The organism is Acidobacteriota bacterium, assembly GCA_033549365.1.
GTDB lineage: Bacteria > Acidobacteriota > Aminicenantia > Aminicenantales > Saccharicenantaceae > JAWSUF01.
Genome location: JAWSUF010000003.1, coordinates 343,711 through 401,381 on the forward strand (window position 1 = coordinate 343,711; position 57,671 = coordinate 401,381).

42 protein-coding genes, 2 tRNA genes and 1 pseudogene (2 of these 45 only partly in view) are annotated in these 57,671 nt (G+C 60.4%); 23 read left to right on the forward strand and 22 right to left on the reverse strand.

The annotated features are described in order from the left end of the window. Positions 1–348, reverse strand: the 5' portion of a protein-coding gene (gene ruvX / locus SCM96_06770) for a Holliday junction resolvase RuvX (GenBank protein ID MDW7760324.1). Its footprint begins 93 nt before the window's first position; 348 of the gene's 441 nt are visible here — the first part of the coding sequence; it begins with the start codon at positions 346–348; its stop codon lies off the left edge, out of view. Continuing rightward, positions 345–1,412, reverse strand: coding sequence for a D-alanine--D-alanine ligase family protein (locus SCM96_06775; GenBank protein MDW7760325.1), 1,068 nt, complete (start codon positions 1,410–1,412; stop codon positions 345–347). Before SCM96_06775 ends, ruvX begins: the two co-directional genes overlap by 4 nt. Positions 1,413–1,541: 129 nt before the next feature. Between SCM96_06775 and SCM96_06780 the strand changes: the two genes are divergently transcribed. The 4 genes from SCM96_06780 to SCM96_06795 all read left to right on the forward strand — a co-directional run bounded on the left by SCM96_06780 (position 1,542) and on the right by SCM96_06795 (position 3,254). Then, positions 1,542–2,336: a hypothetical protein gene (locus SCM96_06780; protein ID MDW7760326.1), complete on the forward strand. Its 795-nt coding sequence runs from the start codon at positions 1,542–1,544 to the stop codon at positions 2,334–2,336. Between the two features lie 62 nt (positions 2,337–2,398). After that, positions 2,399–2,473: transfer RNA gene (locus SCM96_06785), tRNA-Gly, on the forward strand. 21 nt (positions 2,474–2,494) lie between these two features. Beyond that, positions 2,495–2,570, forward strand: a tRNA-Cys gene (locus tag SCM96_06790). An 87-nt stretch (positions 2,571–2,657) separates the two neighbouring features. Further along, complete coding sequence (locus tag SCM96_06795) at positions 2,658–3,254, forward strand: Yip1 family protein (protein MDW7760327.1); 597 nt, start codon at positions 2,658–2,660, stop codon at positions 3,252–3,254. A 6-nt stretch (positions 3,255–3,260) separates the two neighbouring features. Here SCM96_06795 and pyrF read toward each other — a convergent pair whose 3' ends face one another. From pyrF to SCM96_06810, 3 genes are read right to left on the reverse strand one after another with little or no spacing between them, the layout of a single operon-like run. Further along, entirely contained in the window at positions 3,261–3,983 is a 723-nt protein-coding gene (gene pyrF / locus SCM96_06800) for an orotidine-5'-phosphate decarboxylase (GenBank protein ID MDW7760328.1), read from the reverse strand. A gap of 58 nt (positions 3,984–4,041) precedes the next feature. Next, positions 4,042–4,953 (reverse strand): dihydroorotate dehydrogenase, encoded by a 912-nt coding sequence (locus tag SCM96_06805; protein MDW7760329.1) that lies wholly within the window; start codon positions 4,951–4,953, stop codon positions 4,042–4,044. A gap of 2 nt (positions 4,954–4,955) precedes the next feature. Further along, on the reverse strand, positions 4,956–5,744 hold the full coding sequence (locus SCM96_06810) for a dihydroorotate dehydrogenase electron transfer subunit (GenBank protein ID MDW7760330.1): 789 nt from the start codon (positions 5,742–5,744) through the stop codon (positions 4,956–4,958). Between the two features lie 140 nt (positions 5,745–5,884). Between SCM96_06810 and SCM96_06815 the strand changes: the two genes are divergently transcribed. From SCM96_06815 to SCM96_06835, 5 genes are all read left to right on the forward strand, one after another. Beyond that, entirely contained in the window at positions 5,885–7,087 is a 1,203-nt protein-coding gene (locus SCM96_06815) for a pyridoxal phosphate-dependent aminotransferase (GenBank protein MDW7760331.1), read from the forward strand. 244 nt (positions 7,088–7,331) lie between these two features. Beyond that, positions 7,332–7,796 (forward strand): rhodanese-like domain-containing protein, encoded by a 465-nt coding sequence (locus tag SCM96_06820; protein ID MDW7760332.1) that lies wholly within the window; start codon positions 7,332–7,334, stop codon positions 7,794–7,796. After that, positions 7,793–8,227: a MauE/DoxX family redox-associated membrane protein gene (locus SCM96_06825; GenBank protein ID MDW7760333.1), complete on the forward strand. Its 435-nt coding sequence runs from the start codon at positions 7,793–7,795 to the stop codon at positions 8,225–8,227. Before SCM96_06820 ends, SCM96_06825 begins: the two co-directional genes overlap by 4 nt. Positions 8,228–8,300: 73 nt before the next feature. Continuing rightward, positions 8,301–11,099, forward strand: a complete 2,799-nt coding sequence (gene ppdK / locus SCM96_06830; protein MDW7760334.1) for a pyruvate, phosphate dikinase — start codon at positions 8,301–8,303, stop codon at positions 11,097–11,099. Positions 11,100–11,415: 316 nt separating this feature from the next. Next, a complete protein-coding gene (locus SCM96_06835) occupies positions 11,416–12,420 on the forward strand; it encodes a histone deacetylase (GenBank protein MDW7760335.1) in 1,005 nt (334 codons plus the stop codon). On the opposite strand, the gene cutA is transcribed toward SCM96_06835, so the two are convergent. Next, the gene (gene cutA, locus SCM96_06840; protein MDW7760336.1) at positions 12,365–12,694 is read right to left on the reverse strand and encodes a divalent-cation tolerance protein CutA; all 330 of its coding nucleotides are present in this window, start codon (positions 12,692–12,694) and stop codon (positions 12,365–12,367) included. The genes SCM96_06835 and cutA overlap by 56 nt on opposite strands. A 9-nt stretch (positions 12,695–12,703) precedes the next feature. Further along, on the reverse strand, positions 12,704–13,942 hold the full coding sequence (locus tag SCM96_06845) for a M20 family metallo-hydrolase (protein ID MDW7760337.1): 1,239 nt from the start codon (positions 13,940–13,942) through the stop codon (positions 12,704–12,706). Between the two features lie 72 nt (positions 13,943–14,014). Here SCM96_06845 and SCM96_06850 point away from each other — a divergent pair, with 72 nt between their 5' ends. From SCM96_06850 to SCM96_06895, 10 genes are all read left to right on the forward strand, one after another. Next, positions 14,015–15,151, forward strand: a complete 1,137-nt coding sequence (locus SCM96_06850; GenBank protein MDW7760338.1) for a glycosyltransferase family 1 protein — start codon at positions 14,015–14,017, stop codon at positions 15,149–15,151. Then, a complete protein-coding gene (locus SCM96_06855) occupies positions 15,148–16,293 on the forward strand; it encodes a glycosyltransferase family 4 protein (protein ID MDW7760339.1) in 1,146 nt (381 codons plus the stop codon). The genes SCM96_06850 and SCM96_06855 overlap by 4 nt, the downstream gene beginning before the upstream one ends. Further along, positions 16,286–17,185, forward strand: coding sequence for a glycosyltransferase family 2 protein (locus tag SCM96_06860; protein MDW7760340.1), 900 nt, complete (start codon positions 16,286–16,288; stop codon positions 17,183–17,185). Before SCM96_06855 ends, SCM96_06860 begins: the two co-directional genes overlap by 8 nt. Further along, positions 17,182–18,306 (forward strand): glycosyltransferase, encoded by a 1,125-nt coding sequence (locus tag SCM96_06865; protein MDW7760341.1) that lies wholly within the window; start codon positions 17,182–17,184, stop codon positions 18,304–18,306. Before SCM96_06860 ends, SCM96_06865 begins: the two co-directional genes overlap by 4 nt. A 31-nt stretch (positions 18,307–18,337) precedes the next feature. Continuing rightward, on the forward strand, positions 18,338–19,459 hold the full coding sequence (locus tag SCM96_06870) for a glycosyltransferase (protein ID MDW7760342.1): 1,122 nt from the start codon (positions 18,338–18,340) through the stop codon (positions 19,457–19,459). Next, on the forward strand, positions 19,456–20,895 hold the full coding sequence (locus SCM96_06875; protein MDW7760343.1) for an undecaprenyl-phosphate glucose phosphotransferase: 1,440 nt from the start codon (positions 19,456–19,458) through the stop codon (positions 20,893–20,895). The genes SCM96_06870 and SCM96_06875 overlap by 4 nt, the downstream gene beginning before the upstream one ends. Positions 20,896–21,142: 247 nt before the next feature. Further along, positions 21,143–21,721: a DUF6305 family protein gene (locus SCM96_06880; GenBank protein ID MDW7760344.1), complete on the forward strand. Its 579-nt coding sequence runs from the start codon at positions 21,143–21,145 to the stop codon at positions 21,719–21,721. Between the two features lie 24 nt (positions 21,722–21,745). Next, positions 21,746–23,014 (forward strand): TRAP transporter large permease subunit, encoded by a 1,269-nt coding sequence (locus SCM96_06885; protein MDW7760345.1) that lies wholly within the window; start codon positions 21,746–21,748, stop codon positions 23,012–23,014. 24 nt (positions 23,015–23,038) lie between these two features. Next, positions 23,039–23,182, forward strand: a complete 144-nt coding sequence (locus tag SCM96_06890) for a hypothetical protein (protein MDW7760346.1) — start codon at positions 23,039–23,041, stop codon at positions 23,180–23,182. A gap of 10 nt (positions 23,183–23,192) precedes the next feature. After that, a complete protein-coding gene (locus tag SCM96_06895) occupies positions 23,193–24,332 on the forward strand; it encodes a succinylglutamate desuccinylase (protein MDW7760347.1) in 1,140 nt (379 codons plus the stop codon). Here the strand turns inward: SCM96_06895 and SCM96_06900 are convergent. From SCM96_06900 to SCM96_06920, 5 genes are all read right to left on the reverse strand, one after another. Next, complete coding sequence (locus SCM96_06900) at positions 24,315–25,718, reverse strand: Na+/H+ antiporter NhaC family protein (GenBank protein ID MDW7760348.1); 1,404 nt, start codon at positions 25,716–25,718, stop codon at positions 24,315–24,317. The genes SCM96_06895 and SCM96_06900 overlap by 18 nt on opposite strands. Before the next feature lies 1 nt (position 25,719). Continuing rightward, positions 25,720–28,953 carry a sialidase gene (locus SCM96_06905; GenBank protein MDW7760349.1) on the reverse strand — a complete coding sequence of 1,078 codons (3,234 nt, stop codon included), beginning with the start codon at positions 28,951–28,953 and terminating at the stop codon, positions 25,720–25,722. A 49-nt stretch (positions 28,954–29,002) separates the two neighbouring features. Further along, complete coding sequence (locus SCM96_06910; protein MDW7760350.1) at positions 29,003–30,037, reverse strand: aspartate/glutamate racemase family protein; 1,035 nt, start codon at positions 30,035–30,037, stop codon at positions 29,003–29,005. A gap of 96 nt (positions 30,038–30,133) precedes the next feature. Next, positions 30,134–31,822, reverse strand: a complete 1,689-nt coding sequence (ggt, locus tag SCM96_06915) for a gamma-glutamyltransferase (protein ID MDW7760351.1) — start codon at positions 31,820–31,822, stop codon at positions 30,134–30,136. Between the two features lie 72 nt (positions 31,823–31,894). After that, the gene (locus SCM96_06920) at positions 31,895–33,337 is read right to left on the reverse strand and encodes a TrkH family potassium uptake protein (GenBank protein MDW7760352.1); all 1,443 of its coding nucleotides are present in this window, start codon (positions 33,335–33,337) and stop codon (positions 31,895–31,897) included. A gap of 573 nt (positions 33,338–33,910) precedes the next feature. On the opposite strand from SCM96_06920, the pseudogene SCM96_06925 reads away from it, so the two are divergent. Beyond that, positions 33,911–34,102 (forward strand): annotated as a pseudogene (locus SCM96_06925) (DPP IV N-terminal domain-containing protein). 70 nt (positions 34,103–34,172) lie between these two features. Here SCM96_06925 and SCM96_06930 read toward each other — a convergent pair. The 3 genes from SCM96_06930 to SCM96_06940 all read right to left on the reverse strand — a co-directional run bounded on the left by SCM96_06930 (position 34,173) and on the right by SCM96_06940 (position 43,165). Next, positions 34,173–37,409, reverse strand: a complete 3,237-nt coding sequence (locus SCM96_06930) for a sialidase (GenBank protein ID MDW7760353.1) — start codon at positions 37,407–37,409, stop codon at positions 34,173–34,175. A gap of 144 nt (positions 37,410–37,553) precedes the next feature. Further along, positions 37,554–39,926 (reverse strand): hypothetical protein, encoded by a 2,373-nt coding sequence (locus tag SCM96_06935; protein ID MDW7760354.1) that lies wholly within the window; start codon positions 39,924–39,926, stop codon positions 37,554–37,556. A 155-nt stretch (positions 39,927–40,081) separates the two neighbouring features. Continuing rightward, positions 40,082–43,165 carry a carboxypeptidase-like regulatory domain-containing protein gene (locus tag SCM96_06940; GenBank protein ID MDW7760355.1) on the reverse strand — a complete coding sequence of 1,028 codons (3,084 nt, stop codon included), beginning with the start codon at positions 43,163–43,165 and terminating at the stop codon, positions 40,082–40,084. 471 nt (positions 43,166–43,636) lie between these two features. Between SCM96_06940 and SCM96_06945 the strand changes: the two genes are divergently transcribed. After that, entirely contained in the window at positions 43,637–46,012 is a 2,376-nt protein-coding gene (locus SCM96_06945) for a hypothetical protein (protein MDW7760356.1), read from the forward strand. Between the two features lie 313 nt (positions 46,013–46,325). On the opposite strand, the gene SCM96_06950 is transcribed toward SCM96_06945, so the two are convergent. The 5 genes from SCM96_06950 to SCM96_06970 form a co-directional block, all read right to left on the reverse strand. Further along, the gene (locus SCM96_06950) at positions 46,326–47,540 is read right to left on the reverse strand and encodes an alkaline phosphatase (GenBank protein ID MDW7760357.1); all 1,215 of its coding nucleotides are present in this window, start codon (positions 47,538–47,540) and stop codon (positions 46,326–46,328) included. Between the two features lie 367 nt (positions 47,541–47,907). Beyond that, positions 47,908–49,188: a pyridoxal phosphate-dependent aminotransferase family protein gene (locus SCM96_06955; GenBank protein ID MDW7760358.1), complete on the reverse strand. Its 1,281-nt coding sequence runs from the start codon at positions 49,186–49,188 to the stop codon at positions 47,908–47,910. A gap of 67 nt (positions 49,189–49,255) precedes the next feature. Beyond that, positions 49,256–50,593, reverse strand: coding sequence for an SAM-dependent methyltransferase (locus SCM96_06960; GenBank protein MDW7760359.1), 1,338 nt, complete (start codon positions 50,591–50,593; stop codon positions 49,256–49,258). A 52-nt stretch (positions 50,594–50,645) separates the two neighbouring features. Beyond that, a complete protein-coding gene (locus SCM96_06965; GenBank protein ID MDW7760360.1) occupies positions 50,646–50,888 on the reverse strand; it encodes a hypothetical protein in 243 nt (80 codons plus the stop codon). A gap of 61 nt (positions 50,889–50,949) precedes the next feature. After that, positions 50,950–53,625: a sulfatase-like hydrolase/transferase gene (locus SCM96_06970; GenBank protein ID MDW7760361.1), complete on the reverse strand. Its 2,676-nt coding sequence runs from the start codon at positions 53,623–53,625 to the stop codon at positions 50,950–50,952. 203 nt (positions 53,626–53,828) lie between these two features. Here SCM96_06970 and SCM96_06975 point away from each other — a divergent pair, with 203 nt between their 5' ends. Continuing rightward, positions 53,829–54,857: a tetratricopeptide repeat protein gene (locus SCM96_06975; GenBank protein ID MDW7760362.1), complete on the forward strand. Its 1,029-nt coding sequence runs from the start codon at positions 53,829–53,831 to the stop codon at positions 54,855–54,857. Between the two features lie 109 nt (positions 54,858–54,966). Here SCM96_06975 and SCM96_06980 read toward each other — a convergent pair whose 3' ends face one another. Further along, positions 54,967–55,500: an adenine phosphoribosyltransferase gene (locus tag SCM96_06980; protein MDW7760363.1), complete on the reverse strand. Its 534-nt coding sequence runs from the start codon at positions 55,498–55,500 to the stop codon at positions 54,967–54,969. Positions 55,501–55,536: 36 nt separating this feature from the next. Further along, entirely contained in the window at positions 55,537–57,258 is a 1,722-nt protein-coding gene (locus SCM96_06985; protein ID MDW7760364.1) for a DUF885 family protein, read from the reverse strand. Positions 57,259–57,297: 39 nt separating this feature from the next. Between SCM96_06985 and SCM96_06990 the strand changes: the two genes are divergently transcribed. Continuing rightward, positions 57,298–57,671 carry the 5' portion of a zinc-binding dehydrogenase gene (locus SCM96_06990; protein ID MDW7760365.1) on the forward strand. Its footprint extends 778 nt past the window's final position, so the window shows 374 of its 1,152 coding nt (coding positions 1–374); its start codon is at positions 57,298–57,300; its stop codon lies beyond the right edge, outside the window.

The following is a 57,671-nucleotide window of genomic DNA, read 5'->3' on the forward strand; positions in this document are numbered from 1 at the left end:
TTTTGTCTTTCCCTTGAGCTTTCGGTCGGCCAGCAGATGAAGGGCTTCCCGGGTCGTCAAGCGCTCATCCCAGAGATCGACCGGGAGCTCCAGGGTCTCGCGCAGCCAGGCGGCGAAGGTCTCCGTTTTCGCGGCCCGGGTTCCCGCGCTCCCGTCCATGCGCAGGGGATAACCGAGGACGATCCGCTTGATATCCCATTTGGCGGCGAGATCGCGGAAAAACCGCCGGTTTTCCCGGTCGTCGGCCCGGATATCGAAGGTGCCGAGAGGCTGGGCGGTCAATCCCAGCGGGTCGCTCACGGCCAGGCCGATGTGGCGGTCGCCGTGATCGATGCCGAGGATTCTCATCCTCCGGTTCTCTCCAGGCAGCTTTTCCGGCCCCGGTGCCGCTCGAAGCCCAGGCCGATCAGGGCGTCGAGAAGCCGGGGGAACGAAAGGCCGCTCACTTCCCAGAGCTTGGGATACATGCTGATGGCCGTGAATCCCGGGATGGTATTGAGTTCGTTGACGAAAATTTTACCCGTTGCGGTCTCCAGGAAAAAATCCACGCGGGCCATACCGGATCCGTCGACGGCCCGGAAGGCCTCGACGGCCAGGCTCCGGATCCGCCGCGAGACGGCGGGAGTCAGGTCGGCCGGGACGGCGAATCGCGTTTTCCCGTCGATGTACTTGTCGCGGTAATCGTAGAACTCCCGGTAAGGGATGACCTCGCCCGGAAGAGACGCCCGGATCTCCCGGTGTCCCAGGACACTGCATTCGATCTCCCGCCCGGCGATGCCCTCTTCCACCAAAATCTTGCGGTCGTAACGGAAGGCGGTCTCGACGGCCCGGGCCGTCCGGTCGGAGCGTTTGACCTTGGTGATGCCGACGCTCGATCCCAAATTGGCGGGCTTGACGAACAGGGGCGGGTCGAATGTTTCGCGGATTTGATTCAGAACGCCCGTCCGGTCGTCCGTCCATTCGTCTTCGAGGATAACGAGATGGCGGACGACGGGCAGGCCTCTTGCGCGGAACAGCGTTTTGGATACGGCTTTGTCCATGCCGGCGGCCGAGGCCGGAACCCCGGCTCCGACATAGGGCGCCCCGGCCATTTCGAACAACCCCTGGATGGTTCCGTCTTCGCCGAAGGGACCGTGGAGAACGGGAAAATAGATGTCGATCCCCGGAACTTTCGGGCGCGGCCCTCCGGTCCAGGGCAGAAACGACAGGCCTTTGCTCCGATCGGGATTTCGGGCCGCGGCCTCGGGGGAATCGACGAGTGTCCAGCCGCCGTTTCGCGTGACGTAGATCGAAACCACGTTGTATTTTTTCCGGTCCAGGTTTGAGGCGACGGCCGCCGCCGAAACCAGAGAGACGTCGTGTTCGGCCGACCGGCCGCCGAAGAGAAGGCCAACGACGATTTTTTTTGCCATGATGTTTCCCGGCTATTTTAACCCATTCGTCCCCACCTGTCTAACAAGTTCCGGAAATCGTTGACAGTATGGATTTTGCTTGGATATAATGAACTCAGTGGCACCGCCGGAAAAGCAAGAGGTGAACCAATGACACAACAATCGTCGTATTCAAAAAGAAAAATGTTGCGCGCGGGCGCGGTGATGTTCGGCCTTTTGGCCGCGGCCCTGGCCTTCGGGCAGATCCAAAAGGCCCGGATCTACCAGGACGACTATCCTTTGATCATGGAGACCGACCTCTATTGCTCCTTCTTTGTTCTCGAAGAGGCTCTCCCCGATATCCGGATCATCGGCGCCGAGCGCGGCGAAGAGAAATCTCTGTTCAGCGATGCCGACATCATGACCATTGATGGGGGGCAGGCCTCGGGGGTCGTGGTCGGCCAAGTTTTCCAGGTCCTTGAAGCCGGGCCGGAAATCCAGGGGCTGGGCCCTCTGATGTACAGAAGAGGACGGGCCCGGGTGATTCTGGTGGATGAAAAGACCAGCCTGGTCCGCGCGGAAAAAACCTGTTTTCCCATGAGCGTGGGCGGCTATATTGTTCCATTTGTCGAGAGAGAGACCGTCATCGGCCGCAACCTGGGTTTCGACGCCCACGCGGACGATGCCGCGGGCGCCTCGGGACGGATTGTCTTTACGATCGACGACTTGAACATCATCAGGGACGGAAGCTGGGCCCTCATCGATGTCGGGAGGGACGCGGGCGTGGAACCGGGAATCCAGATGACGGTTTTTCGCGAAACCGGAGCCGGGAAGCCCCGGGAGGCCGTCGGAAACGTTGTCGTCATCGACGCCGGGGCCCGCTCGGCCACGATCAAGGTCCTGTCCAGCCGGGACGCCGTTCACATGGGCGATCTCGTTCAGGCCAAATCCTCGCCTCTTTCTTGACAGGGGCGGACGTTTTTGATAGCGTAAACTGCGGAACTCAAAGCGGCATGAAAGAAAGCTGCGCGGGTGTAGTTCAGTGGTAGAACGTCTGCTTGCCATGCAGAAGGTCGTGGGTTCAAGTCCCATCGCCCGCTCCAACTCCCGATCATGAATTTTCGGGCGCGGTACCCAAGTGGCTAAGGGAGAGGTCTGCAAAACCTCGATTCGTCGGTTCGAATCCGACCCGCGCCTCCACAATCCTCCTCCCGGAAATCTTGACAGAAAAAATCATAAGCGATATCATGGGTTGACTTCGATATCAATCCGCGAAGGAGGATTCACATGGATCTCGTAGCAAGAGTTCAGGCCATCATTCTGAAACCCAAGGAAGAGTGGGTCAAAATAAAGGCCGAGACGACAACGGTCAAGGACCTCTTCATGTCCTATGCCCTGATCCTGGCCGCCATCCCGGCCGTGGCCCAATTCATCGGCAACGCCCTGATCGGACGGCGGCTCCCCTTCTACGGCTGGTATCGCTGGAATATCGGTACGGCCCTGATTTATGCCGTTTTCATGTATATCGCCGCTCTGGCGACGGTCTATATTCTGGGCCTGATCATCGACGCTCTGGCGCCCAATTTCGCCTCCCAGAAAAACCAGCTTTCCGCCATGAAACTGGCCGTGTTCAGCATGACGCCCGGCTGGGTGGCCGGAGCCCTGTACATCGTGCCCTTCCTCGGCATTCTGGCCGCCCTGGGTAGCCTCTACGGTCTGTATGTCCTCTATCTCGGTTTTTCCACGCCGCTGATGGAGACACCCAAAGACAAGGTTGTCGGCTACTTCGTGGTCAGTCTGGTCGTGGCCATCGTCCTGACCGCGGTCTTCGGATTGATCCTGGGCGCCTTCTTCGCCGTCGGCGGCGCCTTCCGAACCCTCTAAGGATTTTTATTTCGGGCGGATAGCCGCGGCGATATTCCGGAGAGCTTCCGCCGGATAGGGTGCGGCCGTAATCGGGCGGCCGATCACGAGGTAATCCGCCCCCAGCGCGACGGCTTTTTCCGGCGTCATGATCCTCTTCTGATCCTGGACGTCCGCGCCGGCCGGACGGATTCCGGGCGTGACGATGAGAAAGTCCGGCCCGGATTCGCGGCGCACCGCCTCGATTTCCCGGGGCGAGCAGACGACACCGTCGAGACCCGCCGCGCGGGCCAGGCCGGCCAGACGAAGCACCTGATCCTCGACGGACGCATTCATCCCGATTTCGGCCAGGTCGTCCTCCTTGAGGCTGGTGAGAATAGTGACGCCGAGAAGAAGAGGCCGCACGGTTCCTTCAAGTTCCGACGCCTCCCGGGCGGCCGCGGCCGCCGCCGCCATCATGGCCGATCCTCCCGCGGTGTGAAGAGTCATCATCCGAACGCCGTGACGCGCTCCCGAACGGACGGCCCCTGCCACGGTGTTGGGAATGTCATGAAGCTTCAGGTCGAGAAAAATCTCCTTCCCGGAGCCCCGGAGGTTTTCGAGAAATCCCGGCCCTTCGGCCGTGAACAGTTCGAGTCCGACCTTGAAGATGCGGGCCGCGTCGAGACGTCCCGCCATCTCCAGGCCTTCCCGTCCCGATTTGGCGTCGAGGGCGATGATGATGCGTCCGGCGGCGTCGTTTTCAGTCATGGCGCAATGTCTCCTCTCAATTCACGATCCCGGAAATTCAAAAAAACGAGACATCTGATTAGGATGACCGGAGCGTTCCGACGAGGTCCGCCGCCCGGGGAATGTTACGCTCCCGGCAGAAGCTTTCGATTTCGGCGGCGATGCGGACCGCGGCAGCCGGATCGACAAAATTGGCCGTGCCGACCTGAACCGCCCGGGCCCCGGCGATTATGAACTCGACGGCGTCCCGCCCGGTCATGATGCCGCCCATCCCGATCACCGGAACGCGGAGCCGCGAGGCCGCCTGGTGAACCATGCGCAGGGCGACCGGCCGGACGGCCGGCCCGCTCAGCCCGCCGTAGACATTGGCCAGTTTCGGCCGCCGCGTCTCGACGTCGATCGCCATGGCCAGGAGTGTGTTGATGAGCGAGACGGCGTCCGTTCCGCCGTCCTCGGCGGCCAGGGCCACAGAGGCGATATCGGTGACGTTGGGCGAAAGCTTGGTGATGAGGGGCAGGGGGGTCGCCGCCTTGACCCGGGCGACCAGGCGGCGCGTCGCGTCGGGCGAAAACGCGGGACAGGCGCCCTCCTTGCGGATATTGGGGCAGGAGATGTTGAGTTCGAGCGCGGCCAGTCCTTTTTCCCGGCTCAGGAATTCGGCCACGGCGACATATTCTTCGTCGTCGGCGCCGCAGACGTTGGCGATCACGGCCGTGTCAAGATCGCGGAGCCGGGGCAGGATCTTCTCGGCGAAGGCCCGGACTCCGATCCCCTGAAGGCCGATGGCGTTGATGAGGCCGCTCGGCGTCTCGACGAGACGCGGCGGAGGATTGCCGGGTCTCGGATCGAAATAGAGGCCCTTGACCACGAAGCCGCCGAGTTTTTCGAGATTGATGAAGGGCTCGAATTCCGGGCCGTAGCCGAAGGTCCCGGATGCGGCGATCACGGGATTCTTGAGGCGCAGAAATCCGAGATCCGCGGAAAGATCCACGCTCAAGGCCCCGTCTCCCAGACAATGTCCGGTCCGGCGAAAACCGGCCCGTCCTCGCAGACTTTGACCCACTCCGGCGTCCCGTCCCGGAGGATGCGGTGGACGCAGCCCCAGCAGGCCCCGAACCCGCAGCCCATGACGGACTCCAGCGAAAACCAGGCCGGAATGCCGAGCCGGGCGGCCGATGCGGCCAGGGTCTTCATCATGGCGTCGGGGCCGCAGGCGTAAAGACGGTCGGGTCGTTCGGCGGCGGCCTGCTTCTCGAAGAGATCCGTCACAAGTCCGTGAAAACCGAACGATCCGTCGTCGGTCGAGACGAAGGTTTGATACCCGGCCGCTTCGAATTTTTCCCTTAGGGGGACGTCGGCCGCGCTCCGGCCGCCGTAAAGAATATGCACCGAGGCGCCCCGGGCCTTGAGTTCCCGGGCCAGAAAATAGAGGGGAGCGATGCCCCGGCCGCCGCCGACGCAACAGGCGGTCCGGCCCGTCATGTTTTCGTCGAGGGCGAAGCCCCGGCCGAGAGGGCCCAGAACGTCCAGGCGGTCTCCGGGCTTTTTCCCGGCCAGAATGTCCGTTCCCCGGCCGGCGACGCTGAAAAAAAACTCCACCTCCGAGGCGTTCCGGTCATGGAGGCTCAGCGGGCGGCGGAGGAGGGGATCGGTGGACGAGGTGTCCGCGACCCGGAGCATGGCGAACTGCCCCGGTTGCGCCGCGCGGGCGATCTCAGGCGCCTCGACGGACATCCGGATATAGACGCCGTGCCGTTCGACGGATGCGACGCGCGCGATCATAGCGAAAAGATACCAGAAGCCGCCCCGCGGCGCAACCGAATGCCGGGTTGGGAATGCGGCTTGCCAATTCCGTCCGGGATCGCCTATAATTCCTTTCTGTCGGACGACCCGCAATTCATCCGGGCCAGGAGGATGCCATCATGCCGATCTCAGCAAGAGCCCGCGACATTCAGGCCTCTCCCATCCGCAAACTCAAGCCGTTTGCCGACGAGGCCCGGGCCAAAGGGCTTCATGTCTTTCAACTGAACATCGGCGATCCCGATGTTCCGACGCCGCGGCCGGTCCTGGACGCCTTCCGCGCCTACGACGAACCCGTCATCGGCTACGGCCCTTCCCAGGGATTTCTTGAACTCCGGGAGGCCATCGCCCGTTATTACGGATTCTACGGCCTGTCCGTCGCAGCCGACGACGTCATGATCACAACCGGAGGATCGGAGGCCATTCATTTTGCCTTTTCCATCGTCGCCGAACACGGCGAGGAGATCCTCATTCCCGAGCCCTTCTACACGAACTACAACGGCTATGCGTCCTTTGCCGGTGTCCGGATCGTGCCCATCCCTCTCCATGTCGAAGACGGCTTCCGTCTTCCTCCCGTCGCCGAAATCGAAGCCCGCATCACACCCCGGACGCGGGCCGTTCTGCTCTGCTCGCCGAACAATCCCACCGGCACGGTCTACACCCGGGAGGAAATCCAGGGTGTCGTCGATCTCGTCGTCAAACACGACCTCTTTCTCATCGGCGACGAAGTCTACAAGGAGTTCGTCTACGACGGACTGAAACACACGAGCGTCCTGGAGTTTCCCGAGGTCCGCGACCGCGTCCTTGTCGTCGACAGTATCTCCAAGCGGTATTCCTGCTGCGGCGCCCGGATCGGCGCGCTCATTGTCCCCAATCCCGAAGTCTATCAGGCCGCTCTCAGATTCGGACAGGCCCGGCTTTGCCCGCCCACGGTCGAACAGGTCGCCGCCCTGGCCGCCTACAATATGGGCATGGACTACTTCGCGCCCGTCCAGGCCGAATACCGGAAACGGCGCGACATCCTCTACGAGGGGCTCAAGGATGTGCCCGGCATCGTCATCGGCAGCCCCCAGGGCGCCTTCTATTTCATCGCCCGGCTTCCCGTCCGCGATGCCGAGCATTTCGTCCAGTGGATGCTGACCGATTTTTCCCTGAACGGCAAGACCGTGATGGTCGCACCGGGACCCGGCTTTTACAGCACGCCGGGCCGCGGCATCGACGAAGTGAGAATCGCCTACGTCCTTAAAGAAGAGGACCTGCGCGAGGCGGGCGAAATCCTCAAGGCCGGACTGGCCGCCTACGCCGAGGCCCATCCCCATTCATAAAAATGCCGATGTGCCACCTAAGTCCTACGGTATCCGATAGACTTTCGGAAAGCCGCTTTTCCGATTGTGTTCCCGGATTCCGACGTAAAGAAAACGGCATTTTTACCCTTCGGGCAAGCCGATCCGACCGCATCTGCTGTGTTGCGCAGGGTTCGCAGTACCAGGAGTACAGCTTCACCCTGCGCGCCTTGCATCTGCAGCCGTCTCGACTCGTGAATGGGATGGGCCTAGAAAGGGGTGACGGATGACGAAGAGGGTGCTCGGGCAGGCGGCTTTCCTGATCGCCCTCGCTCTTGTCGCCGGAACGGCGGCCCGCTTCTCCATGCTGCAGAAACTCGTCCGGGGGGAATTCCGCGGCGGGCTGGTCACCCGGTCGGACGATCCCGGCATCCGGCAGATCACGATCGAGGAAGCCGAGCACCTTTTCGCGACCGCCGCCGCCGTTTTCATCGACAGCCGCTCGGAGGAGGAATTCCTTGAGGGCCGCATCCCCGGCGCCCGGAACATTCCGGTCGTCGAAATCGCCGCCGTCGAACTCGACTGGCCTCCTGAACAGACGCTGGTCATTTACTGCGAGGGCGGGACCTGCCTTTCGAGCCTGACCGCGGCCCGGCTGCTCCACATCCGGGGTTTCCGCGACCTCCGCGTCTTTCTCGGCGGCTGGGAGGCCTGGCTGGCGGCCGGGCTTCCCGTCGAGGAGGGGCTGTGATCGGAAACCGCAAAGTCCTCTTCGTCTTCCGGTTGATCGTTGGCGGCGCCTTCGTCTATGCCGGCGTGCTCAAGGCCGCCGATGCCCAGCGGTTCGCCCAGGACATCCTGAACTTCCGGGTTGTCGGTCCCGAACTCGCCTTGTTGACGGCCCTGTTTCTACCCTGGCTGGAAATCGTCTGCGGCGCGTTTCTCATCCTCGGCTGGCTCCGGCGGGCCTCCGCCCTCCTCATTTCGGTCATGCTGGCCGGATTCATCGGCCTGGTCATCGCGACGGTCGCCAGGGGTCTCGACGTTGACTGCGGCTGTTTCGGCGCGCTCAGCGGGCAGGCCGACTGGAAGCTCGTCGTCCAGGATCTTGTCCTGCTGTTCATGTCGCTGAACATCCTTCTTGCCCCGCGAAAAACGCCCGGCCGCAGCTCTGCGGCTTGAAATCCGTCCCGTTTCCATGTATAGTCTCTAGGACAGTTTGTCTGATATTTTTCCCATCAGAGGAGTTCGAGTCATGGCAAAGAAGTATGTGTACTTTTTCGGCGCCGGACGCGCCGAGGGCGACAAGAACATGAAGGATACGCTTGGCGGCAAAGGCGCCAACCTGGCTGAAATGGCCGGAATCGGGCTGCCCGTTCCCCCGGGGTTTACGATTTCGACCGAAGTCTGCCTGCTCTTCAACAAAGCCGGCGGTCGCATTCCGGCCGACGCCGACAAACAGATTGCCGCGGCGCTGGCCAAGCTCGAGCGCGTTTCCGGACAGAAGTTCGGCGATCCGGGCAATCCGCTTCTGGTTTCCGTCCGATCGGGCTCGAAATTCTCCATGCCCGGGATGATGGACACCGTCCTCAACCTCGGCCTGAACGACAAGACGCTCGAGGGCCTGACCCGAAAGAGCGGCAACCGGCGGTTCGCCCTGGACTGCTATCGGCGGCTCATTCATATGTTCGGCGATGTCGTGCTGGACGTTCCGAAGAAGAAGTTCGAGGAGATTCTCCGCGAAACGAAGCAGAAACTCGGCCTTCAGGCCGACACCGAGCTGTCCGAGGAGGTCCTGGCCGGCCTGATCGAGGCCTACAAGGCCCTGGTGAAGCGGGACACGGGAAAGGACTTTCCGCAGAATGTTGCCGCACAACTCAAGCTGGCCTCGGCCGCGGTTTTCCGCTCCTGGAACAATCCCCGGGCGGTCACCTACCGCAGGCAGTATCATATCCCCGAAGATCTGGGAACGGCCGTCAATGTCCAGCAGATGGTCTTCGGCAACTACGGAGACACCTCGGCTACGGGCGTCGGTTTCACCCGGAATCCGGCCACGGGCGTCAAAGAAGTCTACGGCGAATACCTTCTCAACGCCCAGGGCGAGGATGTCGTGGCCGGAACCCGGACACCCACTCCGCTCGCCCATCTGGAAAAGGATCTGCCCGCCGCCTACAAGGAACTCATGGCCACAACCCGGCGGCTGGAAAAGCACTACGGCGACATCCAGGATTTCGAATTCACCATCCAGGAAGGCCGGCTCTATATGCTCCAGACCCGTAACGGCAAGCGGACGGGCATGGCCGCCGTCAAGATCGCCGTCGACCTCGTTTCCGAAAAGCTTATCAGCCGCAACGAAGCCCTGCTGAAAGTCGAGCCTGAAGCCCTGAACCAGCTCCTCCATCCCGTCTTCGATTCGACCGAAAAGGCCCGCCACGAAGTGATCGCCGTGGGGCTGGCCGCATCCCCCGGCGCGGCTTCGGGACAGGCCGTTTTCACGGCCGACGACGCCTGCGCCTGGAAAAACCAGGGGAAAAAGACCATTCTCATCCGCGACGAAACCTCGCCCGACGACATCCACGGCATGAGTGCGGCGCAGGGCATCCTGACCTCCACAGGAGGGATGACCTCTCACGCCGCCGTGGTCGGCCGCCAGATGGGCAAACCGGCCGTCGTCGGCTGCGGCGCCGCCAAGGTTCATGAGGAGAAAAAACAGCTCATGGTCGGGAAGCTGACCGTCAAGGAAGGCGACTGGATCTCCATCGACGGTTCGACCGGAGAGGTCCGTCTGGGCGGCATCAAAACCCAGCCTTCCGAAATCATCCAAGTCGTCCGCGGCGAAAAAAAACCCGAGACGTCTCCGATGTATCAGGATTTTCACAAGCTGCTGTCCTGGGCCGACAAGGTCCGCCGTCTCAAAGTGAGAGCCAACGCCGATGCGCCCGAGGAAACCCGGACGGCCTTCGCCTTTGGCGCCCAGGGGATCGGCCTGGCCCGGACGGAACACATGTTCTTCGGGCCCGACCGCCTGCCCATCGTGCGGGAGATGATCTTGGCCGAAACCGAAGAGGCGCGGCGCGCGGCGCTCGCCAAACTTGAACCCTTCCAGAAAAAGGATTTCTACGAATTCTTCAAGGAAATGCACGGCAACCCGGTGACCATCCGGACGATCGATCCGCCGCTTCATGAATTCCTTCCCAACCGCGAAGACCTCATGGTTGAAGTGGCCGTGCTCAAGGCCAAGAACGGCGACCCCGCGAAAATCGCCGAAGTTGAGACCCTGCTCGAGCGCGTCAAATCGCTCTCGGAATTCAACCCCATGCTCGGCCACCGCGGCTGCCGTCTCGGCATCACCTATCCGGAAATCACCGAGATGCAGGCTCAGGCCATTTTCGAAGCGGCCTGCGAGCTGGCCAAGGAAGGCGAAAAGGTTTTCCCGGAAATCATGGTGCCTCTCGTGGGATCGGTCCGGGAGTTGGCCGACCAGAAGGCCATCATTGTCCGCACGGCCCGCGACGTCATGAAAAAATACGGCGTCAAGGTTCCCTACCTGGTGGGAACGATGATCGAGATCCCGCGAGGCGCCCTGACGGCCGATGAAGTCGCCGAGGAAGCCGAGTTTTTCTCGTTCGGGACGAACGATCTGACCCAGACGACATACGGCGTCTCCCGCGACGACGGCGGCAAGTTCCTCAACTATTATCTGGAGAAGGGCATCTGGAACAACGACCCATTCGAAACCATCGACCAAAACGGCGTCGGGCTGCTCATGAAGATCGCGGTCGAGAAGGGCCGGTCCGTCCGCCCGAAACTCAAGATCGGCATCTGCGGCGTCCACGGCGGCGATCCGCGCTCCATCGTCTTCTGCCACGAAATCGGTCTCGACTACGTGAGCTGCTCGGCCTTCCAGATTCCGATCGCCCGGCTGGCCGCCGCCCAGGTCGCCCTGCGCGACGCCGCGGCCGAAAAAGCCGCCGCACCGAAGAAAAAGGTCAAGTCCGGAAAACCGGCCGCAAAGAAAACCGCGAAGACGAAAGCCTCACGCAAACGCCGCTGAAATCTCCGGCTGTCGGATTTCGGCATGATGTTCCCGGATAAAGGGAGCGGCCGGGGAGGTCCGCGGCGACCATGGGATTAGCCTTCATGAGCTGTTCCGGAAGGGAACCCGAATGTTGGGCGCCGAGGATGTCTGAGCAAGATTCGTCAATCGGATAAGTCTATGGACGCGTCGGATCGCTTGCAGGTCTTGATCCTGTGTGCGAGTTCCGCAGGCGCCTTCCGGGACTGCGAATGAACGGCGTGAAAAACCCTAAATATCTTCGTGGGCCTCGCCGGTTTACCGGGCGGGCGTTTTCTGGTATGGTTGATCCTTCATGAACGGCTTCCTGAGCTTCATGCGCGTGTTCGCCGGCCGGCGCTTCCCCTTCAAGATCGTTTACTGCAAAGACTACTGGATGATCGATATCGGGAAGCATGTCTTCCCCGTCCGGAAGTACCGGATCATCATGGAGCGCCTCATGGCCATGGGGGCCGGCCGCAATGTCTTTATTGAGCCCGAGCCCGCCTCGGATGACGACCTCCGGCTCGTCCACACCCCCCGCTACTTGAAGAAAATCGCGGACGGAACGTTGTCGGCCTACGAATTGGGGGTGCTCGAACTGCCGTTTTCCGCGGATCTCGTCCGCTTTTTCCGTCTCCAGGTCGGCGGGACGATCCTGACCGCCCGCCTGGCTCTCGAGGACGGCTGCGCGATTCACATCGGAGGTGGGTTTCACCATGCCTTCCCGGATCACGGCGAGGGATTCTGCCTGTTCAACGACGTGGCCGTGGCCGTCGAAAAACTCCGTTCCGAGAACCTGATCCGGAAGGCCATGATCGTCGACTGCGATCTCCATCAGGGAAACGGCACGGCAGCCGTTTTCGTCCGGACGGACGATGTTTTTACGTTTTCCATTCACCAGATGGACATTTATCCCGCCGAGAAGCCGGCCGGTTCCCTCGATGTCGAGATGTGGTCGGGGGACGGAGATGAGGAATATCTCGGGCGGCTCCGGTCCCATTTTCCTCGCCTGTTCCGGGAATTCGAACCCGATTTTGTCTTTTACCTGGCCGGCGCCGATCCCTATGAGAGGGACCAGCTCGGAGGGTTGCGTCTGACCGTCGAAGGGCTCATGGAAAGGGACCGGATCGTCCTGGAGAGCGCCCGGAAACTCGGCATCCCCGCGGCCGTCGTTCTGGCCGGGGGCTACGCCGCCTCAGTCGAGGATGTCGCGGAAGTCCACGTCAACACCGTCAAGGCGGCCCGGCGGGCCCAAGTGAAGGCTATCCCGGCCGAGTTTCGTCGCGGATCCAGTCGAGATAGGAACGGGACCCATTGACCGCGGGGACGGCGAGGATTTCCGGAACGGTGTAAGGGTGGACGGCCCTGATGCCGGCCTCGAGCGCATCGTAGAGATCCGGCCGCGTCTTGATGATCAGCGTGTGTTCGGCTTCCTCGGCGATCTTCCCCTCCCACCAGTACAGCGACGCGCCGGCCGGCGCGATGTGGACGCAGGCGGCCAGCCGCTTTTCCACAACCGCGCGCGCAATGGTCCGGCCCGTTTTCAGGTCGGGAACCGTCGTCAGAACGATGAGGGCTTCGGCGCCGTTCATGACTCCGCCTCACTCCTGCAGAAAGACATGGGCGTAGACCTTGCTGCCGTTGACCATGTTGTCGATGACGCAGTATTCGTTGGGTTGGTGGGCGGTCTCGTCGATCTTGGACCAGCAGGCCGCATGGAATCCCGCTCTCCGGAAGTAGGCCGCGACGGTGCCGCCGCCGATCCCGGCCGGCTTGGCCGTTTTGCCCATGACGGCCTTGACGGCTTTCTTGAGCGCCAGAACGACCGGGGCGTCGGTCGGCGTCGGCGGGGCCGCGGGCGCGGCCTGGACGACGTCGACGGAGATCTTCACTTTAAAGGACTTGGCGATTCCCGCGGCGATGTCCCGAACGGATTTCCGTACGGCGTCGATTTTGTAACCAGGCAGGATGCGGCAGTCCATGTAAAAGACATCCTCGCCGGGAATGGTGTTGATGTTGGGGACGTTGGGATCTTTCTTGGTCGGTTCGAAAGTCGAAATCGGCGGATCGAAGAGGGGATCGGATTTCCTGTAGGTCTTGTAAAGCTTGTCCAGCTCCCGGATGAGGTAGGCCGCCGCCCGGAAGCTGTTGATGCCCTTTTCCGGAGTCGAGCCGTGGGCCTGTTTGCCCTGTGTTTTGATTTTCAGCCAGAGAATGCTCTTTTCGGCCACCTCGATCATGGTGCCCTGGGGGTTTCCCGCATCGGGGACGATGATGAGGTCTTTTTTCCGGAAGGCGCGGGTGTTTTTCAGGACATAATCGATGCCCTTCTTGTTCCCCGTTTCCTCGTCGGCCGCCAGGGCGATCCCGATGTCCGTGGCCGGGACGATCTTTTCCACATGGAGGGCCTTGAGAGCAAACAGCGAAGCGACCATCTCCTGCTGGTTGTCCTCGACGCCGCGCCCGTAAATGCGGCCCTTTTCCACCCAGGCTTTGAACGGGTCGCCCCGCCAGAGGGATAACTCTCCAGGAGGCACGACATCGGTGTGGGTCATGACCCATGTCGTCCGGGCCGAACTGCGGCCCTTGGCGACGGCCAGAACATTGGGCCGGTAGCCGTCCGGGGCGTCAAGATCGGGCGCTTTGATGACCTGGATGTCGCCGAGACCGAAATCTTTCAGCCGGGACACCAGAAACTCGGCTTTCCGGGCTTCGCCTTCGCCCCCGCTTGAAGGATCGATGGCCGGGATGGCGCACAGACGGATCTGTAAATCGATCATCTCGTCGCGGAAGCCGTCGATTCTTTTGAAGAGGCGGGCCAAAGTTTTATTATGATTCATGCTGTCCCTCCAAAATTCAATATATCAGAGGTTTCTTGACTTTTCCAGGGGGGGCGGCTACATTACCGGAAGATGCGCATCGGGCTGGACGTCAGACCCTCCCTCCGAGAAGAGACGGGGGTCGGTGTCTATATCCGGAACCTCGTCGACCGCCTGGCGAGGATCGACAGGAGCCACGAGTACTTTCTTTTTTCGTCGTCCTGGAAAGACCGATTTCCCGCCTCCGCCGTTCCGCCTCTTCCCAATGTCCGCCTGAAAGATTGCCGCCTGCCCGTCCGGGCCGTGAATTTCCTGTGGCAGGAACTCGGCTGGCCGCCTCTCGATGTTTTCGCCGGGGGCCGCCTGGACCTGGCTCATTCGCCGACGCCGCTCATTCTGCCGACGCGGGGACGAACCGTCGTCACCGTCTGCGATCTGTTTTTTCTGGACGAGCCGGAAAAGGCCGACACCGAAGCCCGCCGGGTTTTCGTCCGCAAGGCGGAAAAATCCCTGCGGGCGGCCGACGGGGTCCTGACCATTTCCCGATTCACCCGCGCCGCCGTCCTGGACAGGTTCGGGTTGGACGCGGACAAGGTCGAGGCCGCGCTGCTTGGTGTGGGCGGAGATTATTCGGTTCCCCCGGCCCGGGAGGATCTCGAACAAACTCAAAAGCGTCTCGGCCTGCCTTCGGAATTCGTGCTTTTCGTGGGGGCCGTCGAACCGCGGAAAAACCTGCCCGGCCTCGTCGAGGCCATGCGGATCATCCGTGACCGGGGGCTGCGGGCGCCGCTTGTCATCGCCGGCCGTGAGGGCGGAGACTCGGGCCGTGTCCGGGAAATGATTGCCGGCCGGGGGCTCGAGGACCGGGTCATTTTCACGGGATATGTTTCAGACCTCGAGCTTCGGATCCTTTACCGTTTGGCCCGGTTGCTCGTCGTTCCCTCTTTTCTCGAGGGATTCGGTCTGCCGCTGGCCGAAGCCATGGCTTCGGAGCTTCCTGTGGCCGTCTCCGCCGCCGGCGCCCTTCCCGAGGTCGGCGGAGACGCTCCCTTGTATTTCGATCCCGCCGACATCGAGGGCATGGCCGAGGCCGTCTCCCGCCTCTATGAAGACGAGACTCTGCGGCGAGACAGGATTGCGGCGGGCCGGGCCCGGGCGGCCGAGTTGACCTGGGACCGGACGGCCGCGGCCACTCTCGCATTCTACAAACGGATCGTGGGCGGCGGATGAAGACGATCCTCTTTGTTTCCCACGCCGCCGAGCTGAACGGCGCCGAGCGGATGCTTCTTGAAACTCTCCGGAAAATCGACCGTTCCCGCTTCCGGCCGCTTCTCGCCGTTCCCCGGTCCGGTCCCCTCGTTCAGGCCGCCGGAGAGGCCGGAGTCCCGGCCCGCGTCATCCCCATGAAATGGTGGCTAACCGAGCGGGGAAAAGTCTGGAAACAGCTTCCGGTCCGGGTCTGGAACGCAGCCGGCGTGCGCCGCCTGGCCGCCTGGATCCGGGAAGAAAATGCGGCGGCTGTTTTTTCCAATTCCGCGGCCTCTTTTGCGGGGGCCCTGGCCGCTCGAAAAACGAACCGCCCTCATGTCTGGCTTGTTCATGAGGTGCTCGACGGCCCGCGGCCCATCCTGCGTTATCTTTTCGGCCGCCGGAGGCTTGTCCGGCGGATCCGGCGTCTTTCGGCCGTCGTCGCCGTCAATTCGCTTGAGACGGCCCGGGCTTTCGGAGGAGTGCCGGCCGTCCGGCTTGTTCCCGTCGGCATCGACGCGGCCCGGCCTTCCGGAGATCGGGACGCCCTGCGCGCCGAATTCGGGATTGAAAGCGAAGACAAAATCGTCGCCGTCGTCGGCAAGATCTATCCGGATAAAGGGCAGATGGAGGCTCTCCGGGCCGTCGAAAGCCTGTTGCCCTCCCAGCCGCGGCTTAAGATTCTCGTTATCGGAGATCCGGCCGACCGCCGTTACGCCGCCCGCCTCGAAAAGGCGGCCGCATCCGAAACCCTGAGGGGCCGGGTCGTTTTCACCGGATTTCGAAACGATCTCCGGAATCTTTTCGGCCTTGTGGATGTTCTCGTCGTTCCCTCCCGTGTGGAATCCTTCGGCCGGGCGGCCCTCGAAGCCATGGTGGCCGGCGTTCCGGTTCTGGCCGTTCCCGAGGGAGGCTTGAAGGAATTCGTCATCCCCGGAGAGACGGGGTTTTTGTCCGAGGACGCTACGGCGGCCGGACTGGCCGCCGCTCTGTCCCGCATCCTGGATGATCCGGACGAGGCGCGGCGGATCGCCGCCCGGGCCGCCGAACGGACGGCCGCCGAGCGAAGTCTGGCGGCCCAGGTCGAAGAAATCGAGCGTATCCTGGAGGATGTCCTTGCCTGATAAAACGCCCGGACCCGCTCTGTCCATCATCCTGGTGAACTATAACGGCGGGCTGTTTCTTCAGGTCTGTCTGGATGCCGTCCACGAACGGACCCGGAACATGGATGTCGAAGTCATCGTCGTCGACAACGGCTCGACGGACGGAAGTCCGGAGGCGGCGGAGGCCGCCTATCCCTGGGTGCGCATCATCCGGAATGAAGGCAATCCGGGTTTCAGCGCCGCAAACAACCGGGGTTGGCGCGCCTGCCGCGGAAAGCATATTCTTTTTATGAATACCGATGTCGTTCTCGCCGCCGGAACATTGGAGCGGCTCCGCGACGGTCTGGATGAAGATCCGGCGATTGGGGCGGCCGGCCCGGCCCTCCTGCAGGGACCCGGGATCTACCAGGTGTCGTATGGGAAAAAGAACACATTTTTCCGGGAGCTTTTCCGCAAGTCCCTGCTCAACCGCCGCCTTCGCCGGACCGCGGGACGAGGCCGGAACGTCAGCTCCGTCGATTGGGTGAGCGGCGCTTTTCTTCTCGTCCGGCGCGAGGCGTTGGAGAAAGCCGGCGGCTTCGACGAAAAGTTTTTCCTTTATTTCGAGGATATCGATCTTTGCCTGCGTATCAAGCAGGCTGGCTGGAAGGTCGTCTACGCGCCGGGAGCGCCGTCCTTTCACGAAGGGGGAGCCTCGGCCGCGGCCGCTCCTTTGCGGGCCCGGTACGAATACCGGAAAAGCCAGATTCTGTTCTACCGCAAGCACAACTCCGCCCTGTCTCTGGCCCTGCTCAAGGCCTACCTGGGGCTGAGTTTCCTGTTCCTGCCGCGGAAGCCGCCGCCCGGACGGGAAACCGACCCGGTCCGCTCGGACTTCCTCCGGCTTCTGAAAAACAGGGGAGACTCGCCATGAGACGGCTTCGAGTTCTGGAAATGATCGACCGGCCGTTTCTCGGCGGCGGGCAGATCACCGTTTTCAATCTGGCCGCGGGACTGGATCCGGAAAGCTTCGAAACCGCCGTCTGTTCGGGCGGGGGAGGGCCGCTTGAAGCGGAACTCCGGCAACGCGGCATCCCGCATATCCCCTTCGATTTTCCGCGGGTCCCGGGCCGGGGTGTCCGGAAGCTGGCCGCCGTTCTCGAAGAGGGACGGTTTGATATCGTTCACACACATGGCGGCGTGGCCGGCCTGGCAGGCCGGGCGGCTGCGCATCGAGCCCGCATCCCCGCCGTCGTCCATACGCTCCACGGCATCCATTACCTCCACTACCGGAACCCGGTTCTCAAGCGGGCCATGATCGTCCTGGAACGGCGGTGTTCGAAATCGACCGACGCCGTCGTTGTTGTTTCGGAAGCCGACAGGGCCGCGGCCCGGCGTTTGCGTCTGGCGCCGCCCGAGCGCATCAAACTCATCCGAAACGGCGTCCCAACCCGGCCTGAACCCGCGGCCGCGATCAAGGACAAACTGCGGCGGGATCTCGGCCTGGAGGGCGGTCCGGTCGTCGGCGCCGTGTCCCGGCTCCACCGGCAGAAGGGCGTCATTCATTTTATCGGGGCGGCGGCCCGGATCCTTCGAGAACGGCCCGATGCCCGGTTCGTCGTGGTCGGCGGAGGACCTCTGCGGAAGGCGATCGAGGCGGCGATCGGGAGAGCCGGGCTTTGCGGAAAATTCCGGCTGGCCGCAGAGCGCCCGGATGCCCGGGATATCCTGTCTCTTTTCGACGTCTTTGTCTTGCCTTCCCTGTGGGAGGGACTGCCTTATGTCCTGGTCGAGGCCGCGGCTCTGGGCAAACCCATCGTCGTCACGGACATCGACGGCGTTCGCGAGGTCCTGAAGGACGGTGAGACGGGACTCCGGGTTCCCGTCGCGGATCCTGAGGCCCTGGCCCGGGCCGTCCTCCGCCTGTTGGACGACGGGGACCTGGCCGCCCGCCTCGGCAACAACGCGCGGGCCGCCATCCCCAAACTGTTTTCCATGGACCGCATGATGGAGGAAACCGGAGCTCTGTATCTTGAAATCCGCGGCGGGTTGTGAGCCGGGCGGGTTTGGACTATAATTTCCCCCCATGGAAAATGCCCGGGTCGCCCTGGTTCACGACTGGCTGACGGGCCTCAGAGGCGGGGAAAAGGTCCTCGAGGTTCTGGCCGAAATCTTTCCCCGGGCCGTGATCCATACGCTGCTCCATATTCCGGGCAGCCAACCCAAGGCCATCGAGAACCTGGAAATCCGGACGGCGTTCATCCAGAAGCTTCCCTTCGTCCGAAAAAAATACCGTTCCTATCTGCCGCTTTTTCCTCTTGCGGTCGAACTCTTCGACCTTCAGGAATTCGACCTGGTCGTCTCGTCCTCCCACTGCGTGGCCAAAGGCGCCATCCCCCGGCCCGATGCCCTGCATGTTTCCTATGTCCATTCTCCGGTCAGATACGCCTGGAACCAGTACTCCGCCTATTTCTCCTCCACCCGGTTGTCTCCTCTCGGCCGATGGACGATTCCGCCCGTCATTCACTACCTGAGGCTCTGGGACGTCGCCTCTTCCGCCCGGGTCGACCATTTCGCGGCCAATTCGGTCAATGTCGCCCGGCGCATCGAAAAATATTACCGCCGGCCGGCCGAGGTCGTCCACCCGCCGGTGGACACGGAGTTCTTCACGCCCGGCGAAGACGGCCGCAAGGACGACTACGACCTGATCGTCTCGGCCCTCGTGCCCTACAAGCGGCTCGATCTGGCGGTCGCCGCATACAATAAGTTGGGCCGGAGGCTCGTCATTGTCGGGACGGGACCGGAATCCCGCCGTCTGCGCAAGGCCGCCCGATCGAATATCGCCTTCGTCGACCGTGTCGATGATGTCGAGCTCCGCCGCTTGTATCGGGGGGCGCGGACCTTTCTTCTGCCGGGTGAGGAGGATTTCGGGATCGCCGTGCTGGAGGCTCAGGCCTGCGGCACGCCCGTTGTCGCCCTGGGCCGCGGAGGGGCCCTGGAGACCGTCGTTCCCGGAGAGACCGGACTTCTCTTCAACGAGTCCTCGGTCGCCGCCCTCCTTCGCGTCCTTGACAAATTCGACGGCTTCGCATTTAATAAGGCCGCCGCTCGATCCAACGCCATGAAATTTTCCAGACAGGTTTTCAAGGAGAAGATGTCCGGTTTCCTCCGGGCCAAATGGAAGGCCGCCGGCTTCGCCGACCGATGATCAACGAAAAAAAAGTCCGGCTGATCCTGCTCTACATTACGAGCGATGTCCTGGCCATCCTGTGCTCGTTTTTCTACTCCTACGCCTTCCGGTTTCATGCCTATATCGTTCCCGTCGACCCGGTCAAGGGCATTCCCACGCTCAAGTCCTATGCGATGGTCTTTCCGTTGTTTCTCGCCCTTCATCTGGCGATTTTCTACCTGCAGGGCTTTTACCGCTCGCGCCTCAAGCGGACCCAGATCGACGATTTCTTCTCCATCGTTTTGAACGCCGTCCTGACGACGCTGGCCGCCCTGGCTCTCCTGAGCTACTGGAGCGTCTACGGAAGCGGCGGAGCCGATCCGGCCTTCGAAATTTCTCGGGGCTTTCTGGTCGTCTATTTCGCGGCCGTCATCATCACCATCACCTTCCTCAGAAGCCAGATCTACTTTTTCATGAAGCGCCGCTATGCCCGGGGCCTCAATCTGACCAACGTCCTGATCGTCGGGGCGGGGGACATGGGCCGGGCCCTGGCCCAGAAACTCGTGCTTTACCATGACCTCGGCTTTGCGGTCAAGGGATTCCTCGACGACGACAAACCCGAGGGCAAAATCATCGACGTCGACGGCGGCGTGACCATTCTCGGCCGCCTGTCCGATCTGGACCGGGTGATCGGGGAGCAGGACATTCACGACATCTATGTGGCTCTCGATCTTTCGAACTACGCCCGGATTCTCGAAATCTTCCGGATCGTCAACAAGCATTCCGTCAATGTCCGCCTGATTCCCGACCTGTTCCAGTTGCTGACGCTCAAGGCCAACGTCCAGGACCTGGACGGATTTCCCGTGATCTCCATCGACGATGTGCCCTTGAGAGGCATCCGGAGGGCCTTCAAGAGGATCTTTGATATCGTCGCCTCGGCCGTGCTTCTGATCATCCTGTCGCCGCTGTTCCTGGTCGTCGCCCTGCTGGTCAAATTGACCTCGCGGGGCCCTGTTTTTTACAAACAGGTCCGGGTCGGGCTCGACGGCCGGAAATTCACGATCATCAAGTTCCGGACCATGGTCTGCGATGCCGAGGCCTGCTCCGGGCCGGTCATGAGCTGCCCGGACGATCCGCGGATGACGCGAATCGGCCGCGTCCTCAGAAAATACAGCATCGATGAATTTCCCCAGCTCGCCAATGTTCTCAGGGGCCATATGAGCCTGGTCGGCCCGCGTCCGGAACGGCCGGCGTTCGTCAAGGATTTCGTGGAACGGATCCCCAAATACATGCTCCGCCACAAGGTCAAGTCGGGGATCACCGGTTGGGCCCAGGTCCACGGCCTGCGGCAGGACACGTCCATCGAGAAGAGGCTCGAATACGATTTCTTTTATATCCAGAACTGGTCGTTCTCGCTGGATTTGAAGATCCTCTGGAAAACGCTCCGGAAGGGATTCATTGACAAATCCCTCTAGCCTGGTCTATTCAAAGAATGCCGATGTGTAATCAAGCTCATGTGAAATCAGAAAGATCTCCGGCGTCCCGGCTTAACATCCGATTCCCGGAATTTGTTCCCGGAATTACCGGCATTCTTACCCTTCGGGCGAGCCGATCCGACCGCATCAAACACTTCACCCTCCGCGCCTTGCATCTGCGGCCGCCTCGACTCGTGAATAGATCAGGCTAAACCTGGACTTAGGAAATTTTCGAATGGAGTTTGTGATGACGCTGTTGCGAATCGTTCTCACGGCCGCGGTCGTTCTTGTTTTCACGTCGCCTGTTCCCCTCCCGGCTTCGGGGCAGAATGCGAACGGTCTTTTTGAGGCACCGCTTCTCATCACCTCGGCCGGACAGAGCCCGGACGTCCAACTGGCCGTCATCCTGGCCAAGCGGGCCGGGATCGACCATACTCTGTCCAAAGTCGCCGCGGCCGGCGACCTGGCCGGCGGCGCAAAAAGCCTGGCCGTTGTTGTCGGGGCCAGCCTGAAGGGCCTCGGAGCGGCGGGAATCGACACGGCCAAAGAGAAAGACAGGGTCAAAGACCTGCTGGCCGAGGCCGCAAAAAGAAACATCCCGGTTCTTGTCCTGCATCTCGGCGGAGAACAGCGCCGGGGCCAGCTCACCGACGAAATGATCGTCGAGGTTCTCCCCTCCGCAGCCTGGGCCCTTGTCCTCAAATCCGGAAACCACGACGGGCTGTTCACCCGGATATGTGAAGAAAACGACATCCCTCTGGTTGAGATCGAAAAGACGGCCGAAGGCGCCGAGCCGCTGAAGTCCGTCTTCAAACCGAAGGATTAGAGACCCGGGGAAAGTCCGCAGCGCGTGCTGGAAGCCTTCGTTTTCATTATCATGGCGGCCGTCTTCGTTCTGGCCGCGGCGGCGGTCCGGATTCCGATCGGTGCAAGCCTCTTTCTTGCGGCCGCGGCCGGTGCGCTCACTGGGGGACGGGGCCTTCCGGTCCGCCATCTCGTCGAAGGCGGCTTCGGCTTCTTCGACGTCATGCTCATCATTCTCTCGGCCGTCCTCTTCATGAAGGTCTTCCAGGCCTCGGGCGGTCTCGACAGCCTGGCTGCGTCGCTGCTGAAAACATTTTACCGGAGAAAGGCCCTCCTTCTGTTCACGTCGGCCCTTCTGGTCATGTTTCCCGGAATGATCACGGGCTCGTCGACGGCCGGCGTCCTGACCTCGGGTCCGCTTGTTGCGCCCGTGCTCATGAGACTGGGATTGCCGCGTCTCAAGACGGGGGCGTTCATCGCCATGACCGCCATTCTGGGGATGATCGCCCCGCCCATCAACATCCTGGTCATGATCATGGGCGGCGGCGTGGACATGCCGTATGTCGGCGTCACGATTCCGCTTCTTCTGATCGTCATCCCGCCGGCTGTGATCATTCCCCTGTGGATCGGGCTTCGGGATATCCGGGCCGTCGACGAGAAAGAGATGACGGCCATTCTGCCCCGGTCTTTTTTCCCGGAGTTCGGTTGGCGCCTTTATCTGCCGCTCGCCGTGGTCGTGGGTCTCATGCTGGGGCAGCGGCTCCTCGTCAAGATCATGCCGGACATCGGCATCCCGGGCATTTTCATGGTGGGAAGCCTTCTCGGCCTTGTCTGCGGGCGGCGGTTCAACCTGTGGGCGGCGGCCCGGAAGGCGGTCGATGAGGCCATGCCCATCCTGGCCATCCTGGCCGGAGTCGGCATGTTCATTCAGGTCATGACGCTGACCGGGGCCCGGGGCTGGATCGTCATGGCCCTGCTGTCTCTGCCGAGCGCGTTTCTCTATCCGGCGATCGCCCTGGGGCTCGCCGGATTCGGAGGCATCTCGTCCTACGGGGCGAGCTCCATTCTGGGCGTGCCCTTCATTCTGGCCATGATTGAAAAGAACGCCGTTCTGACGTCGACGGCCCTCTCGGCCGTGGCCGGATTGGGGGATCTCGTCCCGCCGACGGCCCTGGCCGGAATTTTCGCAGCCCAGGTCGTCGAGGAGGAGAATTACATGCGCATCCTCAAATACTGCCTTGTCCCGGCCCTCTTCATCATGGCCGCCGGTCTCGGCGTCCTCCTCCTGGCTCCTTATATTGATAAGGTGATATGACCTGATTCCATCATGAACATGCTTATGGAATTTGTATATCGGGTGATCGTCCTCTTCTTCGCCCTTCACGTCGGCCTCTATCTTTTTCGCGAAAAAAAATTCTGGAACCAGGCGGGCGCCGTTATTGTGCTCGTTCTTTTCACGCTCCGCCTGCTGTTGATCAAATAGGGAGACAACCGTGATTGGAGACTGGAAAGGCAACCGGTGGACGGCGGCGGGTCTTTTTGCGCTCGGGCTGACCGCGGCCATCGTCTCGGCGGCGGCCTTCCGAAGCATGAAAAACGTCGAGCCGATCCATCCCGCCCCGGGATTGACGCGGCAAGCGAGACTCAGCGATTACTTCGCGGGCCTTCGGGGAACGGCGGGTGACACCGATGTTTTTATTTTCGAAGGAGAAGAGCCGGGCGGCGCCGTTTTGATTGCCGGCGGCGTCCACGCCAATGAGCCGGCCGGATTCGTCGCTTCGGTGCTGATCGCCGAGAATCTCAGTGTGACGTCCGGCAAGGTTGTCGTCATTCCCCGGGCCAACGCCAGCGCGTTTACCTGCAGCGATCCCCAGGAAGGTTATCCTCAGAGATTCGACATCGAGGTCCCGGGCGGACGCCGCACTTTCCGTCTGGGCTCGCGTTTGACCAACCCCGTCCACCAGTGGCCCGACCCCACACTCTATGAGAATCCGGCCGGGCAGATGCTCTCTGGCGCCGAGGTCCGAAACCTCAACCGGTCCTTTCCCGGCCGTGCCGCCGGAACCCTGACCGAAAAAATCGCCTTCGGGATCATGGAGCTCATTCGCAGGGAAGAGATCGACATCGGCATCGATCTTCATGAGTCGTCGCCCGAATACCCGGTCATCAATGCCATCGTCTTTCACGAAGACAGCGCCGATGTCGCCGCCCTGGCCCAGATGAATCTCCAATTCGAAGGTCTGGATTTGCGCCTCGAAGCCTCGCCGCCCAATCTGCGCGGCCTGAGCCACCGCGAATGGGGCGATGCGGCCGGAATTCGGGCTGTCCTTCTCGAGACTCCCAATCCCGTCCAGGGACGGCTCAAAGGGCGGACGGATGAAGCGCTTGTCGTCGAGGGAAAGGACAAGTTCTACCTGAAAGCCGCATCGCTCGGACGCCTTTTTACGCCCTATGACGAGGGCGGAGTTCCCATGAGCGTCCGCGTCGCCCGCCATCTGGCCGGCGTCCGGGCCCTCCTCGAAAGCCTGGCCGAGACGGACCCTGATAAAACCGTCGAATTCGCCGGTCTTCCGGATTGGACCGAAGTCCTCGAGCGCGGCGCCGGCGCCTTTCTCCTATTTCCAATGAAATAAGACGGCCGCACCGAGCAGGGCAAACCCGGTCAGAAACAGCACGACCTGCAGGCGCCAGACGACCTTGAGCCATTTTTCGAAGGGGATGCCGCCGCTTGTGAGGACGGTCATGGTGATGGCCGAGGTCGGAACGATCATGTTCGAGAAACCGTCGCCGAACTGGTAGGCCAGAACGGCGACCTGGCGCGAAATCCCCGTCAAATCGGCCAGAGGCACCATGACCGGCATGGTCAAAGCGGCTTTGGCGCTTCCCGAGGGGATGAAAAAGTTGATGAGACTCTGGACGATGAACATGCCGTTGGCCGAAATCGCCGGGTGAGCGCCCTGGACGGCGGAGGCCATGGCCTGGAGAATGGAGTCGATGATCCGGCCGTCCTGGGCGATGTAGAGGATGCCCCGGGCCAGAACGATGATCAGGACCGTCCCCACAAGATCCTTCGCCCCCTGAATGAAAGCGTCCGTGAACTCGTCGATCCGCAGCCCGCCGACGACCCCCGCCGCAAGCCCGATGCCCAGGAAGACGGCCGTGATCTTGTCGATATACCAGCCGTATTCGAGGACGCCGAAGATCATGACGCCGAGGCCCAGAAGAAGCGTCAGGCCGACCAGCTTGTGCCGGAGGTTCGTCTTTTCCCCGGCTTCGGCCGGGTCGAGTTTCAGCCCGGCCCGCTTTTCCCGGTCGGCCTCGTAAGTGATGCTTCGCTTGGGGTCGGCCTTGATTTTGCGGGCGTAGCGGGCCACGAACCAGGTGCAGACCGCGGTGACGACGACCCAGCAGACGATGCGATAGACGAACCCGGAAAAGAGCGGCAGTTCGGCGATGCCCTGGGCGATGCCCACGGTGAAGGGGTTCATGAAAGCGCCCGCGAAACCGGCCCCGGCCCCGATGAAGGGGATCATGACGCCGGTCACGCTGTCGTAACCGAGGGACAGCGCCAGGGGGATGAAGAGCAGAACGAAGGGAATGACTTCCTCGCTCATGCCGAACGTCGCGCCGGCGATGGAAAAGAGAACCATGAAGACGGGGATGAAGAGCTTTTCGACAAGAGGGTGGCGGCGATAGGCTCCGGCCGCCGACCGGATGAGCGCCTCGACCGCCCCGGTTTTCGTCATCACGGAAAACACCCCGCCGACGATGAGCACGAACCCGACGATCAGCGCCACGGACGGGTCGGCGAAACCCCGGACCGGGGCGATAAGGACGGCAAACGGCCCCTGAGGCTTGGCCGGGACCCTCTGGAACGAATCGGCTTTGACGACCTCGCGTCCGTCGACGACCTGGCGCTCATAGACGCCGCCGGGAACAACCCAGGTCAGAACGGCCACGAAAACGATGATGGCGAAGACCAGGGCGTAGGTGTTCAGGGTCCGGCGGGCTTTTGTCATTTTATTTTTCGAACCGGGAGACGACATGCGGGATGTCTTTCTCCCGCAGCATCTGGTTCAAAGCTCCGAGATCGTCCTCGACGATATTTTTGAAATCCGCTTCCCGCTCGGCCAGTTGGCTTTTCATTTGGGCGTGGACTTCGATCTGCTGGGTCGTTGGCGGAAAATCGCCGGCGGCTACATGGCGGGCCAGAAAGCCGAGTTTGGCATAGAACTTGTCGGGCCAGCGCAGGCTGTCGCCTGAGCCTGTGAGCCCCACGGGGAAGAAAAAGTCCTCGAAGTCGATGATCTTTTTGTCCAGGGCGCGGGCGGCCGCGAGAATCGGTTCGCTTTCGGGATGATCCTTCAGGACGAGGGCGAGATCGGCGAGCTGCTTGCGGATGAGTTCGGCCCGATTGATCAGGGAGGCCGAGGTGTTGGTCATGGCGTGTATGTCGAGAAGAAGTCCGGTTGCGGCCCGGACGTCAGCCTCGCTTCCCGCGGTATTGGGATCCTTTCGGACAACCAGGGTTTGTGTCATTTCCCTGTCGGCCACCGTAAGCTTGACGGTGTAGGTTCCCGGTTCGACAAGCGGGCCTCGCTGGAAACGGCCCAGGGGAAAACGCCGCCAACCTTTTTCTCCCACGCCGGCATGCTCGTGGCCGACGGCCGGCGTCCACAGCCGGATCTCATCCGTGCGGTCCCAGCGCAAATCCCACCAGATCCGGTTGATCCCGGCGCTCTTGGGCACGCTGAAACGTTCCGCCGGCCGCCCGCCGTCATCCGCCCCCTCTTCGGGAACTTCGGTCTTCAGGGTCCGGACCACGCGCCCTTCGGCATTCAGGATGGTGATGACGACCTCCCCTTCGGGCTCGGCCTTCAGTTGATAATTGAGGGAGGCCCCGTAGGGAGGGTTCCGGCCGAAACTGGGATCGTTCGGCGCTCCCGTGGGCGCGGCCACGCTCTGGAAGCGGTAGGCCGGCCGCGGGGCGAAAAGGTGGACGTCCGATCCGGCGACCTCCGCCGTCCGCTGTTGAAGCGGCGTGATGTCGTCCAGGATCCAGAATCCCCGGCCGTAAGTGGCCGCGACGAGGTCGTTGAAGTGGCTCTGGATCTCCAGCCAGTGGATGGGGGCATGGGGGAGATTCGACTGAAGAGGCAACCAGCGCCCGCCGTCGTCGAAGGAGACATAGAGGGCGTTTTCGACGCCGAGGTAGAGAAGCCCTTCCCGAACCGGATCTTCCCGCACGCAGTGGGCGTAGCTCAGGTGGGTCCGGGGAATATTCGAACTGATGTTTTTCCAGGACTTTCCGTAATCGGCGGTTTTATAGACGTAGGGATTTCTGTCGTTGACCTGATGAAGGTCGAAGGTGACATAGCAGGTCCCCTGACTGTGGCGGGAGGGTTCGATGTTGCTGACGGTCCCCCAGGGGGGTAGGTTGGGGATGTTCTTCGTCAGGTTGGTCCAGGTCTTTCCGCCGTCGCGCGTCACGTGAAGCAGGCCGTCGTTCGTTCCGGCCCAGATCTCGCCGTCGGAAAGCGGCGACTCGGCGATGGCAAAGAGCGTGCAGGTATAGAGGGGGCTTGCGTCGTCGACCGTGATGCCGCCCGTGATTTGCATTTTTTCGGGATCGTTCGTGCTGAGGTCGGGGCTGATGACCCGCCAACTGTGGCCGCCGTCCGTCGTCTGATGGACGAACTGGCTGCCGACGTAGACCCGGTTGTGGTCGTGGGGCGAAATCGCGATCGGAAACGTCCACTGAAAACGGTATTTGACGTCTTCGGCCGCCCAACCCTGGATACTTTCGGGCCGGACGCTGACGGCGCGGCTCTGCATCGTCCGGAGGTCGAAGCGGTCGAGCATGCCGTCGTAATTTCCGGACCAGATGATGTTGTTGTCCACCGGGTCGACCATGGCGTGGCCGGATTCGAATCCGCCCACCGGATGCCACAGCCCCCGCGGAATGGTCCCGCCCGTCCGGCTGTTGCTCGGCACGCGGTAGGAGGTTCCGTCCTGGCGGTTGCCGTAGACATAGTAGGGGATCCGGTTGTCCGTCGTGCCGTGGTACATCTGGGCGATGGGCAGTTCGATGCCGCGCCAGGTTTTGCCCCGGTTCGTGCTGAGCGCGATGCCCTGATCGTTGCCGACGATCATGCGGTCGGGGTCGGCCGGATCGATCCACATGTCGTGGTGGTCGCCGCCCCAGACGCTGAAGCGCTGGATGGTTTTGCCGCCGTCCTTGGTCATGTGGAAACCGGTCGCCGGGAAATAGACCTCGTCGGCGTTCGACGGCGAGACGATGAGACGCGTGTAGTAGAGCGGCCGGTTGAGGAGAGCGTGGTCGCGGTTGACGTGGGTCCAGCTCGCTCCCCCGTTGTCCGAACGCCAGAGGCCCTCGTCCGCGGTTTCGATGAGGGCGTAGATGCGTTCCGAATCGCTCGGGGAGACGGCCAGGGCGACCTTGCCGATTTCGGTCGACGGCAGGCCGCGTCCCTGGAGCTTTTGCCAGGTCGTTCCGCCGTCCCGGGAGACGTGCAGGCCGCCGCCCGGACCGCCGCTCCAGCGGCCCCAGGTTCGGATGAACATCGGCCACATCCCGGCGAAGAGAATCCGTGGATTGTTGGGGTCCATGGCGATGTCCGAGCAGCCCGTGTTTTCGTCGACGAAGAGCACCTGCTCCCAACTTTTTCCGCTGTCCGTCGTTCGGAAAACGCCGCGGTCCTGCTGGGGACCGTAGCAATGCCCCATGGCCGCGGCGAAGACGACGTCGGGATTCCGGGGATCGATGAGGACGCGGCCGATCCGGCCGGTGTTTTCGAGACCCATGCGGGTCCAGGTCTTTCCGGCGTCCTCGGACTTGTAGATGCCGTCGCCTTGCGAGACGTTGCTCCGGATGAAGGTTTCCCCGGTTCCCGCCCAGACGATGTTGGGATCGGATGGGGCGACGGCCAGCGCTCCGACCGAAGAGACCGGCTGGGCGTCGAAGATGGGGTTCCAGGTTGCGCCGCCGTCCGTGGTCTTGAAAATGCCTCCCGAGGCCGCTCCGATATAGTAAACGGAGGGATCGCCCGGGATGCCTGCGACGGCGATCACGCGGTTTCCGACCGGTCCGATATGCCGGTATTTGAGCCGGCCGAAGAGATCGGGTTCGGCGGGCGCTGAGGGTTTGGACTGGGATCGGCCTCCGGCGGGCAGAATGAGGGTCAGGCAGAGGAGGATTCCGGCGGCGAGGATTTTTCGGCTGGCGGTTGTCATGGGTCTCCCTTCATGGATGTTTTCCGGCGTCGCATGTCGGGATGCGGCGCTATTTTGAATCGGGCGGTTTGAAGCGGACCTTGAACAGTTCGGGATCGAGGCGGTATTCGTCCAGGGCCTCGGCCGCGGCCGGAGAGACGGCCGCGATGAGCGGACCGATCGCCGCCCGCTCGTCTTCGGTGATCTTCAACTTGGAGACGACTTTGACCTCGACGTCTGTTTTCAGGAACCGGTGAAGGTAGGGAAGACGGAACATGAAATCGATCATGCGGGGGTTCGGATCGAGAAGCTCGATGTCCGGGACCCCGGCCTCGGCGAAGGCCGCGGCGAAGGTCTCGCGGGCATAACCGTAATGGGTGCAGTTGAAGCTTCCGAAGATCGGGCGGCTCGAGTCGCCGGCCTTTTCCAGGGCTTCGCCGACGAACTGCCGGATCAAGGCCGAGGTTTCCTCGCTCTCCGGCCCGCGCTCGATGGCCCCGGCCAGAAGGTGGCAGGCCTGGCCGACGATGCGTCCGGCCGGAATGCCGCGCGCGACCAGCCGGTTTTTATGAGCTTCCGAAGCGATGGTCGTCCGGGTGGCGAAGACGACGGCCATCGCCTCGGGGGTTTTTTCGAATTGATCGGCGATGAGATCCACGCCCGCCTCGAGAATGCCGACGACGGGAAACGGCGCCCGGCGGGAAAACTTCGTGTTTTCGTAGACGACCGACAGGGTGTTGCAGGCGATGAGCAGGAGATCGGGACGATAGCGCTTGTCCATGGCCTTGAGGACGGCGTCGAAAATCCGGGCTTTCTCCGCTTCGGATTCGAGGCCGTTGTAGCCGATATCGTGAAAGAGGGCGTTGTAGAAAACGATGCGGGCCCGGCGGAAAATTCCGCTTTCGGGAAGCCGGGCGGCCAGTTCGGCCGCGACGGACAGCCCGCCCAGGCCGGAGTCGGTGACGACGATGACGACGTCCTCCCTGTTTTGAAGGACATCCTCAATCATGGCCTCCCGGCTCGGGGCCGGAGCGCCGCAGGCCGCCGCAAAAAGGGCGGTCAGGACGACCGCAACAATCCATCCCGGGACGAATCGTTTTTTCATGTCAACCTCTTTTCCGCTTCAGGTATCGCCTACCGCCGCGCCGGCCGCTTCCGTCGTTTTCGCCGGATCCCATCATGTTGAAGAGAGTCCCGGCATTCAATACCCGACCGCGACGCCGTCGCGCCGCGAGTCGGCGCCTCCATGGAGCTTTCGGCTCTTTGGGTCGATCCGAATGCCCTGAGCGCCCCCGAAATAGGCATCGAAATCCGGATAAACCCGGATCGTGTGCCCCCAGGACCGGAGCGTTTCGATGACATCCTCCGCGATTCGGCCCTCGACGGACAGGGTCCGGCCCGCGGCATGGATCCGGGGCGCCTCGATGGCCTCGTCCAGGCCCATGCCGAAATCGACGATGTTGACGATGATCTGAGCGAGGGCCGAGATGATCCTCAGGGCGCCCGGCGACCCGAGGACCAGCAACGGTTGTCCGTCCTTGAAAACCAGCGTCGGCGCAATGCTGCTGGCCGGCCGCCGGCCCGGACCGATGGCGTTCGTTCCGCCCGGCTGCGCATCGAAATCGGCCATGTGGTTGTTGAGCAGGATCCCCGTTCCCGAGACCACGACGCCTGAACCGAAAAAGGAGTTGATGCTCTGGGTCAGGGCGACGGCGTTGCCGCGGCCGTCGACGACCGAAAGGTGGGACGTGTTTTCGCTTTCGAGTCCGACGGATTCGAGAGACCGATGGTCGAAACGGGCTTCGCCCTCCCGGATTTTTCTTCGAACGGCCTCGGCGTACGCCTTATTCGTCAAAACGTCGATGGGGAAAGCATGGAAATCCGGATCCCCGGAATGGGCCGCCTTGTCGGCGAAGGCCGGTTTCATGGCTTCGGCCAGGACATGGAGATAGGGGGCCGTGCCGAAACCCAGAGTCGCGATGTCGAAACCTTCCAGGATATTGAGGATCTGGATGAGATGGGTGCCGCCGCCCGAAGGCGGAGCTGCGGAGACAATCTCAAAGCCGCGATAGGATCCCAGAACGGGTCGGCGGATGCGAGCTTGGTAGGCCTTGAGGTCGTCGAGATCGAGGATACCTCCCAGAGCGGCGATTTCAGCGGCCATGGCGATTGCGATTTCCCCTTCATAGAAGGGGGTGGGTCCCTCCGCGGCGATTTGTTCCAGGGTCAAGGCCAGATCTTCGTTTTTTAGAATATCCCCGGGTTCGGGAGGCAGACCATCGGGCAGGAATAAGGCTTCCGCCGCGGGGAAAGCCATGATTTTTTCGATCTCGTCGACGATGACAGCCTGAAGATTGGAGCTGACGGTGAAGCCCTCGCGGGCCAGGCGGATCGCGGGTTCGAGAACTTCGGCCAGGCTCATCGTGCCGTAGTTTTCGAGGGCCAGGGCCGCTCCGGCGACGAGACCCGGAACGCCCGCGCCGTCCGGACCCCGGGATGTCCGGGTGTCGAAATCCCGCTCCGGATCGTAATAATATTCCGGCGTCGCCCGCCGGGGTGCGGTTTCCCGGTAATCGATCATGACCGCCTCCGGCGTATCCGCCGTCTTGATGATCATGAAGCCGCCGCCGCCGATTCCGGAAGCATGGGGTTCGGCGATGGACAGGGCGAAGGCCGCGGCCACGGCGGCGTCGACGGCGTTTCCGCCTTTTTTCAGGATCTCGAGTCCGGCGGCCGATGCGGCGGGGTGGGCGGAGGCGACCATGGCCGTTTCGGCGACGGCATCGCCGGGCCCGGCCGGCTGTTCACCGGAGCAGGAAAAAGCGGACAGGACGAGAATCGCGATCGGAACGGCTGTGAATCGGCCCGCTGCGGTTTTCGCGAAATCCATGAAGAGAAGATATCACCTCGCCGGAACGGCTGTCAACGCCGCCGGTCTTGAAACGGCCTTTACGGAACGGGATCACGTCTTCCAGAACCCCGGAGTGAAGACGACGAGACAAATATAGATTTCCAGCCGGCCCAAAAGCATGCAGACGATCAGACCCATTTTGGCCGCGGCCGGAAAGAGAGCATAAGTTTCCGAAGGTCCGGCTCCGGACATGCCCGGGCCGACCCCCCCGAGGCAGGCGATGACTGCGGACACGGCGGTCAGGATGTCCTGGGAAAAGAAGCCGACGAAGACCGAGGCGACGCACAACACGAAAAAGTAAAGGAAGATATAAAAGGCTGCGCGGCCGGCGCTGTCATTATCGATGACGCGGCCGTCGAGCTTAATGGCCTGAACCCGGGCCGGGTGCAGCATGTTCCCGAAACGCCGGGCGATCAATTTTCCGGCCACGACGAATCGCACGCTTTTCACGGCGCCGGAAGTCGATCCCGCACAACCGCCGATGATCATCAAGGTCAGCAATGTCAGCTTGACGGCATCGGGCCAGACATCGTAATCCGCCGTAGTGAATCCCGTTGTCGAAAACAGAGAGACCGTCTGAAAAACCGCATTCCGAATGCCCGTCATAAGGCCGGTTTCCGTCTTTTGAACAATAAAAATTGAAGCCAGCGCGGCCGATGCGGCGCCGAGCAAGACAAAAAACCGGACTTCCTGGCTTCTCAAGTAGCTGAGAACATCTCCACGCAAGGCGCGGAAATGGATGACGAAGCTGACGGCGGAGATGAACATGAAAAAGGCGATCACCCACTCCACGGCTGGGTTGTGAAACGCCGCGATGCTCTCGCTGCGCGTGGAGAATCCTCCCGTAGCAATTGTGCCGAAAGCATGACAGACCGCGTCGAACCAGGAGAGACCGCAGACCCGGAGAGCCGCCGCGCAAAGGACATTGAAAAGAAGATAGATGCCCACCATGATCCGGGCTGTATCCGCAATGCGGGCCGTGATCTTTTCGGAAATGGGCCCGGTTGACTCCGTTCGATAGAGCTGCATCGCCCCGGTGCCGACAAAGGGCAAAACGGCGATGAACATGACCAGAATTCCCACTCCGCCGAGGAAATGAGTCAGGGACCGCCAGAAGAGCAGGGCGCGGGGAAGCGACTCGAGGTTGGACAGCACGGACGCCCCGGTCGTTGTGATGCCGGATACGCTTTCGAATAGGGCCGACATCGGGTCCCGGCAAATCCCGAGAACGAGATACGGCAGGGCGCCGATGATTCCGGTGAAAATCCATGTCGAGAGAACCAGGAGGATGGCTTCCCGGATGCGGATTTCGAGTCCCCTGGGCGATGCCTGCCAGGAAATCCATGATGCCAGAAAGCAAACGCCCCCCATTAAAAAAAACGCCAGAAAGGTCCGCGGTGCATCGTGATGAAGAAAGCCGACGCCCCCGCTGAGCAGGAACGCCGCGCCCAGCAAGATGCCGACAAACGAAAGGGATTGAATGATGCTTTTCAAAGGAACGACTCGGGATCAGAAAGATCAATATGACATGAATATTGATATGAACTCCAATGCGCCGATGAGGAAGTATAGACCTGCCTATTCGACAAAGTCAAATCAATATCCAATGAACCGCTTGATTTTACCATGAATTGATATTTAAAATATCAGCGCGTCCCGGACTCCAAGTCCGCCTGGCGGTTCTAAGGGGATCCGAAATAAATACGAAAAGCAAAGAAAGGAGGCGCATGATGTCAAAATGGACGGTTCGATTGTCGGCTCTGGTTTCGGCTTTGGTCGGTTTCGGTCTTTTCCTTCCGGCCCAGGTCAATTTGGAGGGTGAACCCGCTTCGCGTTTCCCCCTTCCAACGGTCGCTTCGCTCCCGGCCTCCCTTTCTCCCGCGGGGATTGAACCCCGCCCTGCGACCAATGGGGCATACCCCTTTGGATCCCCCGACTCCCGGCTCCCCGCAGCCAGCCGCGGGGCTTGTCCGCCGGGAGTTACGACGGCCGATTATGAAAAAGCCCTGACTCTCCGATGAGCGACCCCTATCCTGGGGCGGCCTCCGGGCCGGTGAGGACCCCTACTTCATTCATGCCTGCCGGGTCAACTTCGACGGCACGGGGATGACCGTGTTGACCGAAAGCGGCGCCAACCACTCCGTCCGGTTTTCTCCGGACATGACTTATTATCTCGACACCTGGTCGCGGGTCGATCTTCCCCCGGTCACGGAATTGCGGCGCACGGCATGGGCGGCTCCTACGGAACGCGGAAGATGATGGACTTCTTCGTCCGCCACCTGCACGGCATGGAACCGCCGGCCTGGAACGCGCTGGGCGGGCCGTCTCTCTAGAAATTTGCGATAACCGGTCCAAGCCCCGCGTCCGCAAGCATCGTGTTGAAGGCCGGGATCGTCGTGTTGATCAGCGCGTTAAAAGCCGCCCGTCCGTCCGCGAAACGCTTCTTCAGGATCTCGTAAACTTCCAGCTGCTGGCTCGTCGGACCGAAATCCTCCGTATTCCGGATGTCGCCCGCGCCCAAACCGACCTCGCCGATAAACCAGACAAGTTTCTGGTAGAGGGCCATTTCTTCGCGATAGGACTTCGGGTCGGAAGCCAGCATCTGGTCCTCGAGGAACAAGCGCTCAACATCCCTCAGCCGCCCATGAGTTTCCGTCAGGGCGTCGAGATAAATCCGGCCGCCTTTCGCCTGGGACAGGACCTTTCGGAGGTCCTCCATTTGTCGACCGGCCCATTCGATTCGGTTGATGATGGAGACAACCTCGTTCAGATCCTGGAGGGCCGCGGCCCAGAGATGAGTCATCGCCCGGATGTCATCGACCGTGCCTTGGGTGTTCGGATCCTTGAGGACCTCGAGCGTCCGCTCGTGGGATTTTCCGGCCACGGTCAACCTGACCGTGTAGAGGCCTGGCGGCGCCAGGATCCCGGAGAGAGGCTGCTGGATTCCCCAGTGACTGACGGGCCTCGTATCTCGGCCTCGGAACCTCTTCTCTTCCCAGACGCGGGGATGATAATCGGGAGTCGTCCGAAGCTCGATCTGGGCGACGGCTTCGCCCCGAAGATTCCAGTTGATTCGGTTCAATCCCCTGCGGGCCGGAGACCGAAGCGTGCGGAATTTCGTCCCTCTTTCATCGAAGATCTCAATCCGCGCGCCGCCGCCGGCGTCTTCATCAAGGAAAAAATTCAAACTGGCCCCGTAGGGACCGCCTCGCCCGATACTGGGGTCGCCTGGGAAGCTGACGACCCGCTCCCTGGGCTTAAACCGCCAGGCGGGTCTGGGTTTGAGGAATCCGGCGCCTTTGCCGTATTCGCGGAGCGGGGAGATGTCGTCCATAATCCAGATGCCCCGGCCGTTTGTTCCGACAACAAGGTCGCCGAAGCGCTCCTGGACGGCGATCCAGGTGATGCAGGCTTGGGGGAGGTTGGCCTGGAGAGGGAGCCACGATGCCCCGTCGTCGATCGAGAAATAGATGGCGTTGGCCGTGCCGGCGAAAAGCAGGCCCTTGCGGACGGGGTCCTCCTTGATGGCGCTCGTGTAGCTCAGCGGTGACCGCGGGATGCCGGCATCGATCCGCGTCCAGGTCTTGCCGAAGTCCAAGGTCTTGAAGAGGTAGGGGTCTCGGATGTTTTCCTGGTGTCCATCAACGGCGATGTAGCAGCGACCCGCATCGAAACGGGAGGGATCGATCATGCTGACCGTGCCCCAATGGGGCATGGCTGAGGGCGTGACGTTCGTCCAGGTCTTGCCGAAGTCGCGGCTGACATGGATCAGACCGTCGTTCGAACCCACCCAGATCAACCCTTCTTGGACAGGCGATTCGGCAATGGCAAAAAGCGTGCAGCCGTATTCAACGCCCAGGTTGTCCTTGCTCAAGCCTCCCGAGGACCCCTGTTTTGATTTGTCGTTCAGCGTCAAGTCCGGGCTGATGACGGACCAATTCCGGCCGCCGTCGGTCGTGAGGTGGACGTACTGGCTTCCGACATAAACCCGTTTGCTGTCGTGGGGCGATAGTGCGATCGGATGCGTCCAGTTCCATCGGTACTTGAGATTTTCCGCCGGTGAGTCGAGCGACTTGTCCGGCCAGGGATTGACGCTTCGGACAAGGCCCGTTCTCAGATTGTAGACCTCGACCGTCCCCGAATAGCAGGTCCCCCAGACGATGTCGGGATCGGCCGGGTCGGGATAGGAAAAACCTGACTCGCAGCCGCCCATGCTGATCCAGATCGGGGGTTCGGGTCCGTAGCCGGGATAGGCGGGCCCGCGCTTGGAGGTTGAATCCTGCATGTTGCTGTAGACAAAATAGGGGATGCGGTCGTCAACGGCTACGTGGTACATCTGACCGACGGGCAGGACGATCCGGCGCCATTGCCGGCCGCGCGTCGTGGTCATGCTGATGCCGCCGTCATGGCCGATCATCATCCGTTCAGGGTTTTTCGGGTCGGCCCACATATCATGGCAGTCGCCGCCGCCGCTGAAGTCGTCAATGGATTCGCCGCCATCATAGGTCACGTACATTCTGTTGCATGGGAAGTAAACCGTGTTGGGGTCATCCGGAGCAATGCACATTCGGGTGTAGTAGTGCGGTCGCTCGTTGATGCGCCGTTCATAACTTACGACGCGCCAGTTATGGCCGTGGTCGTCCGACCGCCAAAGCGTGCCGCGGTCGCCCGTCTCGATGAGGGCGTAGACCCGGTTCGAATCGGAGGGGGCGACCGCCACGTCGACTTTCCCCACATCGAACCCGGGAAGGCCCCGGCCCTGGATTTTCGTCCAGGTGTCGCCGCCGTCGCGGGAGACGTAGACGCCGCTTCCCGGCCCGCCGCTGAACTTGCCCCAGGTGTGGATCACGATGGACCACATTCCGGCGAAGATCGTCCGCGGGTTATTGGGATCGATGACCAGGCCCGACGCCCCCGTGTTCTCGTCGATGAAGAGAACGTGTTCCCAGGTTTTTCCGCCGTCCTTCGTCCTGAAAACACCGCGCTCTTTCTGGGGGCCGTAGCTGTGCCCGAGGGCGGCGGCGAAAACGGTATTCGGGTCATGGGGATCGACCGCAATGCGGCCGATCCGGCCGCTTTTCTCGAGCCCCATCCGGGTCCAGGTCAGTCCTGCATCGGTCGACTTGTAGATGCCGTCGCCGATGAGGACGTTCGAGCGGATGAAGGCCTCGCCCGTTCCCGCCCAGACCTGGTTTGAATCGGACGGGGCGATGGCCAGGGAGCCGATGGACTGCGAGGTCTGATCGTCGAAGACGGGTCGCCACTCTGTCCCCCCATCGATCGACTTCCAGACTCCTCCGGCACAGGCGCCGGCGTAATAAATGTTTGGATCGTTCGAGTCGAAGACAACGGCGCTGATGCGATTGCCGGGGGGGCCGACGAACCGCCAATCCAGAGCGGACAGATCCTCGGGGATGGTCCCGGACCGGGGCTGGAGCCGGGACCGCATGAAGCCGCTCCGACCGAACTGTTGGCCGGCGGCGATGAATGCGCCTGTGGCGACCAGAACGAAAACGCCAAGGATCAACAAAGAATTCCGCCGGAACTGCTCTCTTGAAAACATCATTTCTCCTTATTGTCACAATGGGGCCCCGGTCCAAATGCAGAGGCGGAAACCGACTCGTGAATGTCTTGCGGCTGCATCAATCCCGGATCCGTCCTTATTGGATCCGAGCCGGCTCCACACGCTGGTCCCGGGCCGCCGGGTCACTCACTTTCCGTTGACCGGAGTCATATCGTCGATGACATACATCCCCCGGCCGTGGGTGGCGATGACCATGACGTTGTCGCGGGGATGAATGATCAGGTCCCAGACATAGCAGGTGGGTAAATTGCCGCCCAGAACGTACCATGTTTTTCCGCCGTCGAGCGTGGCATAAACGCCGAGATCGGTTCCCGCGTACAGGATGTCTTGGTTCTTGGGGTCTTCCCGGATCACATTGACCGGTCCTCCGGGGATATTGCCGGAGATATCCACCCAGGTCTTTCCATAATCGACGGATTTGAAAATGTAATCGGTGAAATCGTCGGTCATCCGGCCGTTGAGCGTGACGTAGACCGTTCCCTTGTCATATTGGGAGGCGACGATTCTGGATACGGTTTTATAATCCGGCAATCCCCGTGTAATGTCCGTCCAGGCGCAGCCGCCGTTCAGAGTCACATGCATTTTTCCGTCGTCCGTCCCGGCATAGATGAGTCCGAATTGAAAGGGAGATTCCGAAATCTGCGTGATGCATTGATGGGGGATGGCGTATTGACCTTCTCCCATCCTGGCAGGATCCTGGTGGGACAAGTCCGGGCTGATTCGATCCCAGGTCTCCCCCATGTCCATGGACCGGAACAGATACTGCATTCCGTAATAGACGACCTTGTGATTATGCGGGGAGAGGATGACCGGAACCAGCCACTTGGTCCGCAACAGCGGCTCGCCCTCGACCTGCACGGGATTGACCCGATGACTGACCCACATGCCGTCGAGTCCGGGCGTGAATTCCGACCGGCTGAGCCGGTTGTTCTGGGTTTTTCCGGCCGAATAAATGATATGCGGATTTTCCGGATCGACGGCGATATGGGTTTCTTCTCCGCCGGGCGCGGTTTCCCACCGGGTGTTCAAACCCGGCTCTCCCCGCTTTCTGGGAAGCCCGTGGCTGATGTTGACCCGGAATGTCGGATGATCCTGCACGGAGCCGTACACGTTGAACGGCTTTTTCATGTCGTAGGAGACGTTGTAGAACGTGCCCAGATTCATGTTGTGGTGAAAATCCCTCCAGGTCGCCCCGCCGTCGTAGGAGATATTGATGCCGCCGTCATTGGCATTGATGAGATAATTGGAATCCTCGGGGCAAATCCAGAGCCCGTGGTGATCGCCGTGGAGACCCGGATAACTGAAGGAGCTGAATGTTTTTCCGCCGTCGGTTGATCGGGACATGCGGAGGGCCATAATGTAAATCGTATCTTCATCGTTGGGATCGACCCGGATCTGGCCGAACACCCAGCCGTAGGTTGCGCCCGCGCCTTCCAGGTCGGGGCTCACCTTCCTCCAGGATTCCCCTTTGTCGTCCGAACGGTAAACCTCCGGTCCGACAAGCACCCGGCCCGTTCTCAACCGGCCGTAGGCATCGCGTTCGCCCTCTTTCGGCAGGCGGCCGGGATTGTGGTTGTCGATATAGGCGTAGAGGACATTGGGATTACTTCGCGCGATATCGATGCCGATCCGACCCGTCAGTTTCATGTCCGGAAGCCCGTTGGTGAGATGTTTCCAGGTTTTTCCGCCGTCGGTCGTCTTGAACAAACCGTCACCGGGACCCGGGACCGGATCGGTCCAGGGGCGGCGGATCCGATTCCATGTCGAGGCGTAAAGTGTGTCCGGATTCAGGGGATCTATCGCCAGATCCCAGGCTCCAATACGTTCGCTGATGAAGAGAACTTTTTCCCAGGTCTCGCCGCCGTCCCGGGTTTTAAAGACGCCGCGTTCTTCGTTGTCGGTCCATTCATGACCGGACGCTGCGACATAGACGGTGTTGGAATCTCCCGGGTGGACGACAATTCGGCCGATGGTGTACGTATCGTCCAGGCCCATGTGTCGCCAGCTCTTGCCGGCATCCACGGACTTATAAATGCCGATTCCGGCCGTCGAGGACCGGAAAATATTGGCCTCTCCCGTTCCCACCCAGACAATGTCCGGATTCGATGGATCTACGGCGATATCCCCGATGGATCCGGTCGGAAGATCTTCCATGATCGGCTCCCAGGTGATGCCGGAATTGACGGTTTTCCAAACACCTCCGTGACTGGAACCCACATAGATGGTGTGGATTTGCCCCTTGGGAACGTCGATATCCGTGCATCGGCCGCTGATGATGTCCGGCCCGATATTCCGCCAGGTCATCTCCTTGAAGATGGATGCGTTCTTCATGGCCATGTGTTGTTTGAACCACACATGCCGCTGGGCCGGATCCGTCGGCCGACTCTCTTTCCGGGCGGGGGTCGATTCCGGCGAACCGATGAGAAGTCCCGCGAAAAGGCAAACGAAAAAAAACGCAAATGGGGTGAACTTGCCCCGTGAATGGAGGGGATCAAACATGACGTCTCCTTTATCCCTTTGAAAAAGCCCGGCGCGGCGGCCGGGCGGACTCGGATCAGCCGGCTTCCGCCGGCGTCAAGGATTTCCGCCGCGTTCGGGGTTTCGCCCGACCCGCGGGCCGGGCGAAACCCCGAACGCTTTGGAACAACAGGATGTTAGAACTGGAATCTCATTCCGAGCCGGACCGTTCTGGGGTTCAAAATTTCGTTGGCGAGGTAATTCGTGGGGTTATCCACCCATCGGTTGTTCGCGGGGTTTTCGTAGGCGTACAGGGTGCCGAGATACTTTTCGTAACGCCGGTTGATGACATCATTGTTCAACAGGTTGAAGATGTCGGCCATGACCCAGATTTTTCCGAAGTCGCCGGCCAGCAGCATCTTTTCCAGCCGGAAGTTCATGTTTGTATAAATGGGCAGGCGCAACTTGGCGAATTCTTCGATGTAAATGGTTACGGTTCGATCACGCGGATTCGGGGCGGTGTAGTCGACGATGTTGAAGTACTCGGGAATGATGAAGCCGTCCCGGGCCATGAAAGTCATGCTGGCATTGAATCCGTACGGCAGTTGCACGAGGCCGGACAGCTTGGCCATCCACCGCGCAAAGATGTATTGGCTGATTTTTCCGCTTGACCCTCCGATGTACGGCGAATAGGGACGCCCGTCAAGAGCCCAGTTGTTTGTGGGATTCAGATAGCCGCTTTCGCCGAAATTCTGGATCTGATTCTGAACGGAAAAGGAGCCGTTCATCATCCATCCGTGGGAGAGCCTTTTGGTGATCATGAAGTCCAGACCGTAGAATTGATCATAGGCATCATTGTTGCGGGTTCGATACGTGTAGGATGTCGCGCCCTGACTTCCGCTTAAGAGATAATACGGCCGGCCCGCCGCCGAGCCCGTGCTCCAGCCGCCCACGGAGTTCGGCACCGTTCCCACCTGGACATAGTCGTCCTTGCTCCGAACGTGTCCCGTGGCGGGATAATAGTCGAGCGTCCATAAGGCATGATCGAATTTTCTGTAGTGGGCCGTCACTGACGCGGAAAAATCTGCGCTGATCTCTCTTTCCAGGGTGAGCATCAGCTCTTGGGTTCTTGACGATCCCGCGTTCTTGTCCAGCTTGAGGGCGGATTCCGCTGTTTGGGAGGGATTCAGGGGATCGAACCCGCCCCACATGATGTTTTTGGTGTTGTTCCAATCGCCGATGAAGTTTCCGGCATCGTCAAAAACACGATAGGGTTGATAGGTGAGACTGTTGTGCCAATAGAGCTCGGTGTAGTCGGTTATCCCGTCATTGTTCTGGTCCAGCCACCAATAATAAATGTATCCCCCGGTTCCGAGGGGCGAGACATTGAATTGCCCCGTCCGCATGAAATCGCCGAACTTGCCGTAAGACAGCTTGGCGATGGTTCTCCTCTTGCCCGGGAGCTCGTAGGTGAGCCCTAAGCGGGGAGACAGGTTGTTCCAACGGTAATCGGGCCGTGTCTCCGGCACATCAAAAGGACTTAGGTACTTGCTGAGAACATCCGCCGTCCGCTGGGTGAAATTGTCCCTGAAGGAAGGATCTGCGGCTTGAGCGTTGGAATAAACGGAGAAGCTTTCGATATAGGGGGTTTGCAGGTCCCATCTCAATCCCAACATCACATTGAGTCGGCCTTTTGTGAGCGTATCGCTGATATAGAAGGAATAGGCGTCGACAGCGAAACGGGTATCGTTGTATCTTGCCGTCCGGACTTGATAGAGCCCGGGGACGATATCCGGAGATTGGTCTCCCGTGATGTCGAATGTGGGATTGTTGTAATTATGATAATAATGGGTGTAGCTTCTGCCCATGCTTTGATGCGACCGTCTGGAAACCTCTCCGCCGAACCTCATTTCATGGGCGAACCCCAGCAGGTCTTCGTTGAAATAATGGCCCAGGAGCGAAAGATCTTTTCTCGGCCGGTCGTGCAGGTAGTTGTATTGATATTGATCCCATTGGGCGTTGGCCACGTTGTATCGGCCGATCTTGGCGCTGTCCTCGTTGAACATGGCCCACATGCCGAATCCGCCCCCGACATAGACAAATTTGCCGGAAACAAACATGTTGTCTCCGAACATGTGCTCATCCTGGGCTTTCACGATCGGAACTCCGAAATAGTATCGGTCCTTCTGCCGAACACCCAAGGGGGTGGTCCAGGTGGCGCTTCGTCCCCATTTCTGCTTGGAGGCGATATTGGTGTAAAACTCAAAACGATTCTGGGGAAGAAGCTGCAGGTTGATCTTGGCGTTGTACCCGGACAGCAGGGTATCGTCTTTGGTCCCCAGGATGGTGAACATCTTGATGTCCTGGACGCCGTAAGACACCCAATACCAGGCCTTATCCTTGACGATCGGGCCGCCCATGTTGAAGCCGAAGTCCTTGATGTTCTCAATTCGGTTGGTGGCGCGGACGCCTTCGGCTCGAAGTTCATCCGTCAGATTCGCGGCCTGGAATCTTTCATCCGTCAAGTAGAATCGCCCTCCGAGAGACAGGCTTTGCCCGCCCCTCTTGGTGACCATGTTGATCGAGATCCCACCTGTTTGAGTGGTAACGTCCGAACCTCCGACTGTGATGTTCATCTCCTCGAAGGAATCGAAGTCGTAGTATATGGCGGAGTCGGCGGAGCTCACATCGGTGATGACGGCCCCGTCCATGGACCACTGGTTTTGGAGCGAGTCCCGGTTGCCGTGGGCGGTGAACTGCGCCTGGGAGCCGGATTCGGAACCGCCGATGTTCTCCCGGTCCATTTGCACGGCGGGCGCCATTTGAATGATGACCCAGGGGTCTCTTGCGCTCGGAAGCGATTGAAGGACTTCATTGGTCACAAATGATGCAACGGCGGTCTTTTTTGTATCGACGACCGATGTCGTTGCCGTGACCGTGATCTCTTCTTCGAGACTTCCCACCTCCATCACCAGGGTGACGCTGGCATTGGCGCCGACGTTGACGATGATCCCTTCTTCTGTTTTTGTCTGGAATCCCGTGAGTTCGGCTTTCAGAACATAATCCCTGGCCGGGGAGAGAGAGAGAAATCTGAATCGGCCCTCCGCGGATGTGACCGTGTCCATTGGAGCCGTCAGTCTTCCGGTCAGAGTTATGTTGACGCCCGGAAGACCCTGGCCTTGGGAATCGACGACCTGCCCGTAGATGTTTCCCGTTCGTTGCTGGGCAAAGAGGGAAACCCCGATGAGCAGCACGAAAATAAAAATTCCTGCCCTTTTCATTCGTTAGTCTCCTTTCCTTTCAGTGATTCCGCCTTGTCGGGTTGATTTTGATAAGTCCGGCATTTCCCTTTGTTATCCACCTCCTTAAGTTGATAGAGATCGGGATCAAAGACCATTCCCTTGGAGAGTAGAACCGGAAAGTGCTGATCGGGGAGGAACGTTTTTCCGCTGCTGTGAAAACCAGCCTCAATATCCACAATTGAAATAAAAGCAATAAATGTGCCAAAAAAGTGCTTTAAAAAAGGATTTTGTAAGATACAGATATATAAAAGAATATGTCTAATATATCAAATATTACACATGGACGATATTACAAAATATTGAATATATTCAATATTATGGATTCATTTTCTTGGATTGCAAGGGTTTGAAAAAAATTGTTGACTTCGAGGCGATCTCGGACTACTTATATATCAATATGAAATATTTAATATATTTCATAAATAATATCAATCCTGCATGGAGGATTTCATGAGTTTTTCCAAAAGGGTTTATCTTGTCCTGTGTCTTTTCCTTGTGTTGGGTTTGGTCGGAGCCGCGGCCCAGAGGTCCGCGCCGGCCAAGTCACAGAAGCTTGTGGAGAGCACCGATCCGGGGCTTCGTCTCAAATGGGCGGCCGCGCATGAACAGATGAAGGCCTCGACGCCCTTTGCAGATTTGGCCTGGCGCTACATCGGGCCCTACGATGTGGGCGGCCGCTGCACCGACGTCGAAGTCCCAATGGGCAGCAAGCAGGTCATGTACGTCGGGACGGCGACGGGCGGAGTCTGGAAAACGGAAAACTCCGGCGTCTCCTGGATCCCTCTCACCGATGAGCTGCCGACGCTCTCGACGGGGGATCTGGCCATATCGGAATCCCATCCCGATATCGTCTGGCTTGGAACCGGGGAAGCCAACCATTTTCGGGCCTCGATCGCCGGGATCGGCGTCTACAAGTCCGTGGATGCCGGCAGGACATGGACACGCATGGGGCTCGAGGCGACCCAGACCATCGGCCGGATCCGCATCCATCCCGAGAATCCCAATATCGTCTATATCGCAGCGACGGGCCACGAATGGACGTTTAACCCCGACCGCGGTGTTTACAAAACCATGGACGGGGGGAAGACGTGGGAGAAAGTGCTCTATATCAGTGAGAAGGTGGGGGCCATCGACCTGGTGATGGATCCCGCCAATCCCGACGTCCTCATCGCCTCTATGGTCAACAGGATCCGTCGGCGCTGGAGCGATCCGGTTCCGGGTCCCGGCGACGGCATCTTCAAGACGACCGACGGCGGCAAGACCTGGAAGCAGTTGACGAACGGTCTTCCCAATACGGATACGACAGGGCGGATCGGCCTCGATCTCTGCCGGACCCAGCCGAATGTCGTCTACGCCTTCATCGACAACCACACTCCGACACGGATGCCCGAACCCGGCGAGCTGGATTCTTACCGCCGTGTCCGGACCTATCCGGACATCGTCGGCGCCGAGGTCTACCGGTCCGACGACCAGGGCGAATCCTGGAGGAAGGTGAATCCGTCCGACAAGATGTTCGAGCGGTTCGGTGGAACCTACGGATGGGTCTTCGGACAGATCCGCGTCGATCCCAACAACGCCGACGTCGTCTATCTCATGGGTTTGGGACTCTGGCGTTCAAAAGACGGCGGCAAGACCTGGGAGCAACTGGGCCGGGAAGACAATGTTCACGGCGACCATCACGGCCTGTGGATCGATCCGTCGGATTCGAACTATCTGATCAACGCCAACGACGGCGGGACCTATGTCTCCTACGACGGCGGGAAGAGGTGGAGGAGCTTCCAGACCGGGATCCCGGCCGTTCAATTCTACCAGGTCGCTCTCGACATGAAACAGCCATTCACGGTCTACGGCTCGGTCCAGGACTTCGGGACCTACCGTGGGCTGGGCGTCGCGCCCATTGACCCGAAGGCTCCTCCCGCACGGCGCCGGGGCGGTCCCCAGGTTACCTGGGAGAGGGCGCCCGGCGGCGAGGGAACGCACATCGCCGTGGATCCCTCGGACCCGAATACCCAATATGCCTCCTCCTATTACGGGCGGGTGGAAAGGTCTGTCTACGACGAAGGGAACCGCGTCTGGACAAGCAAGGCCATCTATCCCCGGGCCGCCGAGGGTGAGTCCGAATACCGCGGCCAGTGGCTGGCCGCGACGATTCTCTCCCCGCACAACCCGCACGTCGTCTATCACGGTTTCCAGCATGTCTTCCGGTCCATGAACCGGGGGGAAACCTGGGAGAGAATCAGCCCTGAGCTGACGGCCTACGATCCGCAGAAGCAGGGCAAGCTGCCTTATGCCATCCCCTTCTCGACGATCACGGCCATTGCCGAATCCCCCTTCAAATTCGGCCTCCTTTACGCGGGAACCGACGACGGGCGCGTGCACGTGACGCAGAATGGCGGGGGGTCGTGGACGGAGATCACGGCCGGGCTTCCGTATTTCAAGCATGTTTGGACGATCGTTGCCTCACAGCACGATCCGTCGGTCGTCCACATTTCGCTCATCGGCCGTCACGACGACGACTTCGCGCCCTACATATACAGGTCCGCCGATTACGGAAAAACCTGGACGAACATCGCCGGAAACATTCCCGGCGGTCCGACAAACGTCATCCGTGAGGATCCCTGGAATAAGAACGTCCTCTACGTCGGAACGGACTATGGGGTCTATGTGACGAAGGACGGGGGCAAGACCTGGAACTGCCTGGGAAACAATCTGCCGAACGCCCCGGTCTGGGACATCCAGATCCACCCCCGCGACAACATGCTGGTCATCGCGACCAACGGACGCGGGATGTGGGTGATCGACGACCTGTCCTCCATCCAAAAGTAATCATCCAAGCGGTTTGAAGCCCCGGAGGGAGACACCCTCCGGGGCCGAAAGCCCCTTTTCCTTGAAACAATATCTTGGCCTGAAGACGCGGAAGAAGTGTGTCGATATGCTGCTCGATCGGGTCGGCCATGAAAGCGAAAACGCAATGCCCATCACGGTGCTCCGGGCTCTCATGACGGACTGGGAAACCTGCGGTGGACTTCATGCCCGACTGGAAATTTTATGGTCCCAATCCAGACGGTACGGGGACCGATATCCCCTCTCTCCGACAGGAACCCGAATCGCGGGAGTTTTGATAAAAGCGGTCCCGGAGTCAGTCGAGATGCCGCGGGAAATCCCGGATGCCGAGACGCCGGGCCAGGGCGAGGGCGATCTCCGTGTTGTCTCGGAAGCCCGAGATGGCCTCGGCTCCAGGTCCGAAGGCGGTGAGGGGCACGGTAGCGCCGGTGTGTCCCGTCGAGGCCCAGGCGACTTCGATTTCGCCGCCGTCCGGGGTTCCGTCCAGGATGACGAGACCGCCGGTTTCGTGATCCGAGGTGGCGATGACAAGCGTCCGCCGGTCTTTCGCGGCGAAATCCAGAGCCCGGCCGGCCGCTTCGTCGAAATCCAGGATCTCCTCAATCATGCGGTCCGGAATGTTGTCGTGGGCCTCCCAGTCGATCTGGCTGCCCTCGACCATGAGAAAGAAGCCGCGCCCGCGCCCCCGGAGTTTTTCGATGGCCAGCGAGGTCATATCGGCCAGGGAAATGTCCGAGGCCGTCATATCCATGGCGCCGTGGGCAAACAGGCCGAGGATTTTCCGGCTCTCGGCGGCGGCCGCCTCTTTCGGTGTCAGGCAGACGTCGTAACCGGCGGCCCGGGCTTCTTGGAGGAGATTGCGCCCGTCATCCCTCTTTCCACCGTCCGGCGTCTCGGGAAGGAAAAAGCGGCGGCCCCCGCCGAAGAGGAGGTTGACGCCCGCCGAGATAAAGTTCGCGGCGATTTCCGTTTCCATGTTTCTCGAAGGGACGTGGGCGGCGAAGGCGGCGGGCGTGGCGTGGGTGATCGATGAGGTTGCGACCAGGCCGGCCGCCATCCCGCGGTCCATGGCCGCCTTCATAATGGAAAGAACCTTCCGGCCGTCCGGTGTCATTCCGATCATGCCGTTGTTCGTTTTGAAACCCGAGGCCATGGCCGTCGCGGCAGCGGCCGAGTCGGTGATCAGATCATTCGCGGCCGTCGTCCGGACGAATCCAGCCACGGGCATCCTGTCCATATGAAGGCGTCCTTCCGCACCGCCTTTTCTCAGGCGGGCGGCCGAGACGGCGGCGACGCTCAGGCCGTCGCCGATGAGGAGAATGACGTTTTGGGTTCGGCCCTTGAGGCCGCCCGGGAGGCGGCCGTCCTCAGTTCTGGGTGCGCAGGCGGTCGAAACGAAAAGAGAGGCGGAGAGGAGAAGCGCGACTCCCGCGGTAAAAATGCGCCGTTTTCGGGCGGGCCTTTCATTCCGGCGGAACATGTGAGGCGACATGAGGAGAGACAATACCACCCGCCCCACCTTCCGTCAAGCCTGCCGGAACTGTGCGTCATAACGCCGATATTGCTTCTCTTTCCTATCCGGCGTTATGACCCTTCGGGCGTGCCGATCTCACCATTCCGACTGCGTTGCACCTTTTTCCCCCGGCAAGGAGGCTTCCGCGGGGCGCAGGGGGGATCCCGGAGCAAGCCGTCGGAGGGTCGAGCGGGCACGGGTCCGAAGCCGAAGGCTGAGGAGAGCGAGACCCGGAGCCGGAGTGGACGGGACTCGCCGGGGCCCGGACACGTCTTGCGAAGGGATTCACCCGAGCCCGAAAAGCGGAAGCCGACGCAGCCTCTACGCCTTCACAAGCTGCAGGGAGATCCCGGTGAGATTCGAATCAGACGATAACGCTCTCGTCTTCGTCGGAGCCGACGCCGACGTTATAAGCCCCGGCCAGGGCGGCCTTGATCGCCTGGAGGTCGAGTCCGAGTTCGTCCCTGACGCTTTTATAGGCGGCTACGGTCTGCTCGATGTCCTCGTCCGTGTGGGATGCGGTCGGAATCATCCGGAAGAGCACGATGTCGCGCGGCACTACGGGATAGGCGACGGCGGTGATGAAAATCCCCCGCTTGCGCATTTTGCGGATGATCGACAGAGCGATCTGAAGGTCCTTCATGTGGAGGATGACCGGGGTGACGGGCGAGGGAACCTCGGCGACCGTGTAACCGAGGTCCCGGATTCCGGCCTTGAGCTTCCTGTTCACTTCCCACATCCTGGCCCTGCGGTCGTTGCCGTCGGCGATGAAGTCGATGACCCGGCTGAGGACCTCGACATAGATCATCGGCAGGCTTTTCGCGAAAACCTGGGTGCGGGCGTTGAATCGGATCCAATCGCAGACCTCGCGGGTCGAACCGGCCACGCCGCCGATCGCGGCGAAGGCCTTGGCGAAGGTGCCCAGGTTGATATCGATCTTGTCCATGCAGTCATGGAGTTCCCCCGATCCCCGGCCGTTGGGTCCGACGACGCCGAAGCCGTGGGCGTCGTCGACGAACAGCCGGGCCTCGTACTTGTCCTTGAGGAAGCAGATGTCGGCCAGGGGGGCGATGTCTCCGGTCATGCCGAAGACGCCCTCGGTCACAACGAGAACGCCGCCCTTGCGGTCCCGATTGATCCTCTTGAGATGGGCCTCGAGGCTGTTCGGATCGTTATGCTTGAAGACGCGGAATTTCGCCCGGGACAGGTACATGGCGTCGACCATGGAGGCGTGGGCCAGTTTATCGATGATAATGGTGTCCTTGGGCTCGCAGAGGGATTGAATCGTGCCCAGGACGCCCAGGTAGCCGTAGTTGAAGAGGATGGCGTCTTCCTTGCCCATGAACCGGGCGAACTTGGCCTCGAGGTCGAGATGCTTCTGGGTGTTCCCGGTCATCATGCGGGCGCCCATGGGCGCTCCGGGCCCGTAGGTTCGGGCGGCCTCGGCGGCGATCGATTTCAGCTCCTCGTTCTCGGCCAGGCCGAGATAGTTGTTGATCGACCACTGAATGACTTTTTTCCCCTGGTAGAGCATTTCCCGGCCGGGGACGGGATCGAGGATGGGGCGGGTGAAGAAGAAGTCGTTGCGGGCCCGGAACGGTCCGAAATAACCGCCGTCGGTTTTGCACTTGTCAAAAATATCCACAATAGGTCTCCTTGTTCGGATCCCTCAACAGAGATGTTATCTTACTTGCCGCCGCGATTTTGTCAATTCATCCGTTGCTTGGAATCTTGTTTTTCATGAAAAATAGAATGCGTCCGTTTTCCAGGGGGACTCGATCCAGAACCTCAAAAAAACGGCCGAAGCCGGTTTGAAAGGTGTTTTGATCATAGGGAAGATGTCCGCCATTGCGGTTCTGGAGAAGTTTTTGGACCATGCCGTCGTCCGGGGGAACAAATTCCACCACCGCATGCCGGCCGAGTTCGGCAAACCAGGCGGCAATCATGGAGAGCGGCACATAGGATGACAACACCAGGTGATGAACGAGGGCCAAAGCCAGAACAAGATCCGCCGGGCCGCGATCCGTCAAGCTCAATCGTTCCCTGCCTTTCCAGCCGAGGCCGGGGGAAGGATTCGCGAGATCCATGGTGAGCGGGAGAATGGATCGATCCCTGTGCTTGCCCGGGAGGTTCTGCCTGTAGACGTGCTCGGTGCAGGCGGGATCTCCGTCGATGCTGACAACGAAAGCGCCCGATGCGGCGGATATCAAGGAGTGCTCTCCCGTATTGGCTCCCAGATCCCATACGGTGGCGGGTCCGGCCCGGCCGACAACATCCCGGATGAAGCGGGTTTTGGTCGAGATGTCTTTCTCGGAATAGGTTCTCAAATTCAGGTATTGATCCCAGATCCTGGAGCGCGGCTTCCATCGCAAACCTTCGACGGTCCGCCTGAGCGAACGGGTCAGTCCGATCAGACCCAAATCGCTGACTTGCGGCTTTTTCCGTGTCCTGTTCCGATTCAGATTGTCTCTGCGGTCGGCCGTCACTTGGGCGCGGGCGTGGAGTTTGAGATGCATGAAGAGCCGGGGATTGAAAAAACGCCGGAACGGCAGCATCGTCACGGCCAGATCCAAAGGATAGCCGTCGATGTGATTGCGCCACAAGCCCAGCGTGCGGATATCCCGATATGCGGCCATAGCCAGGGGCGCCAGGAAATGGGAACAGAACTGGCCATAGGCGATCCAGGGGCTTCCCGCCGGGCGGTGTCCAATGGACAAGGTGTCGATCAAACGCAGTCCCGAACCGTCGTATTGGACATTGAAGGCGCTGGCGTCGCGCAACCAGAAACCCAGGGGCAGGATTTTTTCCATGATGTCCAGATGCAGCAAGGCGGCATCTTTCAACATGGAAAAGGCCCATTCCCAGGGATAGCTGACCATCGGGAGTCGCGGGTATTTCAACAAATGAATGGTGTGGGCAGGCATCCGGTCGTCCGGCCGTGTTTCCTGGTGGGGGATCAACAGTCCGGCATCCTGAAGCAGGGCATGGACTCCGGCATCCCGGGCGGCTTCAAAATCCGAAGCGCCCGGACGAAAAACGCTTCGATACACGTCGCCGTCCCTGATGAAGACTCGTCCGGCCGGGTCCCGGAATGAAGAGAACTCAGTCCCCATGGGGCGATGGATTGTTATTGTGCTCGGATCCGGGTTTGAAGAGTCGCTTCAAAAACGTCTTGACGCGCTTCCGGAAAATTCCCAGGGACACACTGACGGCCACGACCATCCCGATGATCGCCTGCACAATCATGCTTCCGGTTCCGGGATCGAGATAGGCGTAAACCGGGTTGCTTGCGAATAACATGACGGACAAACCCAACACGACCGTCAACAGCGGCGAATTTTTCATGATGTCTCCTTTATTTTCTTGCCCGCGACAACCCCATCTCAAGAAGAACGTTGGGATGTCTTCATTTGGCCGGTTGAACAATTTCCATTTCGCATAGCTCGATTCCGAACACACGGGCGTCGATAGACTCCATATGGTCGGCAAGAGATGTCGCCCGGGGAAGTTGAAAAACGAATTCCAGGATTTCTACGCCGTCAACAAGATCGGACGGGATCAAAGCCCTGTAACGGCCCTCCTTCACGACGACCCATTCCTCAAGGAGTGTTCCGTTGACGCTTAACAGGACAATCTGACTGTCCAAGACCCCTTCAGCAAGAAACGGAGTGAATGAAAATCTGGCTTCGAGCGGGCCGTGGACCTTCTCGGCAAACGGCACACGCAACACGGCCTGATGTCCCTTTGACCATACGGCATTTGACTGAGGCTCGTACCATCCGTCGACGAGCCAATTCAAAAAGTTGGATTTATCAAAAAACGGAATCTTTTGGCCGAGATGATAAAGAGGCGGATCGACGATCACCATCGTGGTGATTCCAATTCCAAGTTTGCGTTCATCATTGTTGAGGTTGAAATCGGCGGGAGCAGCGGCATCGGGCAGGTTCAATCTGATTTCCAACAACTCGGAAGCCGATGCGATGTCGGATGGGATGAAAACGCTGTGCCAATTTCTCTGGTTTGCCCGCCATTCCCCAAGGTCGTGGTCGTTGACCTTAATGCCGACACGCTGTTCGATCAAACGGCCATCCGCCAGAAATGGTCGAAACAGGAACCGAACATCCAGGGCCCCAAGAGTCCTTCCGGTCAAAGGCACGCGGATTATTGCAAAATCCGCATTCGACCATGTTCCCCAAAATTCCGGTTGGCTCCAACCTTCGCTCAGCCAATCCGTTTCTTGGAATCCTTGGATAAAATGAATCTCTCTCCCTAAGTCGTAAAATATGGAATCCGGATCTTCATCCCTCTGAGCTTTTCTCCGTGAAGGAGGGCGAAAGACATTCCCGGAGGCGGCCCATGAACTGGGAATCCAACTGTGTCCGCGAATAAAATATTCGGTCATGTCCGGCAGGTATTGCGTGTTCCATTCTTTGAAAGTGAAGTAAAGGTATCGCCGGGTGCGGTCTTCCTTTTCACCGATATTCAGAATATTCCGTCCCCCATAATCCCTTTTCAATGCGACGCTTTCTGCAATGGTGGAAGCGATGTCTCCGAGAGAAACAGGGGCATGGGAAATCGTCAGCTCCCCCGATGCACCGAACGGCTTGATCAATACCAGGGGCAATCCCGACTGCATATGCCTCGGAGGAATCCGGGATTCGCTACTTTCCTTGGCTTGGAGCGCTTCCGAAAGCAAGGTTTGGTCGATATCGATAAGATATTCCCCTCCGCCGTGATCTGATAAAACAAGAAACATCGTTTGATCATAAATGCCGCTCCGCCGAAAAACCTCGAGAAACCGCTTGACGATTTCCAGCCCGGCTTTGGAATGACGAAAAAATCCGTTTCGCCCGGATGGGAGTCGCTCCATCTCCAGATATTCATTCAACATGAAGGGTTCGTGAGGGATCATGAAGTGATAAAGTTTGAATGAAGGATTGGATAATTCTGCTGATGAAAACGCTTCGGCTTCTTTGATGAAGCGAATGGCTGGATGGGGATGATCCATGATTTCGAATCCCTGATTGTTTGAGTCCGTGTCGGGATCCATCTCGGCAAACCATCTGTTGAATCGCCACCGGTAATCATTGAGCCAGAATTTTTTCAGGACATGGGGGCTGCTTCGGAAGAGTGCGATATCGATCAATCGGCCCGCCTCTCTTGCCGTGTTCGCGCGACCCTTGAGGGGTATCATATTCGAAGCGACCCGTTTCGAGAAATACAGAGATCGCTCGACATCCGGAAAAAGGTCCACTCTCCAGCCAAGATCGATGAGTTCGTTTGTTACCGACCTGGATTTGAAGGCATCGGCCAGGAAGTCTTGGATGGCTTTGTTGTTTTCATACCATTGGCCCGTCAGCATGGCCGGAATGGCCGCATAGGTTTTTGAATAGGCCGACAGGCTGTTTGGGTAGTATGTGAAGCCATCAAAATCCGTCCGATAGCCGGGATGATCACGAAGAATTTCCATCATGATATCCGCCTGGAACGCATCAAGAATGATCAGCACCACATTTTTCTCTTTGGAAAACAAGTATTTATGGGATTCATCGAGCCGATATCTGTGGAAGGAAGGCGGTTCTTCCAGGCCCCATATGTCCATGCCGAACGTGGCGGTCTGCATGAGGATCAGAATCACGGCGAATTGCCGTGCATGCAAATGGATGCGCTTGGCAAAAAAGATCGCCAGAGCGATAACCAGAACCCAAACGAATGAATCCACTGCGGCTTGGATCGTGTATTCACTTGATACGATGGGGCGACCGTCCAAAACGCTGTAATCCCAGACCATAAGACGGCCTTGAATCCAGAACAAGAGTGATAAAGCCACGAAAAAAGATAACAGGTATACATAAACGGTTTTGGGGGCGATCATTAAAAGTATGACGCCCGCCGTCCATGCGACAAGACAGAAAAGGATCAAAGGTTTCAGCATTTCCAAGATGGACATGCCGAATTCCATTACGTTGGTGGAATAGATCGTGAACGATGTGAAAATGACGGGAGTCAACACCACCGAAGCAATAACCAGGGTTGCCGCGTATCCGCGATCACGGACTCTATCCAACAAATCATCTTTCATCCACTTTCAAGCCATCTCAATAAACGAATATCCGGTGTCTGACTGGATTAGTTCAGCTAACAAACATCTTATCCTTTTGGAAGATTTTGTCAACGAAAGGAAAACTTGGCTTCAAAACGATGAAGAGGGTTGATCCATCGACTATGGTGTGATAAATGTTTTGTTGTCAATAATAAGCCGAATTCCATTGACAGGAGTTGAGCATGGTTCAATCCACAAGGTTACGTTTTGCCGGCATGTCAACGGCACTCCTGGCCTGCTTGGTTCTGCTGGGTGCATGCGGGAGCAAAGGTGAAGATCGGACCGGAGTCAGGGTGCCGGGATCGGACCGCAGCCCGGATGCCGCCCCGATCATGACGCAGGCCGCCGAAGGAACATCCGAACCCGAAGCGATCTCTCTCTTGGGGGATAAGCTCTATGCCGCCCCGCCGTCGGCCGCTGCGCTCACCGCCTACGAAAAGGCCCGCGAGGCCTTCGATCGCGAACCGACCGAAGAGAACACCATCTGGCTGGGCCGGAGAGCCGCCTATCTCGGCCGGTACCGGGAGGCCGTCCGCATCTTCAGCGGCGGCCTCGAACGTTTTCCCGAATCCTACCGGCTTCTCCGTCACCGCGGCCACCGCCATATGACCCTGAGGCGGTTCGACGATGCCGTTGCCGACTTCCGGCGGGCCGCCGAACTCGCCGCCTCGCGGCCGCGGGAAACCGAACCCGACGGCACTCCCAACAGGCTCGGTGTTTTGTTGTCCAACACCCATTTCAACATCTGGTATCACCTGGGCCTCGCCCATTATCTCCAGGGCCGGTTCGAAGACGCGGAATCGGCCTACCGCGAATGCCTGAAGTGGAGCGACAACGACGATCTTCTCGCCGCGACATCGGACTGGCTCTATATGACCCTCCGGCGCCTGGGCAAAACGGCCGAGGCGGAGGCCGTTCTGGAGCGGATCACGCCCGAAATGAACATCATCGAAAACGGCTCCTATCACAACCGGCTTCTGATGTACAAAGGGCTCAAGTCTCCCGAGGACCTGCTTGCGCCCTCCGGCGCCGGGACGGATGCGGACGAAGCTTCCCTGAACCTGGCGACACAGGGATACGGCGTCGGGAACTGGTATTTGTATAACGGCGACATCGAGCGGGCCGCGGAGATTTTCCGCAACATTCTGAAAGCCGGAAACTGGGCCGCCTTCGGCGCGATCGCCGCCGAGGCCGACCTGGCGCGCCTGTAACACGGTGGGCGCTGCGTTTCCGCGGCTCGTTCCTCTATAGACCGCGGGGCGATCTCTCGCGATTCGGCCTGTCGGCGGAGTTTGGACATCCGCCGGATGAAGTGCGGCGTTATTCCCCTTCGAATTCGACGAGGCGAAACGTCTTGTATCCCGCGTCCATGAGCTTCCTGTTTCCGCCGAGATCGACCAGGTCGATGATGAAGGCGCACTCGACGACCTCGCCGCCGAGCTTCTCGATGAGGTGGCATCCGGCCAGAGCCGTGCCGCCCGTTGCGATCAGATCGTCGACGAGCAGGATCCTCTGGCCCTTTCCGACGGCGTCCCTGTGAATTTCGATCCGGTCCCGCCCGTATTCGAGTTCGTACTCCTCCGAGACGGTCTCGGCCGGAAGCTTGCCGGGCTTGCGGATGGGGAGAAAGCCGACCTTGAGCCTGTGGGCCAGAGCGGCCCCGACGATAAATCCCCGGCTTTCGATTCCGGCCACGGCGCCGATGCCGCGGTCCTTGTAGCGGTCGAAGAGAAGATCGACCGTCGTCTTGAAGCCCTCGGGGTCCTTTAAAAGCGTTGTGATATCCCGGAACATGATTCCGGGCTTCGGCCAGTTCGGAACGGTCCGGATTTTTGAGGCGAGATGGTTCGACATGAGCGTTCTCCTATCTTCTTACTTTTGGGGCGGCCGTCATTTGGTCCCGACAAGTTCGGGCAGGAACGAAATCGGCACGGGCCCGGCCCCGAGGACGGCGTCGCAAAATGCGCGGAGGTTGAATTCCGCTCCCTGCAGCGCCCTCTCCCTGGACATGAAATCGCTCATCTCCCGCAGGCCCAGAAAGTAGGTCGTGATCTGGAAGGGTGAGTCGATGACCCGGTCCCAGAGGTTGACGGCAAACTGGGGCGCCAGCAGCCCTTCTTTGACGGCGAATTCCAGGACCCGGTCGCGGTCCCAGCCGTTGCAGTGGACCTGAACGCTGATATAGGCCCGGACGGCATTTTCAAGTTTTTTTCGGAGATGGGCCAGTCGGTCCAGCCGGTTGCGGCCGTTCCAGCCCGCGTCGAGCGCGATGGGCTCGCACAACGTGGCCCACCCCTCGACGTAAAGTCCGTCGGGAAACAGCGGCCGGACGATTCGCGGCAGCTTGGCCGCGATCTTGGCCTGCATGTAGTGTCCCGGCGTGATCTCGTGGGGAATGATCATGGCGTTGAAGTGGTTGTTGAAGGAGCGATAGAAGCCTTCCTTGACATCCTCCGGCGCATCGTCGGGAACGGTCGGAAGGTAGAACAGCGTATCGGCGCCGGGATTGAAAGGTCCGGCAGGATAGACCCCGCCCACGGCGGCCCCTGCGAAATGAGCCGGAGAAAGAGCCGTCATCAGAGTCCGCGGCTCGGGAATCGTGGCGATGCCCTGTTCGCGGACGAAAGCCTCGGATCGCTCGATGAGATCCAGAAATTCGGCCAGAAAACCGGCCTGGGTCGATTCCCGATTGTCCTCCATGTCGCGGATGGCCGACCCGACGAGCTCGTCGAAGGATCCGGGCACGGGTTCGTCCGGGCGTTTTTCCGCGTGATAGAGACGGGACTCGACGGCCATGAGACGGCGCACCTCGGCGATCTCCCGGCCGGCGATTTCATCCAGACCTTCCGGAGTCAGGTCCAGGCCGACGGCGATTTTCAGTTTTGACGCGTATATGTCCCGTCCCAGGGCATCGGGAAGAGACGCCCGAGGCAGCACATTGTTCCGGACGTGGTCGGCGAGTTCCCTGACGGCGGCCGCGGTTTCGCGGGCCGAAGCGTCGAAGTCGTCCGGATGATCGCCCGGCCAGGCCGCGACGATTCCCGGAAGCGCGGTTTCGAAAAAGCGGGCCGAGGATTCGAGCCCGCCGATGCTGCGGGACGTGCTCTGCGGCCGCCCGTCGCCGAGAAGCGCCCGGCCCTCCCCGCAGAGGCTGCGGATCCCCTCCAGCCGTTCGACGACGGCCCGGCGCCTCTGCGCCGGCGGCAGGTCCTCGCGGGCCAGGAGATGGGTCAGCGCCTGGGAGATCAGGCCGGAGTAGAGAGAGGGCGACGCGGTGTGGGCGCGGTCCTCCCGCCATGTTTCGAGTTCGGTCAGGATCTGCCGTTCCAGAAGATTCCGGTCGGCCCGGTCGTCGATGGACAGTTTCCCCGGCAGTCCGCTCAGCCGGTCCAGCGTCTCCTCATTGACGGCGATCCAGGCTTCGATCGCCTCCGGGGCCAGGCTCTCGAACCGGAATGCGGACTCGCGGTCTCCGGCGGCAAAGGCCCGGCTGGGGCGGAACTCTTTCCAGGCCGCGATGTAATCGGCGGCGATGCCGTCCACGGCCGGCCGCGGCGATCCGCAGGAAACCAGCAGGGCCGCGCCCAGCAGAATGATCGTTCCTTGTTTCATCCGTCTCTCCTTACAATAACAAAACGTGAAACTCATTATATGAAAAAAATCTCCGCCGTCCAATTCTTCGGGCCCTTTGACAACGTCCGCGAGACGCGTTATTCTTCCGGTGCCGGGACGGCGCGGGACCGCCCGGAGGAGGACGCGACCATGACCATGAAAGCCGTGCGCCTGACGGAAATCGGAAAACCCCTGCGGATGGAGGATCGGCCCATCCCCGCGGTCGGCGACCGTGACGTTCTCATCGCCGTCCGGGCGGCGGGTATCTGCCACTCGGACGCCCACTACCGGGCCGGGACCTCGCCGGCGGTCGTCCCGGTCACGCCGGGCCACGAAGTGGCCGGGGTCGTCGAAAAGGTCGGCCCGCGCGTGTCCGGCCTAAAACGCGGCGACCGTGTCGGCGTCCACTACCT

Bases quoted from the DNA above. Each gene is read 5' to 3' on its own strand.
- SCM96_06845 (MDW7760337.1), bottom strand. From the start codon at position 13,942: ATGAATCATAATAAAACTTTGGCCCGCCTCTTCAAAAGAATCGACGGC.
- SCM96_06970 (MDW7760361.1), bottom strand. From the start codon at position 53,625: ATGAAAGATGATTTGTTGGATAGAGTCCGTGATCGCGGATACGCGGCA.
- SCM96_06870 (MDW7760342.1), top strand. From the start codon at position 18,338: ATGGAAAATGCCCGGGTCGCCCTGGTTCACGACTGGCTGACGGGCCTC.
- SCM96_06930 (MDW7760353.1), bottom strand. From the start codon at position 37,409: ATGATGTTTTCAAGAGAGCAGTTCCGGCGGAATTCTTTGTTGATCCTT.
- SCM96_06815 (MDW7760331.1), top strand. From the start codon at position 5,885: ATGCCGATCTCAGCAAGAGCCCGCGACATTCAGGCCTCTCCCATCCGC.
- SCM96_06775 (MDW7760325.1), bottom strand. From the start codon at position 1,412: ATGGCAAAAAAAATCGTCGTTGGCCTTCTCTTCGGCGGCCGGTCGGCC.
- SCM96_06875 (MDW7760343.1), top strand. From the start codon at position 19,456: ATGATCAACGAAAAAAAAGTCCGGCTGATCCTGCTCTACATTACGAGC.
- SCM96_06865 (MDW7760341.1), top strand. From the start codon at position 17,182: ATGAGACGGCTTCGAGTTCTGGAAATGATCGACCGGCCGTTTCTCGGC.
- SCM96_06835 (MDW7760335.1), top strand. From the start codon at position 11,416: ATGAACGGCTTCCTGAGCTTCATGCGCGTGTTCGCCGGCCGGCGCTTC.
- SCM96_06795 (MDW7760327.1), top strand. From the start codon at position 2,658: ATGGATCTCGTAGCAAGAGTTCAGGCCATCATTCTGAAACCCAAGGAA.
- SCM96_06965 (MDW7760360.1), bottom strand. From the start codon at position 50,888: ATGAAAAATTCGCCGCTGTTGACGGTCGTGTTGGGTTTGTCCGTCATG.
- SCM96_06820 (MDW7760332.1), top strand. From the start codon at position 7,332: ATGACGAAGAGGGTGCTCGGGCAGGCGGCTTTCCTGATCGCCCTCGCT.
- pyrF (MDW7760328.1), bottom strand. From the start codon at position 3,983: ATGACTGAAAACGACGCCGCCGGACGCATCATCATCGCCCTCGACGCC.
- SCM96_06945 (MDW7760356.1), top strand. From the start codon at position 43,637: ATGAGTTTTTCCAAAAGGGTTTATCTTGTCCTGTGTCTTTTCCTTGTG.
- SCM96_06975 (MDW7760362.1), top strand. From the start codon at position 53,829: ATGGTTCAATCCACAAGGTTACGTTTTGCCGGCATGTCAACGGCACTC.
- SCM96_06940 (MDW7760355.1), bottom strand. From the start codon at position 43,165: ATGAAAAGGGCAGGAATTTTTATTTTCGTGCTGCTCATCGGGGTTTCC.
- SCM96_06890 (MDW7760346.1), top strand. From the start codon at position 23,039: ATGGAATTTGTATATCGGGTGATCGTCCTCTTCTTCGCCCTTCACGTC.
- SCM96_06810 (MDW7760330.1), bottom strand. From the start codon at position 5,744: ATGATCGCGCGCGTCGCATCCGTCGAACGGCACGGCGTCTATATCCGG.
- SCM96_06855 (MDW7760339.1), top strand. From the start codon at position 15,148: ATGAAGACGATCCTCTTTGTTTCCCACGCCGCCGAGCTGAACGGCGCC.
- SCM96_06850 (MDW7760338.1), top strand. From the start codon at position 14,015: ATGCGCATCGGGCTGGACGTCAGACCCTCCCTCCGAGAAGAGACGGGG.
- SCM96_06935 (MDW7760354.1), bottom strand. From the start codon at position 39,926: ATGTTTGATCCCCTCCATTCACGGGGCAAGTTCACCCCATTTGCGTTT.
- SCM96_06910 (MDW7760350.1), bottom strand. From the start codon at position 30,037: ATGAAAAAACGATTCGTCCCGGGATGGATTGTTGCGGTCGTCCTGACC.
- SCM96_06900 (MDW7760348.1), bottom strand. From the start codon at position 25,718: ATGACAAAAGCCCGCCGGACCCTGAACACCTACGCCCTGGTCTTCGCC.
- SCM96_06905 (MDW7760349.1), bottom strand. From the start codon at position 28,953: ATGACAACCGCCAGCCGAAAAATCCTCGCCGCCGGAATCCTCCTCTGC.
- ggt (MDW7760351.1), bottom strand. From the start codon at position 31,822: ATGGATTTCGCGAAAACCGCAGCGGGCCGATTCACAGCCGTTCCGATC.
- SCM96_06780 (MDW7760326.1), top strand. From the start codon at position 1,542: ATGACACAACAATCGTCGTATTCAAAAAGAAAAATGTTGCGCGCGGGC.
- SCM96_06980 (MDW7760363.1), bottom strand. From the start codon at position 55,500: ATGTCGAACCATCTCGCCTCAAAAATCCGGACCGTTCCGAACTGGCCG.
- cutA (MDW7760336.1), bottom strand. From the start codon at position 12,694: ATGAACGGCGCCGAAGCCCTCATCGTTCTGACGACGGTTCCCGACCTG.
- SCM96_06985 (MDW7760364.1), bottom strand. From the start codon at position 57,258: ATGAAACAAGGAACGATCATTCTGCTGGGCGCGGCCCTGCTGGTTTCC.
- SCM96_06880 (MDW7760344.1), top strand. From the start codon at position 21,143: ATGACGCTGTTGCGAATCGTTCTCACGGCCGCGGTCGTTCTTGTTTTC.
- ppdK (MDW7760334.1), top strand. From the start codon at position 8,301: ATGGCAAAGAAGTATGTGTACTTTTTCGGCGCCGGACGCGCCGAGGGC.